We start from the raw sequence: 45,646 nt of genomic DNA on the forward strand, positions 1-45,646 counted from the left end.
TCATCATCTCAATCAATATCAACTAAAACATCGCAAAATACAACTCAAGCATAATAATCATCTTCTAACTCAAGATCACGATCGTAGACAAAAAAAAAAAAAGCAACCTGTCGGGCACGGTGAGCAAGATCCGCATCCGCGCCACGACCATCACCGACTTCGACCGCAAGGACATCATTGTCCCGAACAAGACGTTCATTACCGGGCAGTTGATCAACTGGTCGCTGACCGACACCATCACCCGCGTCACGCTGAAACTCGGCGTCGATTACGGCTCCGATCTGGATCTGGTCAAGGAATTGCTGCTCAAGGCTGCCCGCGAGAATCCGCGCGTGCTCAAGGAACCCGAGCCGCACGTGTACTTCCTCAACTTCGGCGAAAGCACCCTCGACCATGAGTTGCGCATGCACGTGCGTGACCTCGGTGACCGCAACCCGGTGCTCGATGAGGTCAACCGCTTCATCAACCGCGAGTTCAAGAAGCAGCACATCAACATCTCGTTCCGGCAGATGGAGGTGTACCTGAAGAATCTGCACGGTCAGGAATACAAGATGGTGCCGATCGAGCCGGAGACGAAAACCATCGTGCCGGTCGCCGACGATCAGAAACCGCTGCAAGAGCCGCCGCCGGCCAAACTCGACTAACCGGTCTATTCCCAGCAGAATGCTCGGACATTCTGCTGGAGCAGGCCCTTGAAAGCCCTCGACGAACTGACCTTCGACAATCGCTTCGCCCGCCTCGGTGACGCGTTTTCCGCCCACGTGCTGCCCGAGCCGATCGACAATCCGCGTCTGGTCGTTGCCAGCCCGGCGGCGCTGGCGTTGCTGGATCTCGATCCAGCCACCGCCGAAACCGAGGAATTTGCCGAACTGTTTGGCGGCCACAAGCTGTGGGCCGACGCCGAGCCGCGCGCGATGGTCTATTCCGGGCATCAATTCGGCGGCTACACGCCGCAACTGGGCGATGGTCGCGGCTTGCTGCTGGGCGAGGTCTACAACGCAGCCGGCGAGCATTGGGACTTGCACCTCAAGGGCGCCGGGCAGACACCGTTTTCGCGCATGGGCGATGGTCGCGCAGTGCTGCGCTCGTCGATCCGCGAGTTCCTCGCCTCAGAAGCGCTGTTCGGGTTGAATATTCCATCCTCGCGCGCAGCCTGCGTGATCGGCTCCGACACCCCGGTCTGGCGCGAAAAACAGGAACGCGCGGCGATGGTGCTGCGTCTGGCGCCGAGCCATATCCGCTTCGGCCACTTCGAATATTTCTATTACACCAAACGCCCCGAACAGCAGAAAGCACTCGGCGAGCACGTGCTGGCCATGCATTTCCCGGAATGCCTTGAGCAGCCGGAACCGTATCTGGCGATGTTCCGCGAGATCGTCGAGCGCAACGCCGAACTGATCGCCAAATGGCAAGCCTACGGCTTCTGCCACGGGGTAATGAACACCGACAACATGTCGATCCTCGGCATCACCTTCGACTTCGGCCCGTTCGCCTTCCTCGACGACTTCGACGCCAACTTCATCTGCAACCACTCTGATGATCAGGGCCGCTACTCGTTCAGCAATCAAGTGCCGGTCGGCCAGTGGAACCTCAGCGCACTGGCCCAGGCGTTGACGCCATTCATCAGCGTCGAAGCCCTGCGCGAAACTCTAGGCTTGTACCTGCCACTGTTCCAAGCGCACTACCTCGACCTGATGCGCCGCCGCTTCGGCTTCACCAGCGCCGAAGACGACGACCAGAAACTGCTCGAAGATCTGCTGCAACTGATGCAAAACAGCGGCGTCGACTACACGCTGTTCTTCCGTCGACTTGGCGAGGACTCACCTCAGCAGGCAGTCGCTCAGTTGCGCGACGACTTCGTCGACATCAAAGGCTTCGACGCCTGGGGCGAACGCTACGTCGCCCGGGTTGCCCGCGATGGCGTTCCTGATCAAGAACAGCGCCGCGCGCAGATGCACGCGGTTAACCCGCTGTACATCCTGCGTAATTATTTGGCGCAAAAAGCTATCGACGCGGCGGAGCAAGGGGATTACTCAGAGGTACGCCGGCTGCACGCGGTGCTGAGCAAACCGTTTGAAGAACAGCCGGGGATGGAAGGTTATGCCGAGCGGCCTCCGGAGTGGGGGAAGCATTTGGAGATTAGTTGTTCTTCGTGAGGCAAGCTAGATAAAGACGTCTACAGGCACCTTGAAGTGGTCCGCCAACCAGCGGACCTGCCGCAGGTTCAACTTGCGCTTGCCGTTCAGAATTTCGGAAACGACAGATTGGGTACCGACACCCGGCAGGTCGCTCTGGGTCAGTCCATGTTCGCGCATCATGTAGCCGAGGACCTCTTCGCCACTTGCCTCGGCCATGGGGTGATGCGTGCGATCCCATTCCGCAATCCAGTCAGTGATGATATCCACCAGACTCGTGAGTGGATGCGACTCGTCATCGCCGGTTATTTCGAGGATCTCGTCGACTGCCAGCACCAACGCATCGTAATCCTCTTCGTTCTTCGGTTTGCGAAGCAATGGAGAGACAAACTCCCAGTGCTCAGCAACCGTCTTGATCAAACTACTCATGGTTTTCCCTCTTTCCATCTGCCCCGATCGTATTCTCGATGGTCCAACACATGCTTGATGTAGAGCCTCTGAGATCGATAACTGACAAAGGCGATGAGCCTCAGTTTGTTGCCTCCAATGTCGAACACATGGAGATCACCGACCTTGTCGGTCGCAGGAAATATCGAGTTCATTGCCGCGAAGTCCTTTGGATAACTTCTGCTTGCCAAACGAAACCACTGCGCTAGCGCGCTTGCCGCCTGAGGCCATTTTTCCCTGGCCACTCGAATGGGTTTTTCACTAAACACATGCATGCAACATCCTTATCGCATTCTGCTATGGGGAGTTAATCACAAACCAAAAATATCGCAAGTTGCGATACAGCTGAGCAGACCAGCGGGCTCGCCTGGTCGCTTTCAGCCTAGGCACAACGCGAGAGTCTGCACGATTGAAAATATGAGCAAACGTCTCCAACTAGGTGTTATCAGCTCACTTGCGGAATTCACTCATGACCAGCCCACTCCTCATCCCCTGCCCCGCCTGCAACGGCCTCAACCGCATCCCGTCCGAGCGCCTCACCGATCAACCGAAATGCGGTCGCTGCAAATCCCCGGTGCTATTGAGCAAACCCTTCGAACTCAAGCAAGGCGATTACGCCAGTCAGATCAAGGGTGATCTGCCGCTACTGGTGGATGTTTGGGCGGAGTGGTGTGGGCCGTGCAAGTCGTTTGCGCCGGTGTTCGAGCAGGCGGCGGTGCAGTTGGCGGGCAAGTGTCGGTTGGCCAAGCTGGATAGCGAGGCGAATCAGCAGTTGTCGGCGCAGTTGGGGATTCGCTCGATTCCGAGTTTGATTCTGTTCAAGAACGGCAAAGAGCTGGCGCGACAGAGTGGCGCGTTGCCGTTGCCGCAGTTGCTGGCGTGGCTGCGTAGCCAGGGCATCTGACCCACCACAAATCCAACTGTAGGAGTGAGCCTGCTCGCGATAGCGTTCGTCCAGCCAACATCTATGTGACTGACACACCGCTATCGCGAGCAGGCTCACTCCTACAGGGGATTTGTGTGGTTCTGGGGATCAGTGCCCTTCGATCAGGTTGTGCAGTTCGACAAATTGCTGGGTCAGTTTGTGTCGCGGATCGAGGTGGATCAGCGGCGTGCTGGCCTGATGGGATTCGCGCATGCGCACCGAGCTGGTCAAGTACACCGGCAGCACCGGCAATCCCTCGGCAATCAATTCATCGAGAATCTGCTGCGGCAGGCTGGCCCGGGCCTGGAACTGGTTGACCACGATGCCTTCAACTTCCAGACCTTCGTTGTGATCCTCTTTCAACTCTTCGATTTCCGCGATCAGCCCATACAAAGCCTGACGCGAGAAGCTGTCGCAATCGAAGGGAATCAGCACACGATCAGCGGCAATCAGCGCTGATACCGCGTAAAAATTCAGCGCCGGCGGCGTATCGAGGTAGATCCGGTCGTAATCCTCGGACAGCTCATCAAGCAACTTACGCAGCTTGTTGATCTTGTGCTTGGCCTCAAGTTTGGGCTGCAAGTCGGCCAGTTCGGCGGTGGCGGTGATGATGTGCAGGTTGTCGAACGGGGTTTCGTAGATATCCGCCTGGTTTTTCTTCGAAAACGGCCCGGAAGACAGCGTCTGCTTGAAGAAATCGGCAATGCCCATCGGGATGTCGTCGCCGGTGAGCCCGGTCAGATACTGAGTGGAGTTGGCCTGGGCATCGAGATCCACCAACAACGTGCGATAACCCTCGCTGGCACTGACCGCCGCCAGATTGCAGGCAATGCTGGATTTGCCTACACCACCTTTCTGATTGAACACCACGCGCCGCATGACAAAACCTCCGTGTATCAAAGAATGACCGAGTGTAGATGCGCGCGGCCTCGCTTCGCTACCTCATCGGACATGGACTACACAGTCAGGTGCAAACTTCCGTCTGCAGTCTCAGTAAAAACTGCCGACGATTGACGAGATCCCCGACAGACAGGCCCGCGCCAATCTGGATAATGGCCAAATGACAGTTTTACCGCGAACCAGCCAGTACATTTCATTGCGCAAAATGTAACCAGCATTTGCTACACGCCCGTCGCACCGGGATAATGCGCGCCACCCGGCGCCAAGCGCCACGCCAAGTCCGCTGCGGCTTTGGTGGCTAAATGCGTCAACAAAAGCCCGCAGGGGCGGGATGAATGTCCGTGATCAACTTCAACATCGCCCAATGGCGCGCGTGGGCTCCCGGGCTCGACAGCGTGGACGCCTGGCAGGCCTGGAGCCGACAACCGGTCGTGCTTCAGAGCAGTGATGCCGCGCCCGATGTGTCGTTTTTACCGGCCATGCAGCGGCGCCGTCTCAGTCGACTGGCGCGGATGGCATTCAGCGTTGGCTGGCCACTGGCCGACGGGCGGGAAAACCTGCCTTTGGTATTTGTCTCGCGCCACGGCGAAACCCCGCGTACTTACGAGATCCTCAGCGATCTGGCCACCGACCAGCCGTTATCCCCCACCCAGTTCAGCCTGTCAGTGCATAACGCGATCATCGGTCTGTGGTCGATCATGCGCGGCGAAACCAGCGAAATGACCGCCCTCGCCGCAGCGGGCGACGGCCTCGAACACGGCATGCTCGAAGCGGCGGCGCTACTGAATGAAGGCGCCCCGGCCGTGTTGCTGGTGATCACCGAGGAACAACCGCCGCAAGCCTATTCGCAGTGGATTGATGACGTGCCGTTCCCTTACGCGCTGGGTCTGTTGCTAACCCCCGGTACCGACTGGCGGCTGACCCTGAACAGCACCCCGCAAGCACTGTCCAAATCGGACTGGCCCCACGCGCTCAATCTGTTGCGTACCCTGCTCGGCCAGCAAACCCTTTGCCAACATGCCTGGAAAAATCGTGTATGGACCTGGCAACGCAACCCGTGACCGAGAAAAACCGCGACGCCTATTACTGGCGGTTGCTGGCCACCGCCGCAAGCTTCGCCCTGTTCGGGCTCGGCGGGCTGTGCCTGCGCCTGGTGGTATTCCCGATTCTCGGCTGCCTGCCCGGCGACGCGCTGGTTCATCGCCAACGCGCGCGGCAGATGGTCAGTCGGCTGTTCTGGTTTTTTGTGCAGTTCATGGCCCGCACCGGCGTGCTGACCTACGACATTCAAGGCGCCGAACGCCTCGGCCGACCGGGGCAAATGATCATCGCCAACCATCCGTCGCTGATCGACGTGGTGTTTCTGATCGGTCTGGTACGCCAGGCCAATTGCGTGGTGAAGAAAAGCCTGTGGGAAAACCCCTTCACCCGTGGCCCGCTGCGCCGCACCGCATACATCAGCAATGACGGCAGCATGGACATGCTCGACGCCGCCGCAGAATCATTGCAAAACGGCCAGAGCCTGATCATTTTCCCCGAAGGCACCCGCACTCAGCCGGGACAGCCGCCAGCCTTTCATCGGGGCGCCGCAGCCATTGCCCTGCGCGGTGCGAAAATCCTCACGACCGTGATCATCAAGGTCAACCCGACCACCCTGACCAAAGCCGAGCCGTGGTATCGCATCCCGCGCCGTCGTGTGCACTTCAGTTTTCGGGTCGGGGCCGATATAGATCCACAGACCTTCGCCGCGCAGGGGCCCGCCCCGCAAGCCTCGCGCAAGCTCAACGATTATTTGCATTCTTACTTTATCAAGGAGCTCGCCGAAGATGAGCGAACTGAACACCCCTAGCCTGGTGCGTGACATCAAACTGCTGATCATCGACGCCCTCGGCCTCGAAGACATCAGCGCCGACGACATCGGTGACGAACAAACGCTGTTCGGTGAAGGCCTGGGCCTGGATTCCGTCGACGCGCTGGAATTGGGTCTGGCGATCCAGAAAAAGTACGGCATCAAAATCGACGCCGACGCCAAAGACACCCGCAACCATTTCACCAACGTGGCGAGCCTTGCGGCCTTCGTCACGGCAAAACAGGCAGCTTGAGACCGGACCATGCAAACTCGTGACGACATTTTCAACACCCTGCGCGATGCCTTGGTCGAGCTGTTCGAACTGGATCCGGCCCGCGTGAGCCTGGATTCCAATCTGTATCAGGATCTGGAAATCGACAGCATCGACGCGGTCGATCTGATCGATCACATCAAGCGCCAGACCGGCAAGAAAATCGCCGCGGAAGAATTCAAGACCGTGCGCACCGTCGGTGACGTGGTCGAGGCGGTTTACCGTCTGGTTCAACCGGCCGCATGAGCCGATTGATCGGCCTGGGGCTGCTGCTGGCCGGTCTGCTGTACCCCTTTGCGGTGTATTTCGGCATGGAGGACTTCGCCCCGTGGCAGTTCGGTCTGCTGCTGGGCGGCTTGTGGCTCGCGCGCGCCCTGACCGGCGAGCGCAAACCCGGCAGCCTATGGATGGCTTGCGTGGCGATCGTGTTCTGCCTGTTGCTGGCGCTGTTCGACAGCCCGCTGTTGCTGCGCTGGTACCCGGTGCTGATCAGCTGTTTCATGCTGGTGCTGTTCAGCCTGAGCCTGAAATACGGGCCGCCGATGGTCGAGCGACTGGCGCGGTTGCGTGAGCCAGAGCTGCCGGACATCGCGATTCGCTACACACGCAAGGTCACGGTGGCCTGGAGCGTGTTTTTCTTTTGCAACGGTTTGTGCGCCGCCCTCCTGACCCTGTGGGCGCCGCTGAATTGGTGGATGTTGTACACCGGCCTGATCTCCTACGGATTGATCGGCCTGATGTTTGCCATTGAATGGCTGATACGACAACGGGTAAGAGGCCGTACATGAACTGGATAAAACTTGAGCAGTTGTTGCTCAAGGCCCTGCCGGCGCGGGCGATTTGCGCTGCGCCGGCACTCGATCACGCGCAACTGTGCGAACAGGCGCTGAGCGTTGCCGCCGGCCTGCAAGCGCAGAGCGTGAAGCGCCTCGCCGTGCACCTGGAAGACGCCGCCGATCTCGCCATCGCCCTGCTCGGAGCGTGGCGCGCCGGCGTCAGCGTGTTGTTGCCGTCGGATCTGCAACCGCAAACTCGCCAGCGCTGGTCGAGCGAAGTCGATCTGTGGCTGACCGATCACGCCGAAGACGCGCACCTGACTGACTTTCAGCAGCGGGCATTGCCCGCTGGGGCGCTGGATCTCGATCAATGTCAGCTGAGTCTGTGCACCTCCGGCTCCAGCGGCGAACCCAAGCGTATCGACAAAACCCTGCGCCAACTGGCCAATGAAGTTGAAGCGCTGGAGCAACTGTGGGGCGCGGATCTTGGTGAAGCCTGCATCATCGGCAGCGTCGCCACTCAACACATCTATGGTTTGCTGTTTCGCGTGTTGTGGCCGCTGTGCGCCGGGCGCCCGTTTGTGCGCAAGCAACTGGCCTTCCCGGAAGACATGCAGCGCGCCAGCCGCGAACATCCGACCTTCGCCTGGGTCGCGAGCCCGGCGCTGCTCAAGCGCATGGGCGACAACCTTGATTGGCCAGCGCTCAGTGCCGTGCGCCGAGTGTTTTCCTCCGGTGGAGCGTTGCCGTTTGAGGCTGCGCAAAGTCTGCAACAACGCTTGCAGCAATGGCCGACGGAAATCCTCGGCAGCTCGGAAACCGGCGGCATTGCCTGGCGTCAGGGTGAACAACTGTGGCAACCGTTCGCCGGTGTCCAATTGAGTCAAGACAGTGATGGGGCGCTGTTGATCGCATCGCCTTATCTGCCTGCCGGCCATGTCGAGCACACCGCTGATGCCGCGCGCATTGCTGCCGATGGTCGTTTCGAGTTGTTGGGACGACTGGATCGCATCGTCAAACTCGAAGAAAAACGTATTTCTTTGCCGATGCTGGAACAGGCCTTGGTCGCTCACGACTGGGTTGCCGAAGCGCGGCTTGGCGTGGTGCAGGAAAACCGCGCGTCCCTTGGGGCCCTGCTGGTGCTCAGCGATTCGGGGTTGTTTGCGTTGCGTGAACATGGCCGCCGCAGCCTCACCGAAACTTTGCGCCAGCATTTGCGCCAACACTGTGAAGCTCTGGCCCTGCCGCGACGCTGGCGGCTGGTACGGCAATTGCCGTTGAACAGCCAGGGCAAACTGCCCCAGGCCGAGGTTGAAGCACTGTTGATGGCGCCGCGTCCGAAAGCGCCGGAAGTGCTGTCGCAGGTCGAGACTGAGGGTGAATGGAGTTTGCAACTGAGCGTGCCGCCGGATCTGGCTTATTTCAGCGGCCACTTCCCCAAAGCGCCGGTATTGCCGGGCGTGGTGCAGGTGGAATGGGCGCTGAACCTTGGGCGGCAGTTGTTGAATCTGAGCGGGCCGTTTGCCGGGATGGAAGTGCTGAAGTTCCAGCAACTGGTGCGGCCGGGGGATGAAATTCAGCTGCACTTGCGCTTTGATCCGGAGCGCAGCAAGTTGTATTTCGCTTATCGCAATGACACGGCGACGTGCTCCAGTGGGCGGATTCTTTTGGGTGTAGAGCATGATTGACCTTGGTGAGTGCTGCGCACTCAATCGCGAGCAGGCTCACTCCTACAGGGATCGCGGTTTTCCAATGGAGAACTGTTATGCATAACCCTTGCGCCGTGATCCCGGTTTATAACCACGAAACTGCCATCGGTACCGTGGTCGATGCTCTGCTCGCGCAAGATCTGCCATGCATTCTGGTCGACGACGCCAGCAAGCCCTCCTGCGCACAAGTCCTCGATGCTCTGGCCGAACGCGACAACGTGCATCTGGTGCGCCTGACCGCTAACCAAGGCAAGGGCGGTGCGGTGATGACCGGTCTGCGTGAAGCCGCGCTGCTGGGTTTCACCCATGCCTTGCAGGTCGACGCCGACGGCCAGCACGACTTGCACGACGTCGCCCGCTTCGTTGAAGAATCCCGCGCACATCCCAACGCCATGATCTGCGGCTATCCGCTGTTCGACGAAAGCGTGCCCAAGGGCCGGTTGTACGCGCGCTACCTGACCCACGTCATGGTGTGGATCAATACGCTGTCGCTGCAAATCCGCGACTCGATGTGCGGCTTTCGCGTCTATCCGCTGACCCCGACGCTGGCGGTGATCGACTCAAGAAAAGTCGGCAAACGCATGGATTTCGACTCGGACATCCTCGTCCGCCTGTCGTGGCGGAATCAGCCGATGCGCTGGCTGCAAACCAGCGTGCATTACCCGCTGGACGGCGTGTCGCACTTCCGCCTGTTCCACGACAACGCGCTGATTTCGAGCATGCACACACGGCTGTTCTTCGGCATGTTGCTGCGTTTCCCGGTGATCCTATGGCGACGGTGGCGCGCATGACCGGCGAAACCGACAAGAAGCACTGGGCCGACCGCGAAGAACGCGGCAGCTTCCTGCTGATGAAACTCACCGCGTTCGCCGCCAAAGTCCTCGGTCGACGCCTGCTCAGCCCGTTGCTCTACGGCATCGTTTTGTACTTTTTCCTGTTCGGTCGCACCGCGAGACGCAGTGCCTGGCAATTCCAACAACGTCTGGCCGACTGGAGCCAACGCGATGACTTGCGCCCAAGCCTCTGGCGCGTGTTCAGTCAGTTCATGGCGTTCGCCGACTCCATGCTCGACAAACTCGACGTGTGGAACGGCAAGCTCAGCATTGAACAGATCGAAATCATCGACCCGGCGCTGCTGCGTAATCAGTTGCGCGGCACACGCGGGCAACTGCTGGTCGGCGCGCATCTGGGCAATCTCGAAGTCTGCCGCGCGCTGGCGGAGATCGGCGAAAAGGTCACCATGAACGTGCTGGTGCACACCAAGCACGCCGAGCAATTCAACCGCCTGCTCGGTGAGGCCGGAGCGACCAATCTGCGCCTGATTCAGGTCAGCGAACTCGACCCGGTGATCATGCTGCAACTGCACGAACGCCTGGAGCGCGGCGAGTGGCTGGCGATTGCCGGCGACCGCGTGCCGCTGCACGGCGGACGCAGTGTGACCGTGGATTTTCTCGGTCACCCGGCGCCGTTTCCGCAAGGCCCGTGGCTGCTGGCCGGCCTGCTGAAATGCCCGGTCAATCTGCTGATGTGCCTGAAACAAGCGGACGGTCACTATCGCCTGACCCTCGAACCGTTCGCCGACGCGGTAACGTGGAAGCGCAGCGAGCGCGAGCAGGTCATTCATCAGTGGGCCACCCGCTATGCCCAGCGCCTGAGTCACTATTGCCTCGAAGCACCGCGCCAATGGTTCAACTTTTACCCTTTCTGGAAGACCGATGACGACGCCAACCCATGAGCCGGTAACCTTCGGCGAACGCCCTTTGCGCATCGAAGACGTGCTGGCCCTGGCCAATCGTCAGGCGCCCGTGCAGTTGCAGAGCGACGCCGAGTATCGCGAGCGCATCGCCAAAGGCGCGCGATTCCTCGATTCGCTGCTGGACAAGGAAGGCGTGATCTACGGCGTGACCACCGGTTACGGCGATTCCTGCGTGGTCGCGGTGCCGCTGCATCACGTCGAAGCGTTGCCGCGTCATCTCTACACGTTCCACGGTTGCGGCCTCGGCAAACTGCTCGACGCGCAAGCAACCCGCGCGGTGTTGGCGGCGCGTTTGCAGTCGTTGTGTCACGGCGTTTCCGGGGTGCGCGTGGAACTGCTCGAGCGTCTGCACGCGTTTCTCGAATACGACATTCTGCCGCTGATTCCTGAAGAAGGTTCGGTCGGCGCCAGCGGCGATCTGACGCCGCTGTCCTACGTTGCCGCGACACTTTCCGGCGAGCGTGAAGTGATGTTCCGTGGCGAACGCCGTCAGGCTGCCGATGTGCATCGCGAACTCGGCTGGACACCTTTGGTGCTGCGCCCGAAAGAAGCCTTGGCGCTGATGAACGGCACCGCCGTGATGACCGGCCTCGCCTGCCTCGCCTTCGCCCGCGCCGATTATCTGCTGCAACTGGCCACACGCATCACCGCGCTCAACGTCGTCGCGCTGCAAGGCAATCCTGAGCATTTCGACGAACGTCTGTTCGCCGCCAAACCGCATCCGGGACAAATGCAGGTTGCCGCGTGGCTGCGCAAGGATCTGGCGATCGACGCACCGACCGCGCCACTGCATCGCTTGCAGGATCGCTACTCGCTGCGCTGCGCCCCGCACGTGCTCGGCGTGTTGGCCGACAGCCTGAACTGGCTGCGTTCGTTCATCGAAATCGAACTGAACAGCGCCAACGACAACCCGATCATCGACGCCGAAGCCGAGCGCGTGTTGCACGGCGGGCACTTCTACGGCGGTCACATTGCGTTCGCCATGGACAGCCTGAAAAACCTGGTGGCCAACGTCGCCGACCTGCTCGACCGGCAACTCGCGCTGCTGGTCGACGAGCGCTACAACCACGGTTTGCCGAGCAACCTGTCCGGCGCGCCGGCAGATCGCGCGATGATCAACCACGGCTTCAAAGCCGTGCAGATCGGCACCAGCGCCTGGACTGCCGAAGCGCTGAAAAACACCATGCCGGCCAGCGTGTTCTCGCGTTCCACTGAGTGCCACAACCAAGACAAAGTGAGCATGGGCACCATCGCCGCCCGCGATGCGATTCGCGTGCTGGAGCTGACCGAACAAGTCGCCGCCGCCACTCTGCTCGCCGCCAATCAAGGCGTGTGGCTGCGCGGTCAGGCCGAAGACGCACGACCGCTGCCACCGTCGCTGGCGGCGATGCACGAAGAGTTGGCCAAAGACTTCCCGCCGGTCATCGAGGATCGTGCACTGGAAGGCGAACTGCGCCTGTGCCTGCAACGCATCGCCGCTCAACACTGGAGGCTGCATGCGTAGCGCCGGAGTGCTTCACGCCGACACCGAAATCCTCGTGCCGTTTTTTGACGTCGACACCATGCACGTGGTTTGGCACGGGCATTACGTCAAGTATCTGGAAGTGGCGCGCTGCGCGCTGCTGGACAAAATCGGCCACAACTACACGCACATGGTCGAGTCCGGTTTCGCCTGGCCGATTATCGACCTGCAACTGCGCTACGTGCGCGGCGCGGTGTTTGGTCAGCGCCTGAATGTGCGCGCCAGTCTGGTCGAGTGGGAAAACCGTCTGAAGATCAATTACCTGATCACAGACCTGCACAGCGGCGAACGCCTGACCCGCGCCAGCTCGGTGCAGGTCGCCGTCGAAGTCAGCAGCCGCGAGATGCAGCTGGCTTCACCGAAAGTCTTCACCGACGCCGTGGAAAGGATGCTGCGATGAATGTTTTTGTGAAAACCCTGAGCGTTCTGGCGCTGCTGACCATGTCGGCACTGGCCAACGCCTTCGACCTGCAACAACTCAGCGAACAACTGGCGAAACCGGACGTGATCCACGGCCAGTTCATTCAGGAAAAACACCTGCGCGCCCTGCCCCAACCGCTGATCAGCAAGGGCAGTTTTGTGCTGGCGAAAAATCACGGCCTGCTCTGGCTACTAAAAACCCCGCTGCAGCAGGACTACCGCATCACCGCCAACGGCATCGCCCGCCGCGACGACAATGGCTGGCAAATGCTGCCAAACAAGAGCGCCGGCGCCGATCAGAACCGGCTGTTTCTCGCGGTGCTGCAAGGTGACAGCAGCGGCCTGCAACGGGATTTCGAACTGGCCCTGAGCGGCGATGCGCAACAGTGGAAACTGTCGCTGACCCCGCGTTCGCTGCTGCTCAAGCAAGTGTTCAAACAGATCAACATCGACGGTGGCGCCTTGGTGCAAACCATCGAACTGCTGGAAACCCAGGGCGACAGCACCGTGCTGCGCATGCAGGACAGCAGCGCCGCCCAACCGCTGAGCGACACGGAGCAACATGACTTTGCCGAGTGAACGCAGGCTGCCCTGGCTGTTTCTGATGCTGCTGCTCGCGGTTGTTGCGCTGGCCGGTTGGCAGTGGCGCGACGGTGCGCCGCTGTCGGCAAACCTGATGGAACTGGTGCCCGGCACTAACCCGGACGCCCTCGAACTGCGCGCCGAACAGCGCATGCAGGAACCGTTGAATCGCGAAATGCTGGTGCTGGTCGGCCACGCCGATCGCCAGCAAGCGGTCAACATGGCGCAGAAGCTCGGCGAGCAATGGCAGGCCAGCGGTCTGTTCGAGAAAGTGCAGTGGAACCTGCAAGCGGATCTGCCGGCGCTGCGCACGCAATTGCTGCAAGGACGCCTGGCGATGCTCTCGGCGGACGATCAGCAACTGCTCACCGAACATCCCGATGTATTTATTCATCAGCGGGTGCAGGCGCTGTTCGATCCGTTCAGCGGTTTCAGCCTGGTGCCGAGTCCGGACGATTGGCTGGGCCTGACCGGGCGTATCCAGAACAGCCAGCCGCAACACGGTTCGGTGCAACTCGACATCGGCAGCGGCGCGTTGATTGCCGATGCCGACGGCAAGAGCTGGGTGCTACTGCGCGCGCGCACCACTGGCGATGCGTTTGACATGAACCTGCCGCTGAAAGTCGCGGATCTGCTGCAGCACAGCCGTGAACAAGCGGCGAAAAATGACGTGCAATTGCTGGCGGCCAGCGGTCTGCTTTACGCGGCCAACGGTCAGCAGCAAGCGACGCGCGAAATGACCTGGGTTGGCGGCGGTGCAACGGTCGGCATTCTGCTGTTGCTGCTGCTGGCGTTTCGGCGCTGGCGTGTGCTGCTGGCATTTGTGCCGGTGTTGGTCGGCATGCTTTTCGGTGCTGTCGCGTGCGTGGCGCTGTTCGGTCATATGCATGTGATGACACTGGTGCTCGGCTCCAGTCTGATCGGCGTGGCCGTGGATTATCCGTTGCACTACCTGTCGAAGAGCTGGAGCCTGAAGCCGTGGCGCAGTTGGCCGGCCTTGCGCCTGACCCTGTCCGGGCTGACCTTGAGCCTGATCACCAGCGCCATCGGTTATCTGGCGCTGGCGTGGACGCCATTCCCGGCGCTGACGCAAATCGCCGTGTTCTCTGCCGCCGGGTTGCTCGGTGCTTATCTGTCAGCGGTGTGCCTGCTGCCGGCGCTGCTCAACAACCTCGAATTGCGTCCGGCGCAATGGCCGCTGACGCTCGCCGAGCGCTTGATCACGCTGCGGGAAAAACTCCTCGAACGCGTGCGCACGCCAGTGCTGTTGGCGCTGTTGATCGCCTTCTGTGTTGGCGGTCTGGTGCAGCTGCAAAGCAAGAACGACATTCGCCAATGGGTTGGCGCACCGCAGCGTCTGACCGATGAGGCGCAGACCATCGCGCGCATCACCGGTTATCAGCCGACCAGCCAGTTTTTCCTCGTACGCGCCGCCAATCAGCAGCAATTGCTCGAGCGTCAGGCAGCGCTGAGCGAGCGTCTCGAGCAACTGGTTAACCTCGACAAGCTGCAAGGCTATCTGGCCCTCGATCAACTGGTCAGCCCGCCGAGCGAGCAGGAAAAAGTCCGCCAGGCGCTGAACCAACTGCCGCAATACTGGCAGCCGCTGCTCGACCTCGGCGTGCCGCTCGCCGCACTGCAAAGCGAGCTGCAACAGCTGCAAACCGTGCCAGCGGAAGATATCGACACCGCCCTTGCCGGCCCGCTCGGCGAACCTTATCGCACGCTCTGGCTCGGCCCGACCGAAGACGGCGTGGCGGCGATGACCAGCCTGCAAGGCCTGAACAATCCGGCACTGTTGCGCGTGCAGGCGCTGGATCTGCCGGGGGTGCAACTGGTCGATCGCCTCGGTGAATTGAACGACGTTTTCGCCGCCACGCAGATCAGCGCTGCGGAGCTGAAACTCGCCTCCTGCGCATTGATCGTGCTGGTGCTGATGCTGCCGTTCGGACTCGGCGGTGCGCTGCGCATCGTCGCCCTGCCCTTGCTCGCGGCGCTGTGCAGTCTGGCCAGTCTTGGCTGGCTTGGTCAGCCGCTGACCCTGTTCAGCCTGTTCGGCCTGCTGCTGGTGACGGCGATCAGCGTCGACTACGCGATCCTTATGCGTGAACAGGTTGGCGGCGCCGCAGTGAGCCTGCTCGGCACCTTGCTGGCAGCGCTGACGACGTGGCTGTCGTTCGGTTTGCTCGCGGTCTCCAGCACCCCGGCGGTGAGCAATTTCGGTTTGTCGGTGAGCCTTGGGCTGGCCTTCAGTTTCATGCTCGCACCGTGGGCCGGGCGTCACGCCCACACGGCAACCGTCGCGGAGTCGGCAGCGTGATGGTCGTCGGCTTTTGGTTGCTGGCCTTGGCGCTGTTCGCCGTGGCCACCCGTGTCGGTCGGTATTTCGGCTTGATCCCGATTGTCAGCCAGTTGCTGCTGGCGAGCTTCGGCCTGCCGCTGCTGATGTACTTCTGGATCGAACCGGGCTGGCAATTGAGCGGTGCGGAACTGATCGCGCCAGAGTGGCTGAAAAACCTCTACAGCCTGAGTTTTGCCTTGCTGCTCGGGCACATCCTCAGTGATGTGATCGATCTGAAACTGGATCGGCAGAGCGTGAAAATCGCCCTGCCGAGTTTTCTCGTGCCATTCGTCTGCGGGCTGGCAGCGGCTTACTGGCTGCTGCCGGCGCAACCGTGGCTCAACTCGCTGGCGATCGGCCTGGTGTTCGCAATTACCGCGATTCCGGTGCTGTACCTGTACTTGCGCCACATCGATTACCCGCCCGCCGCCACCCGGCGCCTGGTGCAAACCGCGATCCTCATCGATCTGACTTGCTGGACGCTGTTCGGCCTCGCCCAAGGCAGTCTGCATCTGAGCAGTCTGTTACTACCGCTGGCGCTCGCTGGTGTGCCGTTGGTGCTGCGCCTGTTCGGCGTGTGCCGACCGTTGACCTACAGCCTCGGTTTCTTCGCGCTGCTGGTGATGGCCGAGCATTACAAACTCAACGCGCTGATTTTCGGCATCGGTTATTTGCTGTGCATGGCCGCACTGAAAATCCCGTTGGTGCTGCCGTTGCCGGCGCGCTGGATGAACCGTTTGCAGACGTGGATCGCCATTCCGCTGATCCTCACCTTCGGCATCGTGCAGATTGACGTGCACAGCGCCCTCGCCAGCCTCGGCCCGCTGCAATGGGCGGCGCTGCTGCTGTTGCCGATTGCCAGTAAACTGCTCGGCAACTGGCTCGGCCTCGGCTGGGCCGGCGCCTCGTTTGAAGGCGCCAGCCGCTGGCGTGAAAGCGTACTGCTGAACATTCGCGGCCTGAGCGAGATCGTCTTTCTCAATTTGCTCTTGCAACAACAGCTCATCACCCCGGCGCTGTACTTCGCGCTGATGCTGATGGGCCTGATGGCGACGCTGCTGCCGGCGCTGATCGGCCTGCACCGTGCACCGCTGGACATCAAAAACCACCTGCCCCGGAGTTCACGTGCCAATCGTTGAAATGGAATCCCGCCAGGTCGTGATCATCGGCGCCGGCCCGTCCGGCGCCATCGCTGCTGCCCTGCTCAAACGCCAGGGCCACGATGTGCTGGTGATCGAACGCCAGCACTTTCCGCGCTTCTCCATCGGCGAAAGCCTGCTGTGCCACTGCCTCGATTTTGTCGAAGAAGCGGGCATGCTCGACGCGGTGAATGCCGCCGGATTCCAGCGCAAAAACGGCGCTGCTTTCGCCTGGGGTGAGCGCTACAGCGCCTTCGATTTCGGCGACACCTTTACCGACGGCAAGCCCACAACGTTCCAGGTGCAGCGCGCCGACTTTGACAAGTTGCTGGCCGACCAAGCCGCGCTGCAAGGTGCGGAAATCCGTTACGGCGATGCCATCGTCAGTGTCGATTTCGACCGGCCGAAACCGCAACTCGACGTGCGTCGCGAGGACGGCCGTGAATACCGCGTCGAAGCGGATTTCGTCCTTGATGCCAGCGGTTATGGCCGTGTCCTGTCGCGACTGCTGGATCTGGAAGCACCGTCGAATTTTCCGGTGCGCCAAGCGGTGTTCACCCACGTCGAAGATCACATCGACAACCCGGCCTTCGACCGCGAAAAAATCCTCGTCACCACCCATCCCGAGCATCGCGATGTCTGGTTCTGGACGATCCCGTTCAGCAACGGTCGCTGCTCGGTGGGCGTGGTCGCGGCCGAAGCACACTTTAAGGGCCGTGACAGCGATCTCGACGCCTGCCTGCGCAGCTTCATCGCTGAAACCCCGAGCCTTGCCGGCGTGCTGAACAACGCGGTGTGGGACACCCCGGCGCGCACCCTCGGCGGCTACGCGGCGAATGTGAAAACCCTGCACGGGCCGGGTTTTGCCTTGCTCGGCAATGCCGCCGAATTTCTCGACCCGGTGTTCTCTTCTGGCGTGACCATCGCCATGCGTTCGGCGAGCATGGCCGCCGCCGTGCTGCACCGTCAGTTGCAAGGCGAGACGGTCGACTGGCAACGCGAGTTCGCCGAACCGCTGAAACGCGGCGTCGATACGTTCCGTTGCTACGTCGAGGGCTGGTACGCCGGCACCTTTCAGGACGTGATTTTTTATGAAGACAGCCAGGCCGACATCCGCCGCATGATCAGCTCGATCCTCGCCGGTTACGCCTGGGACGAACGCAACCCGTTCGTCAGCGAAGCCCGCCGCCGCTTGAAGATGATTTCCGAACTCTGTGCAAAGGACGCCACATGAATTACTTGAGCGACAGCTACGTCGAGGAAACCCGCTTCGGTTTCTGGTTCCTGCGCAGCCACACCTGGCAGCACCATGTGTTGCGCGTGGCGATCAATGATTTGCGCGGACTGTTCAGCGAAGCGCTGCCGGAGCATCCGGTGCTGCTCGACGCCGGTTGCGGTCAGGGCAAGTCGTTCGGCCACCTGCGCCAGACCTTCGCCCCACAGCGTTTGATCGGTGTTGACGCCGATCCGCACAGCCTGGAGTTGAGCGGCGAAGAGGCGGCGCGTCTGGGCCTCGATGTTGAGCTGATCGGCAGCGATTGCGCGACGCTGAATGTGCCGGACGCGAGTGTTGATCTGCTGTTCTGCCATCAGACGTTCCATCATCTGGTTGAACAGGAAAAAGCGCTGACCGAGTTTTATCGCGTGTTGAAACCGGGCGGTTATCTGCTGTTTGCCGAATCCACCGAGGCTTACATTGATACCTGGGTGATTCGCTGGTTGTTCCGCCATCCGATGCACGTGCAGAAGAGTGCGGCGCAGTATTTAGAGATGATTCGCGGGCAAGGGTTTGAGTTTGCCGAGCGCAATGTGTCGTACCCGTATTTGTGGTGGAGCCGGTCGAAGGATTTTGGCTTGCTGGAGCGGTTTGGGGTGCTCAAACCGAAACCGTTTGGGCAGCGTGAAGAGACGTTGGTGAACGTTGTCGCGCGTAAGCCATTGGCAGAGGCTTCCTGATGTACCCCATTACCTGTAGGAGTGAGCCTGCTCGCGATAGCGGTGGGTCAGCTAACCTTTATTTTGAATGTATGACCGCTATCGCGAGCAGGCTCACTCCTACAGTTTCCGCAGTGCTGCGGATGGTGATGGTCGGCGCAATATTTCTGTTGAGCGGTTGCGCCAGCCAGGCGCCGCTGCCGGCGGGCAACCCGACGTTGCCGCTGCCGTTGCAACTGCACATCGAGCGCCAGCAAGCCGAGCAACGCCAGGACTGGCTGCTGGTGATCCAGCGCGAAGGCCCGGGTATTCGCTGGTCGATGATGGATCCGCTGGGTATTCCCCAGGCGCGTCAGCAATTGATCGACGGTCGCTGGCAGGCCGATGGTCTGCTACCGCCGAACCCGGAGGCCCGCGAGCTGTTCGCCGCGCTATTGTTCGCCCTGACCCCGTCCGCCGAGCTGCTGCGCAATTACCCTTCTGCCCAACAGCAGACCGGGCAACGTTCCCTGCCAGAGCGCTGGGACATCCGTTATTCACAACCGTTGAGCTTCGAATTGAACCTGCCCCAAGGCCCGCACTATCGCGTTTCTCCGCTCGGTGAATCGACGCCATGACCGCTTACCTGAATGCCCTCGGCGTGATTTGCGCGCTGGGTCGCAACAAGTCCGAAGTCGCGCGCAACCTGTTCGCCGGCGACTGCTCGGGCATGCGCCGCGAATCCGGCTGGGTGGCGGCGCGTGAATTGCCGGTGGCCGCCGTACACGGTGAACTGGCGCCGATACCGCTAGCACTCGCCGATCAAAGCAGCCGCAACAATCAGTTGTTGCTGGAAGCGGCACTGCAGATTCGCGATGACATCGATCAAGCGATCCAGACTTACGGCCGTGACCGCATCGGTGTGGTGCTCGGCACCAGCACCTCGGGCATCGACGAGGCCAGCCGTGGCCTGGCGCACTATATTCGCGAGCAGCAGTTCCCGGCCGAATACGATTACCGTCAGCAGGAACTCGGCGCGCCTGCGAATTTCCTCGCCGACTGGCTGCAATTGAGCGGCCCGGCCTACGTGATTTCCACCGCTTGCACCTCCAGCGCCCGCGCCTTGATGAGTGCCCAGCGCCTGCTCGATCTGGGCTTGTGCGACGCGGTGTTGTGCGGTGGCGTCGACAGTTTGTGCAAGCTGACGTTGAACGGTTTTTCGTCGCTGGAAGCGGTGTCGGACGAACGCTGCAATCCGTTCTCGGCCAACCGCAACGGCATCAATATCGGCGAAGCAGCGGTGTTGTTCGTCATGAGCAAACAGGCTCACGACGGCCCGTCGATCGCCCTGCTCGGCGCCGGCGCCAGCTCGGACGCGCACCATATTTCCGCGCCGGAGCCGAGCGGTCGCGGCGCCCTGCAAGCGATGCGCAAAGCCCTGAGCCGCGCGCATTTGCAAACCTCGCAAATCAGCTATCTGAACCTGCACGGCACCGCCACCCAACACAACGACGCCATGGAAAGTCTGGCCGTCGCCACGCTTTTTCCCGAAGGCGTCGCCTGTTCGTCGACCAAACCGATGACCGGCCACACCCTCGGCGCGGCCGGTGCGCTGGAAGCGGCGTTTTGCTGGCTGAGCCTGAGCGCCGACAACCCTGATCACGCGTTGCCGCCGCACGTCTGGGACGGCCAGGCCGATCCCGCGCTGCCAGCGCTGAAGTGGGTGACCGCCAGCGAACGTCTGACGTCCATTGCTCCCCGCTACCTGATGAGCAACTCGTTTGCCTTCGGCGGCAACAACGTCAGCCTGATTCTCGGAGACGCCCCATGACCGACTGGCCGCTCGCCGAACTGCTGCCCCATGCCGGCGACATGATTCTGATCGACAGCATCGAGCGCTTCGACGATGAGCAGATTTACACCCGCCTGACGGTAAAGTCCGAAGGCCTGTTCAACCTGCCCGACGGCAGCCTGCCGGCGTGGGTCGGCGTCGAACTGATGGCGCAAAGCGTCGCCGCGTTTGCCGGTTGCCACGCGCGACAAAAAGGTAATCCGGTGGAGCTGGGTTTTCTGCTCGGCACACGCAAATTCGAGTGCAATGTCGAGGCGTTTTCTGCCGGCACCGAGCTGACCATTCATGGCCTGCGCTCGCTGGAAGACGACAACGGCATGGGCGTCTTCGAATGCCATATCCACGGTGACGGCATCCATGCCAGCGCCCGGCTCAACGTGTTTCGCCCGCCCGAAGCCACTCAATATCTGCAACAGACAAAGGAGTCGAACGATGACTGAATCCGTACTGGTCACCGGCTCCAGCCGTGGCATCGGCCGCGCCATCGCCTTGCGCCTCGCGCAGGCCGGGCACGACATCGTCTTGCATTGCCGTAGCGGCGTGACTGAGGCGCAAGGCGTTCAGGCTGAAATCGAAGCGCTGGGTCGCACCGCGCGCATCCTGCAATTCGATGTCGCCGACCGCGAAACCTGCAAAACCATTCTCGAAGCCGACGTCGAAACCCACGGTGCCTATTACGGCGTGGTGCTGAATGCCGGCCTGACCCGCGACGGCGCGTTCCCGGCGCTGAGCGATGATGATTGGGACGTGGTGCTGCGCACCAACCTCGACGGTTTCTACAACGTTCTGCACCCGGTGATGATGCCGATGATCCGCCGCCGCGCCGCCGGTCGCATTGTCTGCATCACCTCGGTGTCGGGGCTGATCGGCAACCGTGGCCAGGTCAACTACAGCGCTTCCAAGGCTGGCGTGATCGGCGCTGCAAAGGCGTTGGCGATCGAGCTGGGCAAGCGCAAAATCACCGTTAACTGTGTCGCGCCGGGCCTGATCGATACGGCGATGCTCGACGAAAACGTGCCGGTGGAAGAACTGATGAAAATGATCCCCGCGCAACGCATGGGCACCCCGGAAGAGGTGGCCAGTGCGGTGAATTTCCTGATGTCGGCGGAAGCCTCGTACATCACCCGCCAGGTGCTGGCGGTCAACGGAGGCTTGTGCTGATGAAGCGCGTCGTCGTCACCGGCATGGCCGGCATCACTTCGCTGGGCAGCGACTGGCAGACCATCGCCGGTAATTTCGCGGCCAACCGCAGCGGCATTCGCCGGATGGACGAGTGGGATCGCTTCAGCGAACTCAACACGCGTCTGGCCGGGCCAATCGATGATTTCGTCGTGCCGGCGCACTGGACGCGCAAGCAGCTGCGCAGCATGGGCCGGGTTTCGCGACTGGCGGTCGGCGCGGCGGAAAAAGCCTTGGCCGATGCTGGCTTGCTCGGCGACGCAATCATCAAGGACGGCCGGATGGGCGTCGCTTGCGGCTCGTCGACCGGCAGCACCGACGAGATCAAAGCGTTCGGCAACATGCTGCTCAACTCGGTGGCCGAGGGGCTCAATGCCAACTCTTACGTGCGGATGATGCCGCACACCACCGCCGCGAATATCAGCATCTTCTTCGGCCTCACCGGGCGCCTGATCCCGACGTCCAGCGCCTGCACCAGCGGTAGCCAGGGCATCGGTTATGCCTACGAGGCGATCAAGTTTGGCCGTTTGCCGCTGATGCTCGCCGGCGGTGCCGAAGAACTTTGCCCGACCGAAGCGATGGTCTTCGACGCGCTCTACGCCACCAGCCTGAAAAACGATGCACCGCAGACCAGTCCGCGCCCGTATGACAAGGGCCGCGACGGTCTGGTGATCGGTGAGGGCGGCGGCATGCTGGTGCTTGAGGAACTGGAACACGCCCTCGCACGCGGTGCGCACATCCACGCCGAGATCGTCGGTTTCGGCAGCAACGCCGACGGCCAGCACACCACCCGCCCCGAGCAAGTGACCATGCGCCGCGCCATGGAGCTGGCGCTGGAAGACGCCGGGCTGACACCGGACGCCATCGGTTATGTAAATGGTCACGGTACCGCTACAGAACAGGGCGACATTGCCGAAACAATAGCGACCAGCAGTTTGTTCGGCGAACGCATGCCGATCAGCTCGCAGAAAAGTTTCCTCGGCCACACGCTGGGGGCCTGCGGGGCGCTGGAGTCGTGGTTCAGCATCGAAATGCTCAACCGCGACCAGTACGTGCACACGCTCAACCTCGACGAGGTCGATCCGCACTGCGGCAAGCTCGATTACCTGCGCGGCGAATTCCGCCAGATGCACCACGAGTTCGTGATGAACAACAATTTCGCTTTTGGTGGCGTCAACACCTCGTTGATTTTCCGCCGCTGGCACTGACCGCAACACGTTTGGAGTAAAGGGAATGACTCAGTTTCACCGCATCGCCGCACTGCTGGCCCTGGCCTTTGTGCTCGGCGGTTGCACCAGCAAACCGGTGTACAACGCTAAAGAAGAGTTTTCGCCGAACCTCGGTTTCACCCAGCAACAGATGAGCCGCGCCATTGTCACCGCGCTGAACGATCGTCAGTGGGTCGTGCAATCGGTGCGCCCGGGCATGATCAAAGCGGCGATCACCGTACGCGGTCGCCATCACGCCGAAGTCGATATCCCGTTCACCCCGACCTCGTTCGAAATCGACTACCGCAGCAGCTACGGCCTCGATGCCAAGGACGGCAAGATCCACGGCAACTACAACCGCTGGGTCAACCGGCTGCGCGACAACGTGCTCAAAGAGCTGTCGATCAACCCGGACATCGAAGCGGTCAACAATCTCGGCATCATCAAACAAGGCGCTGACGAACCGACCTACCTGAGCTTCCGTGAAGGCGTCAAACGCGCCACCGACGCCGGCCTGCTCGACGGCAGCGTGAAGTTCTACCTGGCCGGCGAAACCCTGCCCAAGCAAGTGCGAAAACTCGACACCGTGAGCAGCAGCCGCAAAACCAACGGCTCAAACAAATCCGACGAAGACGCCTGCTTCTGGGCCCTGCAATCGGCACTGGCCACCCTGCAGAACGCCGCGAAAAAAGCCGACGCCAACGCGGTGATCAACATCGCCAGCGTGGATCAGCGGGATCTGTACAAAGACACCGAGAAGTTTCAGTGCCGTGCGGGGATGGTGGTGTCGAGCGTGGCGTTGAGGGGTGACCTTGCTCACGTCGACTGACTGAGTGGCACAGTGGCTGAACGGCTGGGTGGCTGAATGAATGCAATCCTGTGGCGAGGGGATTTAGCGAAACGTCGCACCGCCCCGATGGGTCGCGTAGCGGCCCCAAAACCTGATGACTCAGAGCATCAGACGTACCGAGTTCTCTGGTTTTACGACGGCTGCGCCGCCGGACGGGGATAAATCCCCTCGCCACAGGGGTGCACTTTCACAAACAGGTGGACTACCTCGATGGCTGGTTGCCCAGAGAAAGTCCTTGAGTCTCACTCGACTGTGGCGAGGGAGCTTGCTCCCGCTCGGCTGCGCAGCAGTCGCAAAACCTGCTGACGCGGACTAACTGAAAAACCGCGAGCGCAGGATTCAGCGCCACTTCGTGCCCCAGCGGGAGCAAGCTCCCTCGCCACAGGGGGCACAGCGCTCCTTCTGCATCTACACTCGTTCTCGCAGGCCTTCGCATCGCGCCTGCCAGAACGGCGGGCCCGGTTGATCGAGCACTCGCGGTTCTCTTTCATCGTCAAGGAGATGACCATGCAAGTGAAAGCCATGATCGCCGCCGCGCTTTTTGGCCTGCTGCCCAGCGCCAGCCATGCCACCAACCTCATGTACATGCCATTCGAAACCGTGCTTTCGGACGCGATTCGCGCCGGGCGGCTGGATGGCAGTGTGAAGTTTTATCTGGTCGGCAACGGGCCGCAGGGCACTCAGCAGTTGCTGCGCCGGGGTGTGGTCAGTGATTTGAGCACCAACGGTTTCAACAAGAGTGATCACGATTCCTGCGAGTGGGTGTTGCAGTCGAATCTGATCAAGCTGCAGGCCGATGCCAAGCGGGTCGGGGCGAATGCGGTGACCAATATCGTCAGTTATTACGACCAGCATGTGCGCAAGGATTTGAATACGTACGAGTGCCGGGCCGGGATTTTTGTGACGCGGGTGGCATTGAAGGGGGATTTGGTGCGGTTGCCTTAACGGCAAGATCAAAAGATCGCAGCCTTCGGCAGCTCCTACATAGATCGAGGTAGGAGCTGCCGAAGGCTGCGATCTTTTAAGCGGACTCAACCTTACGCGTCAGCAGTTCAACAAACGCCTTGGCCATCGGCGACTTCTGATCCTTGCGCTGCACCAGCCACACCGCCGTCACCGCTTCCGGATCGAGCAACGGCCGATAGACCACGCCGTCAATGCGCATGCGCTGGTACGACGCCGGCATCACCGACACGCCCAACCCCGCCGCCACCAGGCCGATGATGGTCATCGCCTCCCCCGCCTCTTGCGCAAAGTGCGGGCTGAACCCCGCGTCACGCGCCAGGCTCAATAACTGCGCATATAGACCACTGCCGTAACTGCGCGGAAAGAATACGAATGGCTCATGCGCCAACGCCGCGAGAAACAAACCCTCCTCCGAGCCCTGCGCCAGCGGATGTTTCGAGCTGAGCACCGCGACCAACGGTTCGCGCATCAACTCGACCACGCTCAGCGAGTCCGGCAATCCGAGCGGGCGCATGATGCCGACTTCAATCGACTCATCGACCAACGCATCGGCAACCATCGTGCTGCTCATCTCGCGCAGGTTCAGGTGCACTGCCGGAAAACGCTGCCGAAAGGAAAAGATCGCCTGCGGAATCGTCGAGTTGAACGGTGCCGACGAGGTGAAGCCAATCTTCAATTCGCCCAGTTCACCGAGTTGTGCACGTCGGGCAACATCCGCAGCCTTATCGACCTGCGCCAGCACCAACCGCGCCTCTTCGAGAAACAATCTCCCAGCCTCACTCAGCTCGACCCGACGATTGGTACGTTCGAACAGCCGCGCGCCGACTTCCTGTTCCAGCGCCTGAATCTGCTGACTCAGCGGCGGCTGCGAGATGCCCAACACCTGTGCGGCGCGGCCAAAGTGCAGTTCTTCGGCGACGGCGATGAAGTAGCGCAGATGACGCAATTCCATGAAAACCCCATTAGGTCGTAAAAGCTATCAAACAGGTCGAACAATATATTGGATAGAAACATTAGCCAGCTATATGATTTTTTCATTGCCTGCCTGGCTGTGCCCTCCGAGGTCTGAAGTGAAAACTGCTGTCGCGCCCCTTGCCCATGAAGTTCCGCCTGCTGCAGCCGACGATGTCGTCGCCGAGCTGCAAGAGATCTACATCGAAAAAGGCACGCCGATGTTCATGCGCACGGTGCTGGCGTTGTTCAGTGGCGGTTTCGCGACCTTTGCGCTGTTGTATTGCGTGCAGCCGATGATGCCGCTGCTGTCCCACGAATATTCGATCAACGCCGCGCAGAGCAGCCTGATCCTCTCGGTCGCCACCGGCATGCTCGCCATCGGTCTGCTGATCACCGGGCCGATTTCTGATCGGGTCGGACGCAAACCGGTGATGGTGACTGCGCTTTTCGCCGCAGCGATTTGCACCATGGCCAGTGCAATGATGCCGAGTTGGGAAGGCGTGCTGATCATGCGCGCACTGATCGGCCTGTCGCTGAGCGGTTTGGCCGCCGTTGCGATGACTTATCTGAGCGAAGAGATTCACCCGCAGCACATCGGCCTGGCGATGGGTTTGTACATCGGCGGCAACGCGATAGGCGGGATGAGCGGGCGCTTGATCACCGGCGTGTTGATCGACTTCGTCAGCTGGCACACGGCGATGCTGGTGATCGGCGGTCTGGCGATGATTGCCGCAGCGGTGTTCTGGAAGATTCTTCCGGAGTCGCGCAATTTCCGTTCACGTTCGCTGCACCCGCGCAGTCTGCTCGACGGCTTCACCATGCATTTTCGCGATGCCGGTTTGCCGCTGCTGTTTCTCGAAGCGTTCGTGTTGATGGGCGCGTTTGTCACGCTGTTCAACTACATCGGTTATCGCTTGCTGGCGGCGCCGTACAACCTTGATCAAGTCTTTGTGGGTTTGCTCTCGGTGGTGTACCTGTCGGGCATTTACAGCTCGGCGAAAATCGGTTCGCTGGCCGACAAACTTGGCCGCCGCAAAGTGCTCTGGGCGACCATTGCGCTGATGTTCGTCGGCCTCGCACTGACCCTGTTCACGCCGTTGCCTCTGGTGATTGTCGGCATGCTGATTTTCACTTTCGGTTTCTTCGGTGCGCACTCGGTGGCCAGCAGCTGGATCGGCCGCCGCGCGCTCAAAGCCAAAGGCCAGGCGTCGTCGCTGTACCTGTTCAGCTACTACGCCGGCTCGAGTATCGCCGGCACCGCAGGCGGGGTGTTCTGGCACCTTGGTGGCTGGAACGGCATCGGTTTATTCATCGGCGCGTTGTTGCTGGTCGCACTGTTGGTGGCATTGAAACTGGCGAAACTGCCGCCCCTGAATGGCGCGACTATCTGAGCTGTAGCCGCGCTTCCAGCAGATTGTCGCGCGGCTCCAGGCTCAGCGATTGCAGTACCACGCCGTCACGTTCAAGCCTGTCCAGCCAGAGCAACAATGGCTCGGGCGGGCCGCTAAGGGTCAGACGGATCTGCTCGTTATCGCTGTCCATTTGCTGCACCTCAAGCCCGGTCGAGTTGAGGCTTTCGCTGATCCTTAACGACAACGGCTGAGTCGCGTCGAACGCCGAACTGCTTGGTGGCTGAGTGCGATCCAGTTGAATTGCAAAAGCCTGTTGCTGACGATGTTGGCGCTCGAGCGCTTCCAGCCGTTCCACGCTCGGTTGCCACAACCATGAGAACACCGCACCACCGAGCAACCCCGCCATCAGCAGCAGGATCAACCCACGCTCACGGCGCGACAAATGCCGCCAACGCTGAACGTAATCATCAGACTTCATACGCCCGCCTCCCACGTCAGTGTCGCCGTCACCCGATCACCTATCTTGCTCGCGCCTTCGACTTTTATCGCCAGACCTTGCTGACGCCCGCGTTCACGCAACTGCTCAAGCTCGGCAAAACTGTTGGCTGTCAGTTGCACTTTCCAGCCATCGACCTCGGCAAAATCGATGCGCTTGACCTCGACCTGACTCGCGCCAATCACCTGCTCGATCAACCTGACCAGCGCCGCAACCTGAGTGTCGCGAGACTGCGCTGGCAAACCCTGAATCGCCCGCATCTGCACGGTCAGATCGACGATTTGCCCGTGCTGTGGATACAGCGTTTTGAAGCGCTGTTCATTGTGCTCGGCGAGACGCCGGTTTTCGCCGTCAAGGAAACGGAACCGCGTTTCGCTGGCGCCTACGCCCAGCAACAAAAAGGTCAGCAGCACCGCCGCCAGCGAACGCCATGGCAACGGCGAATGCCGTGGCGCAAACTCACCATGACGCAGATTGATCGCTTGTCGAAAACCTTCCGCCAGCAATGCCTGTTCATCCGGCTCATCGACCCAAATCATGTCCTCGGGCAACACGCCTTTCAGCGCGGCCAAACCCTCGTCCGTGACTGCAAGCCGCGCCGGCAACGACCCGCCCAGCAACCAGCGTCCGAACCAGCGGATGCCGATCGGCTGATCCGGGGGCAACAAGTCGGCATCGACAAACACCGAGCGCACTTGCAGACCACTTTCACCGAGCAGCGACAACACGGCGGCCAGGCGCTCACGAGCGATGACCATCAGCGGGTAACGTCGCTCGGCGTCCGCTTTACCAACGCTCAAATGCACAGTGTCGAGCGCTTCGCCAAGCTGTTCCTCCACAGCAAATGCCAGCGCCTGCGCGGCGGGCGCACGGCGCCCGGGCCAGGGTTCGCTGCGCAGCCAGCTGCAGGATTCGATGGGCAGCAGCAGGTCGATTTTTTGTCCGCGCAGTACTTGTGCGGCTTGATGCAGCGGCATCGATTGACGTTCGCCGGTGTGCGACCACAGGCAACATGGCCAGTCAGACGACAGGTCTGCAAGCCCTTCGGCGGTCAGGTAAAGCCAGTTTTTCATTGCGTTATCTCGAGGCCGCGGGAGGAAAGTAAACGACGTTGCAGGACTTTCAGCTGGGCGGTTTTTACGACGAACTCGACGTCAGTGCTCAGCGTCAACACATGCTGCTCTTGCACCACGCGCACGCTGATGCGATGCCAGCGACTGTCGACGCCCAGTCCATGAGTATTGATTCCAGCCTCAGCGATTAACGGGTCGGCGCTGAAGGCCTGAACGCTGTGCCATGAGGTTGTCGAACGCTGGTGAACGAGGGCGTCAGTTATGTCCGGTTCGATCTCAAGCACGTGCAGCAACAGCGCCGGTACCGTGTTGATATTCAGCGCTGCATCCGTGGGCAGCAGCGAAACCCATGGTTCTAGGCGTCGTAGCGTTGCCGCATCGAAACCCGGCAGCAGTCGCAATTGGCTCACCTCGGATAACAATCCGACCTGACTGGGTCGCAGCGCGGGCAACTCCAGTAATTCGAGCAACCGCGCCCAGCGCTCAAGCGTCACCACATCAATCTGCCCCTGATGCAGCAATGCATTGAGATTGAAACGCGCCGACAGGTCTTCTATCTGCACCTCGACTTGCGCGTCTTCGCTGCCCAGTTCAGGAGTGATTTGCGGCCAGTCGCGGAGCATCTCGGCGTGGTTCTGTTGTTCAACAAACGCCTTGTGCAAACGCCGTAGCGCCCAGATTTCCCCCTCCATCGCCCACTGACGCAAATGCAAGGTTTGCAGCTGTTGCGCGCTGCTCTGCAAGGCCAGTCGATGACTGCGCAATAGGCCGCTGGTGATCAGCAAAGCGAGGCTCAACACCAGCATCACACTGATCAGCGCCAACCCCTGTTGCCGGTGCTTCATGGCAAGGCTTCCGGCAACAGCAGCACCCGGCGAATGCCTTCATAGCGCCGGGTCGAGAGCTGAAACTCCAACGCAGAAGCATCAATCACGTGCCAGCGCAGATCGACGACTTCCTCCAGCAACTTCTGCCGCTGCACGGTCAGCGAGCCCTCGGCACGGCTCTCGCGCCACAACACGTCGCCGAGCAAGCGATACGTCAGCTCCTGACGTTCGCTGCGCGGTTGATCCAGCGGATTGCGCCAGTTACTGCGCTGCACGCTCAGTTGCCCGGCATTCAACACCACCCGCTGTTCGGTGATGTGCAGCAGATCGCGCTCGATCACCGCCACCGCCCGTTGCAGACTTCTGAAAGCGCGCTCATGACTCGCCGTCGCCTGTTGCACGCGCACCACGCTGTCGAACAGGCGCCAACTGGCAAGACCGAGTACGGCAAAAATCGCCATCGCGATCACCAGTTCCAGCAGGGTGAAACCACGCTGGCTATTCATGGCGGCCCTGCAACCGTGCAGTTGTGCGATACAACGGTTGATTGCTGTCGGCGAGACTGACTTCCAGCTCCACCGTGAACAGCCCCGATACATCGCCCTCGCGCAGATGCTGACGTAACCGCCATTCGCGGCGATCCATGTGCACGATCTGCTGCTGTTGTCCGGCGACCCACGTGCGTTGCAGGCGCAGTTCGTTCAAATGGTTATCCGCCAGCCACGCGGCAAACAACCGTTGCTCAGCCGCGCCGCTCTCTTGCACCACGTAGCGGCTTGCCGACAATATCGCCGCTGCGAGTACGGCAAAAACCGCCAGCGCAACCATGACTTCCAGCAACGTGAAACCTCGTATGCGCTTGATCAGCAGTCGTTCACTCATCAAGCGAGACCTCGCTCAAACCGTCCGAAGACAAACCCGCCCAAACTCGCTCGCGGCTTGCCAACTGCAAAGTAAACGCGCTGATTTCATCGCTGCTCAGAATCAACAATTGCGGCCTTTCTGCGCTGCTCGCCAAGCGCACCGGCAGGCCCTCCACGGCAAGTCGCGGATACAATTCCGGCGGCCATATTTGCAAAGCCATTAAAGGCGACCAACCCCGCTCGCCAAGCTGCAGAACGCGATAACCCTCCTGGCTAAACCCCACACCAAACTCGCGCCCTTCCAGCACCGCCCGTTCGCGAAACTGCTCGATCACCCGCGCAATCCGGCTCGCCTCCTGCCGGGCCACTTGCGCCGGATTGCTGCCGCCCACCAGGCTGACCAAACCCAGCAGCACGCCGATCAGCACCATGACCACCATCAATTCCAGCAAGGTGAAACCCCGGCAGCGCTGGCGCATCAATCGATGGCCCAGTTGCCGATATCGGCAGCGTGGCCGTCACCGCCGCTGACGCCATCGGAACCCAGCGAATACAAGTCATAACCGCCGCCCACCGCACGGGTGCCGGGGTTGAGGTATTGATACGGCGTGCCCCACGGATCGCGCGCCAGACTTTTCAGATAACCGGCCGGATTCCAGTTGCGCGCCGCCGGGGTGCCGCTCGGGCGTTTCACCAACGCTTCCAGCCCCTGCTGCGTGGTCGGATACCGCGCGTTGTCGAGGCGATACATCTCCAGCGCCGTGGCGATCGCCTGAATGTCGATCTTCGCCGCGGTGGTTTTCGCCTGATCCGGCCGGCTCATGAATTGCGGCACAACAATCGCGCCGAGGATGCCGATGATCACCACCACAACCATGATTTCGATCAGGGTGAAACCGCGCTGCGCGGTCGCTGTTTTTCTGTGCAAAAGAGCCATGGATCAATTCACCAATTGGTTGAGACTGAGGATCGGAAGGAGGATGGCGAGGACAATCAGCAACACCACCGCGCCCATCACCAGCAGCATCGCCGGCTCGAACAAACTCACCATCAAGGCGACGCGCGCAGCTAGGCTGGCTTCCTGTTGTTCGGCGGCGCGGGCGAGCATGGCGTCGAGCTCGCCGGCGCGTTCACCGCTGGCGATCATGTGCAGCATCATCGGCGGGATATCGCCACTGCGTTCCAGGCTGCGGGTCAGCGTCGAGCCTTCGCGCACCGAGCGGGCGACCTCACTCATGCGTGCGCGGATGGTTTGGTTGCCGATGACAGCGGCGGCGATTTCCAGCGCATCGACCAAGGGCACGGCGCTCTTGCCGAGGATCGCCAGAGTGCTGGCGAATCGCGCCGCTTCCATGGCGCGCAGAAGCGTGCCGATCAGCGGAATATTCAACGCCAGCGCATGCCAGCGCAGTCGCCAGAGCGGTTGCCGCAAACTCCAGCGCCAGCCACTAAACAGCGCCAATGTGCCGCCAAGAAACACCAGACCGAACTGACGTACACCGTCGCTGAGGCTGATCAATGCGCGGGTCAGCCAAGGCAACGGCTGGCCGCTGTCGACGAAAATGTTCACCACGTCCGGCACCACGTAGCCGAGCAGAAAACCAACGATGGCCACGCTGGCGAACATCAGAATCGACGGATAGATCAGCGCCATCTGAATCTTTTGTCGCGATGCCTGCCGCGCCTGGGTGTAAGCGGCCAGTTGCTCCAGCACATGACCGAGATGGCCCGAACGCTCACCCGCCGCTACCGTGGCGCGGAACAATTCGGGAAATGCCGCAGGAAACTGGCTTAACGCGACGGCCAGTGCATGGCCTTCCATGACTCGACCACGCACCGCCCACAACAACCCGGCAACACGCCGCTTGCTGGTTTGTCGGGCGACCACTTCCAGCGCTTCTTCCAGCGGCAAACCGGCCTGCACCAGCGTCGACAGATGCAACGTCAGCAGCGCCAGATCACTAGCGCTCAAACGGCCGGCACGCCTCGCACCCTGTTCACCGCGCAGTTCTTTGAGTTGAAACGGCCACAGTCCTCGCTCTCGCAACAGCTGCCGCGCGTGCCTTGGGTTTTCGGCTTCGAGCCGGCCTCGGCAGCGGTGGCCCTGAGCGTTTTCGGCGCGGTAATCGAAGGTCGGCATCGGTCAGTCCTCCTGCGTCACGCGCAGCCACTCATCGACGCTGGTCACGCCATCGAGCACGCGTTGCCGACCGGCCTCAAACAGACTGCGCGAATCCTTGCGCGTGGCGTCGATCAGTTCGCGCTCGCTGGCACCTCGATGAATCAGCGCTGCCACCGGTTCGCTGATGCTGATCAATTCATAGATGCCGATGCGTCCGCGATAACCGTGTTGGCAATGCTCACAGCCCTGCGGCCGAAACAACGCCACGGTCTGCGTGGGTTGCAAATCCAGACGCAGGCGAGTCTCGTCATCAGCGAAATACGGCGCCTTGCAATGCACACACAACGTGCGCAACAAGCGTTGCGCAAGCACACCAACCAACGACGAGGCCAGCAAGTACGCATCCACGCCCATGTCGACCAGCCGCGTCACCGCGCCGACCGCGCTGTTGGTGTGCAACGTCGACAGCACCAGATGTCCGGTCAACGAAGCCTGCACAGCGATTTGCGCGGTCTCGCGATCACGGATTTCACCGACCATCACCACGTCCGGATCCTGCCGCAGAATCGCCCGCAAACCGCGGGCGAAAGTCATCTCGACTTTCGCATTGACCGGCATCTGGCCGATCCCCGGCAGGTGATATTCGATCGGATCCTCGACCGTGAGAATGTTGCGTGACGGATCGTTCAGGCTGCTCAACGCCGCATACAAACTGGTGGTTTTGCCCGAGCCGGTCGGCCCGGTTACCAGCAAAATCCCGTGAGGTCTGCCGAGCAATTTTTGCAGGACGGCAAGGGTGTCGTCCGGCAGGCCCAGACGATGCAGTTCGAGGCGTCCGGCCTGCTTGTCGAGCAAGCGCAGCACCACCCGTTCGCCGTGCGCCGAGGGCAGTGTCGAGACGCGCACATCGACTTCGTGCCCGGCCAGACGCAGTGCAATCCGGCCGTCCTGCGGCACGCGTTTTTCGGCGATGTCGAGCCGCGCCATGACTTTGATCCGCGACACCAGCAACGTCGCCAGTTCGCGTCTGGGCCTGAGCATCTCGCGCAACTGACCGTCGACGCGCATGCGCACCGACAGGTATTGCTCGAAGGTTTCCAGATGGACGTCCGAAGCCTGCGCGCGCACCGCCTCGCTGAGCAGCGCGTTGATCAGGCGGATCACCGGCGCATCACCTTGTTGTTCGAGCAGGTCGGCGGTTTGCGGCACCTGCTCGGCGAGGCTGAGCAGATCCAGTTCATCGTCCAGCCCCTGCGCGACCTGTTGCGCGGCGCTCTGACCTTCGCGATAAGTCGCGGCCAGACGCGCGGCAAAAGGCTCTGGCTCAAGCACCTCGATTGACAGTTCGCGAGCACATAAGCGACGCACTTCGGCCAGCGCGGTCAGCGACGTGTCGGCACGAATGAGCAGACGCGAGCCCGCAGCGTCCAGCAGCACGCCAAACCGCCGGGCGAAACCGAACGGCAGGATTTCCAGCGGAGCACTCATGGCGCCACCGTCGCGGGCTCAAACAAATGCCGCGCCTCAGCCGGCAGCAACAGCGAGTTGCTCTCCCCGGCCTTGGGCTGACTTAGGTCGCGCAAGGTGTCGTAACGCTGCTGGCTGATCCCCGAGAGATCTTCGCGGCTGCGCACGATGGTCGGGCGCAGGAATACCATCAGATTGCTTTTGGTCTGGGTGTCGCGGCTCCAGCGAAACAGCGCGCCGAGATAGGGAATGTCGCGCAGCAGCGGCACACCGCTTTTCTGCGTGCGCACGCTGTCGCGGATCAGCCCGCCAATCACAATGATTTCGCCATCGTCGGCGAGAATCGTGCTTTTCAGCGCGCGCTTGTTGGTGATCAGATCCGAGGAATCGATGCCCGACACTGAAGGCGCGATGTCCGAGACTTCCTGCTCGACTTCCAGACGCAGGGTCGAGCCTTCGTTGATGTAAGGTTTGATCTTCAGGCTGATGCCGACGTCCTTGCGCTCGACCGTGGTGAACGGGTTATCCGCCCCGCTGCTGTTGGTCGAGTAGGAGCCGGTCTTGAACGGCACGTTCTGCCCGACGATGATTTCCGCTTGCTGATTGTCGAGGGTCAGCAGGCTCGGCGTGGACAGCAGATTGCTCCGCGTATTGCTCGCCAGCGCCGAAATCAACGCGCCGAAACGGTCGCCGCCCAACTGCAGAATCGCGCCGTCGGGCGCCGATTTTTTCTCGTCGAACTTCAAGCCACCGACGATGGGAATGTCGGTGCCGGGAAAGTTGATAAAGCCCTTCGCGTCGCCCGTACTCAAGCCCCACTGCACGCCCACGGCATCGGCGATGTCGCCGGAGATTTCGACAATGGCGGCGTGGATCAGCACTTGCGCGCGCGGCTGATCGAGCTCGCGGACGATGTTCTCGATGGTTCTGACCTGAGCCGGATCGGCGATCAGCACCAGCGCATTCTGACTTTCGTCGGCCTTGAGCATGAACGGCGTTGCGGCGGACGCTTCTTTGCCGCTGCCAGATGTGGGTTGTTTGCGATTCTGGCCCATGCTTTCCAGCACCTGCGCGAGTTGCTTGGCATCGCTGTGGCGCAAACGGATGACCCGCGCGGTGTCGAGACTGGCGGTGGCCGGCACGTCGAGTTGGCGAATCAGCTCGGTCAAACGCTGGCGCACGGCGAGCGGGCCGATGACGATCAAGCGATTGGATCTGACGTCGGCCAGCACTTGAATCAGCGAGTCGACATTGCGCTTGCCCAGCGAGGATTCGATCACCGTGGCGACGTCGCTGGCCTGGGCAAAACGCAGCGCTACCACAGCGTGCTGATCTTGCTGCCCGCCGTCGAGTTGGCGCACCACTTGGGCGATGCGTTTGACGTTGGCGCCGGTGTCGGTGATCACCAAGGCATTGGCCGAAACGGACGGGCCTAGGTAGCCGTTGGCCGACACCAACGGGCGAATCAGCGCAGACAGATCGGCGGCGCTGCTGGTGTTCAGTTCGATGACTTGGGTGATGAATTGCGCGGGGGTGGCGCGCTCGCTGGCCGATTGACCGGCACGGGTTTTCACGTCTGCCACGGGAGTGATGAGGATGCGGTCGCCCTCATCGATCACCGTGAAGTTGTGCGCGTCCAGCACCGAGTAGAACAAGCGCCGCACGCCCTCACGATCCAGCGCCTGACGGGACATGACGGTGACGCGTCCCGACACACGCGGGTCGAGCACCACGGTGGTGCCGAGGATCGCCGAGATCTCTTCGACGATGTCGCGCAGTTCGGCCTGATTCATCGCCAACTGCCAGCGCTGTTCCTCGGCGTACGCAGGGCGATTGAGGAGCGGCGTCGCCAGCACGGCGCAAACCAACAAGGTGCGCAGAGCGTGCGCGCCGTTCAAGTTGTTCATCAATGAGATCACTCTGACTGCCCGTTCAGCGGGCGAAGAAAACGTGCGGAAATGTCTGCGGCGGGTGCATCGACGGACGCAGGCGAGTGCTTGAGGAATACGCTGGCAGAGGGCGCGAGAAGCAATGATTCCTCCCGCCCCTTGTTCCACAGCACCACGTGTTGTGCCTCGACTCGACGCAATACGCTGCCGCCCGGCAAGTCGTCGCCAACCCGATATAACCGCGCACCTTGCGCAGCGCTTATCAGGGCTTTCGACAGGCCACTGTCGACGGCGAACGTCGCTTGCAGGGTCAGCGATTCGGCGCTTGGTCGAAGTGCGCTGGGCGCGGCGAGCCCGAACACCGTTGCCACTGCGGCGGTGTTCAAAGGTGCAGGTGCCGTCGGCATAGGCACAGCGACCGGCGCGGGAAGACGTTGCGCACTGCGAAACGCCCACTCCTGCCAAGCGAGAAACGCTGCACAGGCGAACGGCAGCGCCCACAGTCCCAACAGCAAAAAAAATCTCACCGGCGGTTCATCCGATACGCCCACAGGCCTGGCGAACGCGCGAGCGCCACGACATGCGTCGCAGCACGCGGTAACCGCGCAGCTCGTGCAGAATCACCGCGCCAATGTGCATCGCTACCAGCACTGCCAACGCGGTGCAGGCCCAGATGTGCAGCACGAAAAAGCCGTCTGTCAGCGCCACATCGCTCAGCGGCTGCGGGAATTCGAACAGGCCGAACACAGGGATCGGTCGATCCATCATCAGCACCCCGCTCACCAGCACCACTGCCACCAGCAAATAGATCAGCCGATGGACAAACATCGCGAGCATTTTTGCCGAGGAAAACTGCGCCATGCGCTCATGTCGCAGGTGGCTGACAAACACCACCAGCCGCCAGCAGAACACCGGGATGAACAGCGTGGTCAGCGACACATTGACGCCGGCCACCCACTGTTTGGTGTCATTGGCCACATTGACGTTGGCCACATAAAACCCGGTGACCAGCGTCCACAGAATCACCGCCGCCGACACCCAGTGCAGCAGCATTTGTTGCTTGGAATAAATTGAAAGCGTCATTCGAATCGCCCCTGAAAATCATCAGCGGTCAGACGACCTCGGTGGTCGTCTGACGCAATTACACGGGACGAGCCTTAGAGCTTGTTCCACGCCGCATGCGAGTGCTCGCCGACGCCCGGTTCGAAACCGTTCGCCTCAGGCTTGTACTGCTTGCAATAGCCGGATGCCGGGAACGGCTTGCACTCGAAGACCTCGTTGGTTTTCGGTTGCAGCACCTTGGTGCCGGCGGTGTAGTCGCTGAGACCTTCCGGGAACAGGAAGTCGTAATCGGCACCGGCGCCTTCACCGGTGACGTTGACAGGCTGGGTGTCCTGACGGGTGGTGCGGCCATCCAGCGTGGTGCCAACCAGGGTCAGCGTGTGCGGGCCGGGGTTGCTGCGGATGTCCATGGCCAGCCAGGTTGCACCGCTGTCCGCTTGCGCGGTGGTGGTGCCGACCAGCCTGTTCTGCTCGTTGAACAGGTTGGCTTCGACGTTCATTTTGCGGTTCGACATCAGGCTGAAATCGACTTTGGTTTTACCTTTGTCGAGCACGTATTCGGCTTGTTGCGAGGCCACCGACAGACGCGCGGCGGCGTCTTCTTTCATCAGCAGTTGCACTTCGTAGCGGACAACGCCGCTGTCTTTTTGTGCGTACAGCGTGTTGCTGCCGCGAATCGCTTCGATGTTGCCGTTTTCATCACGAACGCCGGCGCGGATCAGGGTCTGCGACTGGTTGATCTGCTCGGCGAGTTTGAACGACCAGTTTTGCGGCTCGGCGTCTTCAGCGTTGTCGATCGAGATTTCGACGCTGTAAGGCGCGCTCTCACCCTCTGCGGTAAAGGCGCGGGCCTTGACCTTGTCGCCGGTCAGCAGTGGCGTCGATGGTGCGATGGCGCCGACGGACGACCAGCCACCTGGCAGGGACGGCTCGGCAATGATGTTTACGTCGAGGACATTGTGGAAGGCCATTTTGGTATCACTGACGCCCCAGATCGCGAGGATCACGTGCTGACCGTTTTTGTCTTCCGGGATACTGCAGCGATGCCTGGTGCCTGGCACAGGCATCTGAAAATCACCCGCGACCTCGCAAAAAGGCGTGCTCTCGAACGAAGTGCGTTTCAACGCTTCATTCGGGTTCCAGCCGTTACGGGTAATGAAATATTGGTGGTATTCAACCGGGTGTGGCGCTTCGTAATGCCACTGGAAATCCAGCGTGCGCTCTTTGATGTCGGTCAGCTGCCAGCGTGTCGCGGACTGCACGTCCAGAGCAGTGAACAGTTCATTGCCACCGCTAGCGATCCTGCCATCTACCGGCCCTTGGCCCTTGTCACCACCCACACCGGCCGGGAAACCCTGAAAGGTTTCGCCAACACTTTGTGGCTCGTATTGCGCACCACCACAACCGGTGTTTACTCCCTTCTGGCACAGCAACGCGCGCGATGGCGGCACCTCTACATAACCATGAGCTACTGCGCCCGAAGAACCCAGCATGGCCGACAGTAAAATCAACGAAGAAGTGCATGTCGCCAATGCACTCCTTTTAAAATTTGGTTTTTTCATTGTTATTCCAGGCTCATATCAAATAAGCGAGCCTGGCATCGCGCCAGGCTCTAATACGGTGCTCGACCCCATGCCGAACACACGCCTGAAACCTTACGTGGATAGGGAAAACTTCTATGTAGGAGTAATCACCGGGTGTAGCAGGAATAGTCGCCACGGAAACTAATCCGACAACTAAAGAAAGAATTCTTACAACAGGAAACTATTCATCCTCACCCTCAAGAGCCCCTCACCCAAGCTCCCTCCGAAGGGATAAGAGAATGATTGAGTGACATTACACGCATAAAAAAACCTGCCCCGCATGACACGGGGCAGGTTTTTTTGTACAGACGTTGCAGCGTTATTCGTGGTACTGCGCCGACAACTCATGCACCGCACGCAGGAAAGCGCCGGCGTGTTCCGGATCGACTTCCGGGGTGATGCCATGGCCGAGGTTGAACACGTGACCGCTGCCCTTGCCGTAGCTGGCCAGAATACGTCCGACTTCGGTGCGGATCGCTTCCGGTTTTGCGTAAAGCACGGTCGGATCCATGTTGCCTTGCAGGGCAACCTTGTCGCCAACGCGGGCGCGGGCGTTGCCGATGTCGCACGTCCAGTCCAGGCCCAGTGCGTCAGCACCTGCGTCGGCGATGCTTTCCAGCCACAGGCCGCCGTTTTTGGTGAAGAGGATCACTGGCACTTTGCGACCGTCGTTTTCGCGGATCAGACCGCTGACGATTTTCTTCATGTAGGCCAGCGAGAATTCCTGATACGCCGCCGCCGACAGGTTACCGCCCCAGGTATCGAAGATCTGCACCGCTTGCGCGCCGGCCATGATCTGGCCGTTGAGGTACGAGGTCACCGATTGCGCCAGTTTATCCAGCAGCAGGTGCATGGCTTGCGGGTTGTCGTAGAGCATCGCTTTGGTCTTGCGGAAGTCTTTCGACGAGCCGCCTTCAACCATGTAGGTCGCCAAAGTCCACGGACTGCCGGAGAAGCCGATCAGCGGCACACGGCCGTTCAATTCGCGACGGATGGTGCTGACCGCGTCCATGACGTAGCCGAGGTCTTTGTGCGGATCAGGGATCGGCAGGGCTTCGATGTCGGCGAGAGTGCTGACGACTTTTTTGAAGCGCGGACCTTCACCGGTCTCGAAGTACAGGCCTTGACCCATGGCATCGGGGATGGTGAGGATGTCGGAAAACAGGATCGCCGCGTCCAGTTGTGGATAGCGGTCGAGCGGTTGCATGGTGACTTCGCAGGCGAACTCCGGATTCATGCACAGGCTCATGAAATCACCGGCCTGGGCGCGGCTGGCGCGGTATTCCGGCAAGTAGCGACCGGCCTGACGCATCATCCACACAGGGGTGACGTCTACGGGTTGCTTGAGCAGGGCGCGGAGGAAACGGTCGTTCTTCAGGGCAGTCATGTCGGCATCCGGAAAAAAAGTGCGGGCATTTTCTCAGAGCGCGACGCAAAAGGCACGGATGCAGGTCAGCCTTTTGTCTATCGGGTCAATTTATTGCGCAATGATCGTTCCCACGCTCTGCGTGGTAATGCCTCCTGTGACGCTCTGCGTCACGCTTTTGGGGACGCAGAGCGCCCCCGGCTGCATTCCCACGCAGAGCGTGGGAACGATCAAATTTGCAGCACCCAAAAACAACTGTAGGAGTGAGCCTGCTCGCGATGGCGGAGTATCAGCCAATGCATCAGGTGACTGATCTACCGCCATCGCGAGCAGGCTCACTCCTACAAGAGATTGCGTTGTTTTTTAGACACCCAGGTAATCAAGGATCCCTTCGGCGGCGTTGCGGCCTTCGAAGATCGCCGTTACCACCAGGTCGGAACCGCGCACCATGTCGCCACCGGCAAAGATTTTCGGGTTGCTGGTCTGGTGCTTGTACTGACCTTGCTCAGGCGCAACGACGCGGCCCTGGCTATCGGTCTGGATCTCGAACTGTTCGAACCACGGCGCCGGGCTCGGGCGGAAGCCGAACGCGATGACCACGGCGTCGGCCGGGATGATCTCTTCGGAACCCGGGATCGGCTCTGGGCTGCGACGGCCGCGGGCGTCCGGTTCGCCGAGACGGGTCTCGACCACTTTGACGCCTTCGACCTTGTCTTCACCGACGATAGCGATCGGCTGGCGGTTGTAGAGGAATTTCACGCCTTCTTCCTTGGCGTTCTTCACCTCTTTGCGCGAGCCGGGCATGTTCGCTTCGTCACGACGATAAGCGCAGGTCACCGATTTGGCGCCCTGACGGATCGACGTGCGGTTGCAGTCCATCGCCGTGTCGCCGCCGCCGAGAACCACGACCTTTTTGCCTTTCATGTCGACGAAATCTTCCGGCGACTTTTCAAAGCCAAGGTTGCGATTGACGTTGGCGATCAGGAAGTCCAGCGCGTCATAAACGCCCGGCAGATCCTCACCGGCAAAACCGCCCTTCATGTAGGTGTAGGTGCCCATGCCCATGAACACCGCATCGTATTCGGCGAGCAGTTGTTCCATGGTCACGTCTTTGCCGACTTCGGTATTCAGACGGAACTCGATGCCCATGCCGGTGAAGACTTCGCGACGATTGCTCAGCACGGTCTTTTCCAGCTTGAACTCGGGGATGCCGAAGGTCAGCAGACCGCCGATTTCCGGGTTCTTGTCGAACACCACCGGGGTCACGCCACCGCGTACCAGCACGTCGGCACACCCCAGACCCGCCGGGCCCGCGCCGATGATCGCGACACGTTTGCCGGTCGGTTTGACCTTGGACATGTCCGGGCGCCAGCCCATGGCGAACGCGGTGTCGGTAATGTACTTCTCGACCGAACCGATGGTCACCGCACCGAAGCCGTCGTTAAGGGTGCAGGCACCCTCGCACAGACGATCCTGCGGACACACCCGGCCACAGACTTCCGGCAGGGTGTTGGTCTGGTGCGACAGCTCGGCGGCCTGAAGGATGTTGCCCTCGGCCACCAGCTTCAGCCAGTTCGGAATGAAGTTGTGCACCGGGCACTTCCATTCGCAATACGGGTTGCCGCAGCCCAGGCAGCGGTGGGCCTGATCGGCCGACTGCTGGGGTTTGAACGGTTCGTAGATTTCGACGAACTCTTTCTTGCGTTGACGCAACAGTTTCTTCTTCGGATCTTTGCGCCCGACATCGATGAATTGAAAGTCGTTACTGAGACGTTCGGCCATCTTCAAAACCTCATAACAGCAGCTTCAAGCTACTAGCTTCAAGCTGCAAGAAAATCACTCTGCAGGCACATCGCGCACTGCTGTTAACTTGCGGCTTGTAACTTGCCGCTTGCAGCTGCGTCTTTTATTGCGGACTCGCACGAGTACTGGAGAGCAGAGATTTCAAACTCGCCGCCTTCGGTTTGACCAGCCAGAAACGGCGCAGATAGTCATCGAGGTTTTCGGCGAGTTCACGACCCCACTCGCTGTCGGTTTCCGCGACGTACTCGTTCAGCACGTTTTGCAGGTGGCTGCGATAGGCTTCCATCGCCTCGCCGCTGATCCGCTGGATTTCCACCAGTTCGTGGTTGACCCGGTCAACGAAGGCGTTGTCCTGATCGAGCACATAGGCGAAACCGCCGGTCATGCCAGAGCCGAAGTTGTAACCGGTCTTGCCCAGAACGCAGACAAAACCACCGGTCATGCCTTTGCCGACGTAGTCGTTGGCATCGCCTTCGAGGTACATGTTCAGACCGCCGGCGTTCCACACACCGAAGCTCTGACCGGCAGTGCCTTTGAAGCGGAAGGTGATCGGCGCTTTCGCCATGCCCTGGTTGCCGTGCTTGCGCGCGATTTCGCCGGAGATCCGCGCGCCGATCGAACGGTCGCAGTTGCAGATATCCAGATCAAATTCGGCGCCGCTCATGTCGTTGATCGCCGACGAGGCCATCTCGACCATTTTCTCGGCCAGCAGGCCTTTGTCGAACGGCGGGTTGCGCTCAACGCCGGTGGCGCAGTTGTTCAGGTGGCAGATACGCAGGTATTTGCAGCCCAGCGCGATCATTGGCGCAGTACCGAAGCCGAAGCTTTCAGCGCCGAGGATGGCTGCCTTGATCACGTCGAGGCCGGTTTTCAGGCCGCCGTCGGTCTGCACCCGGACTTTGCCGCGCAGGTCGTTGCCGCGCAGAGTCTGGTGGGTTTCGGCGAGGCCGAGTTCCCACGGTGCGCCGGCGTATTTGATCGAAGTCAGCGGCGAAGCACCGGTGCCGCCGTCGTAGCCGGAGATGGTGATCAAGTCCGCATAGGCCTTGGCCACACCGGCGGCGATGGTGCCGACGCCTGCTTCAGCTACCAGTTTCACCGAAACCAGTGCCTTCGGGTTGACTTGCTTGAGGTCGAAAATCAGCTGCGACAAGTCTTCGATCGAGTAGATGTCGTGGTGCGGCGGCGGCGAAATCAGGGTCACGCCCGGCACTGCGTAACGCAGCTTGGCGATCAGTCCGTTCACTTTACCGCCCGGCAGTTGCCCGCCCTCGCCCGGCTTGGCGCCTTGCGCGACTTTGATCTGCAACACTTCGGCGTTGACCAGGTATTCCGGGGTTACGCCGAAACGACCCGTCGCGACCTGCTTGATTTTCGAGCTCTTGATGGTGCCGTAACGCGCCGGATCTTCACCACCTTCACCGGAGTTGGAACGCGCACCGAGGCGGTTCATGGCTTCGGCCAAGGCTTCGTGAGCTTCCGGCGACAAGGCGCCCAGCGAGATACCGGCGGAGTCGAAGCGCTTGAGCACCGATTCCAGCGGCTCGATTTCACTGATATCCAGCGGCGTGTCGAGCGTCTTGACCTTGAACAGGTCGCGGATCATCGACACCGGACGGTTGTCCACCAGCGAGGTGTATTCCTTGAACTTGGCGTAGTCGCCCTGCTGCACGGCGGCTTGCAGGGTGTTGACCACGTCCGGGTTGTACGCGTGATATTCGCCACCGTGGACGAACTTCAGCAGACCGCCCTGCTGGATCGGCTTGCGCGGACTCCAGGCTTCGCTGGCGAGTGCTTTCTGCTCGGCTTCGATGTCGACAAAACGCGCACCCTTGATGCGGCTCGGCACGCCACGGAAGCTCAGGTCGCAAACTTCTTCGGACAGGCCGATCGCTTCGAACAATTGTGCTCCGCGGTAGGAGGCGATGGTCGAGATACCCATCTTCGAGAGGATCTTCAGCAGACCTTTGGTGATGCCTTTGCGGTAGTTCTTGAACACCTCATAGAGGTCGCCCAGCACTTCACCGGTACGGATCAGGTCGCCCAGCACTTCGTACGCGAGGAACGGATAGACCGCCGAGGCGCCGAAACCGATCAGCACCGCAAAGTGATGCGGGTCACGGGCGGTCGCGGTTTCAACAAGGATGTTGGAATCGCAACGCAGGCCTTTTTCGGTCAGGCGGTGGTGCACCGCACCGGTCGCCAGCGAAGCATGGATCGGCAGCTTGCCCGGGGCGATATGGCGGTCGCTCAGGACGATCTGGGTACGACCGTCGCGCACAGCTTCTTCAGCCTGATCGGCAACGTTGCGGATCGCCGCTTCGAGGCCAACGCTTTCGTCGTAGTTGAGGTCGATGATCGCCCGTTCGAAACCCGGACGGTCGAGGTTCATCAGTGAGCGCCACTTGGCCGGCGAGATCACCGGCGAGCTGAGGATCACGCGCGAGGCGTGTTCCGGCGACTCCTGGAAAATGTTGCGCTCGGCACCGAGGCAGATTTCCAGCGACATCACGATCGCTTCACGCAGCGGGTCGATCGGCGGGTTGGTAACCTGCGCGAACTGCTGACGGAAATAGTCGTACGGCGTGCGCACGCGCTGCGAGAGCACGGCCATCGGCGTGTCGTCGCCCATCGAGCCCACGGCTTCGTAGCCTTGCTCGCCGAGCGGACGCAGAACCTGATCGCGCTCTTCGAACGTGACCTGATACATCTTCATGTATTGCTTGAGCTGATCGACGTCGTAAAACGCCGAACCGTGATCGTTGTCTTCCATGGTCGCCTGGATGCGCAGAGCGTTCTTGCGCAGCCATTGCTTGTACGGATGACGGGACTTCAGACGGTTGTCGATCGCGTCGGTGTCGAGGATCTGCCCGGTTTCGGTGTCCACGGCGAAGATCTGGCCAGGGCCGACACGGCCCTTGGCAATCACATCTTCAGGCTTGTAGTCCCACACGCCGATTTCCGACGCGAGGGTGATGAAACCGTTGGTGGTGGTGACCCAACGCGCCGGGCGCAGACCGTTACGGTCGAGCAGGCACACCGCGTAACGACCGTCGGTCATTACCACGCCGGCCGGGCCGTCCCACGGCTCCATGTGCATCGAGTTGTACTCGTAGAACGCACGCAGATCCGGATCCATGGTTTCAACGTTCTGCCACGCCGGCGGAATAATCATTCGCACGCCACGGAACAGGTCGATGCCACCGGTGACCATCAGTTCGAGCATGTTGTCCATGCTGGAAGAGTCGGAACCGACACGGTTAACCAGCGGGCCGAGTTCTTCCAGATCCATCAGATCGTTGGTGAACTTGGTGCGCCGGGCCTGCGCCCAGTTGCGGTTACCGGTGATGGTGTTGATCTCGCCGTTGTGGGCGAGGAAGCGGAATGGCTGAGCCAGCGGCCATTTCGGCAGGGTGTTGGTGGAGAAGCGCTGGTGGAACACGCAGATCGCGGTTTGCAGGCGCTCGTCACTCAGGTCTGGATAAAACGCGGCCAGATCGGCCGGCATCATCAGGCCTTTATAGATGATGGTTTTGTGCGAAAAGCTGCAGATGTAGTGGTCGGAGTCGACGGCGTTGGACACCGACGAACGACGACGCGCACTGAACAGCTTCACGGCCATGTCCTGATCGCTCAGGCCTTCGCCGCCGATGTACATCTGCTCGATCTGCGGCAGGCGTTCAAGGGCCAGGCGGCCGAGGACGCTGGTGTCGATGGGCACTTTGCGCCAGCCGATCAACTGCAGGCCTTCAGCGAGGATCTCGCGGTTCATGTTTTCGCGAGCGGCTTCGGCCTTGGCCGGATCCTGGTTGAAGAAGACCATGCCCACCGCATATTGCTTGGGCAGCTCGACGCTGAAGGTTTCCTGGGCAATGGCTCGCAGGAACGCGTCAGGCTTCTGAATCAGCAGACCGCAACCGTCACCGGTCTTGCCGTCGGCATTAATCCCACCGCGGTGGGTCATGCAGGTCAGGGCCTCGATGGGCGTGTGCAAACGGGTATGACTGGGCTCGCCCTGCATATGGGCTCTCAGGCCGACACCGCAGGT

Annotated in this window: 46 protein-coding genes and 1 pseudogene; 27 read left to right on the forward strand and 20 right to left on the reverse strand. The window is 60.9% G+C overall.

The genetic code is table 11. The annotated features are described in order from the left end of the window. Positions 1-101 precede the first annotated feature (101 nt). A pseudogene (locus ACIP66_RS20190) lies at positions 102-644 on the forward strand (mechanosensitive ion channel domain-containing protein); the annotation flags it as partial. 48 nt (positions 645-692) lie between these two features. Continuing rightward, a complete protein-coding gene (gene selO / locus ACIP66_RS20195) occupies positions 693-2,156 on the forward strand; it encodes a protein adenylyltransferase SelO (protein ID WP_400650309.1) in 1,464 nt (487 codons plus the stop codon). Positions 2,157-2,162: 6 nt separating this feature from the next. On the opposite strand, the gene ACIP66_RS20200 is transcribed toward selO, so the two are convergent. Further along, positions 2,163-2,564 (reverse strand): type II toxin-antitoxin system HigA family antitoxin, encoded by a 402-nt coding sequence (locus ACIP66_RS20200; RefSeq protein ID WP_053116693.1) that lies wholly within the window; start codon positions 2,562-2,564, stop codon positions 2,163-2,165. After that, positions 2,561-2,857: a type II toxin-antitoxin system HigB family toxin gene (locus ACIP66_RS20205; protein WP_400650314.1), complete on the reverse strand. Its 297-nt coding sequence runs from the start codon at positions 2,855-2,857 to the stop codon at positions 2,561-2,563. Before ACIP66_RS20205 ends, ACIP66_RS20200 begins: the two co-directional genes overlap by 4 nt. Before the next feature lie 194 nt (positions 2,858-3,051). Here ACIP66_RS20205 and trxC point away from each other — a divergent pair, with 194 nt between their 5' ends. Continuing rightward, positions 3,052-3,486 (forward strand): thioredoxin TrxC, encoded by a 435-nt coding sequence (trxC, locus tag ACIP66_RS20210; RefSeq protein WP_400650316.1) that lies wholly within the window; start codon positions 3,052-3,054, stop codon positions 3,484-3,486. 129 nt (positions 3,487-3,615) lie between these two features. Here the strand turns inward: trxC and ACIP66_RS20215 are convergent, their stop codons facing one another. After that, entirely contained in the window at positions 3,616-4,386 is a 771-nt protein-coding gene (locus tag ACIP66_RS20215) for a ParA family protein (RefSeq protein WP_053116690.1), read from the reverse strand. A gap of 356 nt (positions 4,387-4,742) precedes the next feature. On the opposite strand from ACIP66_RS20215, the gene ACIP66_RS20220 reads away from it, so the two are divergent. From ACIP66_RS20220 to ACIP66_RS20325, 22 genes are all read left to right on the forward strand, one after another. Next, entirely contained in the window at positions 4,743-5,468 is a 726-nt protein-coding gene (locus ACIP66_RS20220) for a beta-ketoacyl synthase chain length factor (RefSeq protein WP_053116689.1), read from the forward strand. Then, entirely contained in the window at positions 5,444-6,256 is an 813-nt protein-coding gene (locus ACIP66_RS20225; protein WP_400650320.1) for a lysophospholipid acyltransferase family protein, read from the forward strand. Before ACIP66_RS20220 ends, ACIP66_RS20225 begins: the two co-directional genes overlap by 25 nt. Continuing rightward, entirely contained in the window at positions 6,234-6,509 is a 276-nt protein-coding gene (locus ACIP66_RS20230; protein WP_053116687.1) for a phosphopantetheine-binding protein, read from the forward strand. Before ACIP66_RS20225 ends, ACIP66_RS20230 begins: the two co-directional genes overlap by 23 nt. A 9-nt stretch (positions 6,510-6,518) precedes the next feature. Further along, on the forward strand, positions 6,519-6,773 hold the full coding sequence (locus tag ACIP66_RS20235) for an acyl carrier protein (RefSeq protein ID WP_053116686.1): 255 nt from the start codon (positions 6,519-6,521) through the stop codon (positions 6,771-6,773). After that, a complete protein-coding gene (locus ACIP66_RS20240) occupies positions 6,770-7,315 on the forward strand; it encodes a hypothetical protein (RefSeq protein ID WP_400650323.1) in 546 nt (181 codons plus the stop codon). The genes ACIP66_RS20235 and ACIP66_RS20240 overlap by 4 nt, the downstream gene beginning before the upstream one ends. Continuing rightward, positions 7,312-8,991: an AMP-binding protein gene (locus ACIP66_RS20245; RefSeq protein ID WP_400650326.1), complete on the forward strand. Its 1,680-nt coding sequence runs from the start codon at positions 7,312-7,314 to the stop codon at positions 8,989-8,991. The genes ACIP66_RS20240 and ACIP66_RS20245 overlap by 4 nt, the downstream gene beginning before the upstream one ends. A 77-nt stretch (positions 8,992-9,068) precedes the next feature. Continuing rightward, positions 9,069-9,803, forward strand: coding sequence for a glycosyltransferase family 2 protein (locus ACIP66_RS20250; protein WP_400650328.1), 735 nt, complete (start codon positions 9,069-9,071; stop codon positions 9,801-9,803). After that, positions 9,800-10,747, forward strand: a complete 948-nt coding sequence (locus ACIP66_RS20255; protein WP_400650330.1) for a glycosyl transferase — start codon at positions 9,800-9,802, stop codon at positions 10,745-10,747. The genes ACIP66_RS20250 and ACIP66_RS20255 overlap by 4 nt, the downstream gene beginning before the upstream one ends. Beyond that, positions 10,728-12,272, forward strand: a complete 1,545-nt coding sequence (hutH, locus tag ACIP66_RS20260) for a histidine ammonia-lyase (protein WP_400650333.1) — start codon at positions 10,728-10,730, stop codon at positions 12,270-12,272. Before ACIP66_RS20255 ends, hutH begins: the two co-directional genes overlap by 20 nt. Then, the gene (locus ACIP66_RS20265) at positions 12,265-12,690 is read left to right on the forward strand and encodes a thioesterase family protein (protein ID WP_016983876.1); all 426 of its coding nucleotides are present in this window, start codon (positions 12,265-12,267) and stop codon (positions 12,688-12,690) included. The genes hutH and ACIP66_RS20265 overlap by 8 nt, the downstream gene beginning before the upstream one ends. Continuing rightward, complete coding sequence (locus ACIP66_RS20270; RefSeq protein ID WP_400650335.1) at positions 12,687-13,289, forward strand: outer membrane lipoprotein carrier protein LolA; 603 nt, start codon at positions 12,687-12,689, stop codon at positions 13,287-13,289. The genes ACIP66_RS20265 and ACIP66_RS20270 overlap by 4 nt, the downstream gene beginning before the upstream one ends. Beyond that, on the forward strand, positions 13,273-15,612 hold the full coding sequence (locus ACIP66_RS20275) for an MMPL family transporter (protein WP_400650337.1): 2,340 nt from the start codon (positions 13,273-13,275) through the stop codon (positions 15,610-15,612). The genes ACIP66_RS20270 and ACIP66_RS20275 overlap by 17 nt, the downstream gene beginning before the upstream one ends. Further along, positions 15,609-16,772 (forward strand): sodium:proton antiporter, encoded by a 1,164-nt coding sequence (locus tag ACIP66_RS20280; RefSeq protein ID WP_400650340.1) that lies wholly within the window; start codon positions 15,609-15,611, stop codon positions 16,770-16,772. The genes ACIP66_RS20275 and ACIP66_RS20280 overlap by 4 nt, the downstream gene beginning before the upstream one ends. Then, the gene (locus ACIP66_RS20285; RefSeq protein WP_400650343.1) at positions 16,759-18,006 is read left to right on the forward strand and encodes an NAD(P)/FAD-dependent oxidoreductase; all 1,248 of its coding nucleotides are present in this window, start codon (positions 16,759-16,761) and stop codon (positions 18,004-18,006) included. The genes ACIP66_RS20280 and ACIP66_RS20285 overlap by 14 nt, the downstream gene beginning before the upstream one ends. Continuing rightward, positions 18,003-18,728, forward strand: coding sequence for a class I SAM-dependent methyltransferase (locus ACIP66_RS20290; protein ID WP_400650346.1), 726 nt, complete (start codon positions 18,003-18,005; stop codon positions 18,726-18,728). Before ACIP66_RS20285 ends, ACIP66_RS20290 begins: the two co-directional genes overlap by 4 nt. Further along, positions 18,728-19,324, forward strand: a complete 597-nt coding sequence (locus ACIP66_RS20295; protein WP_400650348.1) for a hypothetical protein — start codon at positions 18,728-18,730, stop codon at positions 19,322-19,324. Before ACIP66_RS20290 ends, ACIP66_RS20295 begins: the two co-directional genes overlap by 1 nt. Beyond that, positions 19,321-20,517: a beta-ketoacyl-[acyl-carrier-protein] synthase family protein gene (locus tag ACIP66_RS20300; RefSeq protein WP_400650350.1), complete on the forward strand. Its 1,197-nt coding sequence runs from the start codon at positions 19,321-19,323 to the stop codon at positions 20,515-20,517. The genes ACIP66_RS20295 and ACIP66_RS20300 overlap by 4 nt, the downstream gene beginning before the upstream one ends. Further along, a complete protein-coding gene (locus ACIP66_RS20305) occupies positions 20,514-20,978 on the forward strand; it encodes a hotdog family protein (RefSeq protein ID WP_400650351.1) in 465 nt (154 codons plus the stop codon). The genes ACIP66_RS20300 and ACIP66_RS20305 overlap by 4 nt, the downstream gene beginning before the upstream one ends. Beyond that, on the forward strand, positions 20,971-21,699 hold the full coding sequence (gene fabG / locus ACIP66_RS20310; RefSeq protein ID WP_400650352.1) for a 3-oxoacyl-ACP reductase FabG: 729 nt from the start codon (positions 20,971-20,973) through the stop codon (positions 21,697-21,699). Before ACIP66_RS20305 ends, fabG begins: the two co-directional genes overlap by 8 nt. After that, on the forward strand, positions 21,699-22,925 hold the full coding sequence (locus ACIP66_RS20315; protein WP_400650354.1) for a beta-ketoacyl-ACP synthase: 1,227 nt from the start codon (positions 21,699-21,701) through the stop codon (positions 22,923-22,925). The genes fabG and ACIP66_RS20315 overlap by 1 nt, the downstream gene beginning before the upstream one ends. A gap of 25 nt (positions 22,926-22,950) precedes the next feature. Then, entirely contained in the window at positions 22,951-23,754 is an 804-nt protein-coding gene (locus ACIP66_RS20320) for a hypothetical protein (RefSeq protein ID WP_159811642.1), read from the forward strand. 528 nt (positions 23,755-24,282) lie between these two features. After that, the gene (locus tag ACIP66_RS20325; RefSeq protein WP_053116670.1) at positions 24,283-24,720 is read left to right on the forward strand and encodes a hypothetical protein; all 438 of its coding nucleotides are present in this window, start codon (positions 24,283-24,285) and stop codon (positions 24,718-24,720) included. Positions 24,721-24,796: 76 nt separating this feature from the next. Here the strand turns inward: ACIP66_RS20325 and ACIP66_RS20330 are convergent, their stop codons facing one another. Further along, positions 24,797-25,693, reverse strand: a complete 897-nt coding sequence (locus ACIP66_RS20330) for a LysR family transcriptional regulator (protein WP_053116669.1) — start codon at positions 25,691-25,693, stop codon at positions 24,797-24,799. A 118-nt stretch (positions 25,694-25,811) separates the two neighbouring features. Here ACIP66_RS20330 and ACIP66_RS20335 point away from each other — a divergent pair, with 118 nt between their 5' ends. Beyond that, positions 25,812-27,086, forward strand: a complete 1,275-nt coding sequence (locus ACIP66_RS20335; protein ID WP_053116668.1) for an MFS transporter — start codon at positions 25,812-25,814, stop codon at positions 27,084-27,086. Here ACIP66_RS20335 and gspM read toward each other — a convergent pair. The 13 genes from gspM to gbpA all read right to left on the reverse strand — a co-directional run bounded on the left by gspM (position 27,079) and on the right by gbpA (position 38,408). Then, complete coding sequence (gene gspM, locus ACIP66_RS20340; protein WP_400650356.1) at positions 27,079-27,525, reverse strand: type II secretion system protein GspM; 447 nt, start codon at positions 27,523-27,525, stop codon at positions 27,079-27,081. The genes ACIP66_RS20335 and gspM overlap by 8 nt on opposite strands. Beyond that, positions 27,522-28,616 (reverse strand): type II secretion system protein GspL, encoded by a 1,095-nt coding sequence (gspL, locus tag ACIP66_RS20345; RefSeq protein ID WP_400650357.1) that lies wholly within the window; start codon positions 28,614-28,616, stop codon positions 27,522-27,524. The genes gspM and gspL overlap by 4 nt, the downstream gene beginning before the upstream one ends. Then, positions 28,613-29,461 carry a type II secretion system protein GspK gene (locus ACIP66_RS20350; protein ID WP_400650360.1) on the reverse strand — a complete coding sequence of 283 codons (849 nt, stop codon included), beginning with the start codon at positions 29,459-29,461 and terminating at the stop codon, positions 28,613-28,615. The genes gspL and ACIP66_RS20350 overlap by 4 nt, the downstream gene beginning before the upstream one ends. Next, the gene (locus ACIP66_RS20355) at positions 29,458-29,949 is read right to left on the reverse strand and encodes a prepilin-type N-terminal cleavage/methylation domain-containing protein (RefSeq protein WP_400650363.1); all 492 of its coding nucleotides are present in this window, start codon (positions 29,947-29,949) and stop codon (positions 29,458-29,460) included. Before ACIP66_RS20355 ends, ACIP66_RS20350 begins: the two co-directional genes overlap by 4 nt. Beyond that, a complete protein-coding gene (gene gspI, locus ACIP66_RS20360; protein WP_400650366.1) occupies positions 29,942-30,325 on the reverse strand; it encodes a type II secretion system minor pseudopilin GspI in 384 nt (127 codons plus the stop codon). The genes ACIP66_RS20355 and gspI overlap by 8 nt, the downstream gene beginning before the upstream one ends. Continuing rightward, positions 30,318-30,785: a type II secretion system minor pseudopilin GspH gene (gspH, locus tag ACIP66_RS20365; protein ID WP_400650368.1), complete on the reverse strand. Its 468-nt coding sequence runs from the start codon at positions 30,783-30,785 to the stop codon at positions 30,318-30,320. The genes gspI and gspH overlap by 8 nt, the downstream gene beginning before the upstream one ends. Then, positions 30,785-31,243 carry a type II secretion system major pseudopilin GspG gene (gene gspG / locus ACIP66_RS20370; protein ID WP_159811634.1) on the reverse strand — a complete coding sequence of 153 codons (459 nt, stop codon included), beginning with the start codon at positions 31,241-31,243 and terminating at the stop codon, positions 30,785-30,787. The genes gspH and gspG overlap by 1 nt, the downstream gene beginning before the upstream one ends. 3 nt (positions 31,244-31,246) lie before the next feature. Next, positions 31,247-32,446 (reverse strand): type II secretion system inner membrane protein GspF, encoded by a 1,200-nt coding sequence (gene gspF, locus ACIP66_RS20375; protein WP_400650370.1) that lies wholly within the window; start codon positions 32,444-32,446, stop codon positions 31,247-31,249. 3 nt (positions 32,447-32,449) lie between these two features. Further along, a complete protein-coding gene (gene gspE, locus ACIP66_RS20380) occupies positions 32,450-33,916 on the reverse strand; it encodes a type II secretion system ATPase GspE (RefSeq protein WP_400650373.1) in 1,467 nt (488 codons plus the stop codon). Next, complete coding sequence (gene gspD / locus ACIP66_RS20385; protein WP_400650375.1) at positions 33,913-35,802, reverse strand: type II secretion system secretin GspD; 1,890 nt, start codon at positions 35,800-35,802, stop codon at positions 33,913-33,915. Before gspD ends, gspE begins: the two co-directional genes overlap by 4 nt. Positions 35,803-35,810: 8 nt before the next feature. Further along, on the reverse strand, positions 35,811-36,311 hold the full coding sequence (locus ACIP66_RS20390) for a type II secretion system protein N (protein ID WP_400650377.1): 501 nt from the start codon (positions 36,309-36,311) through the stop codon (positions 35,811-35,813). A 7-nt stretch (positions 36,312-36,318) separates the two neighbouring features. Then, positions 36,319-36,867, reverse strand: a complete 549-nt coding sequence (locus tag ACIP66_RS20395) for a cytochrome b/b6 domain-containing protein (RefSeq protein WP_400650380.1) — start codon at positions 36,865-36,867, stop codon at positions 36,319-36,321. 74 nt (positions 36,868-36,941) lie between these two features. After that, entirely contained in the window at positions 36,942-38,408 is a 1,467-nt protein-coding gene (gene gbpA / locus ACIP66_RS20400; RefSeq protein ID WP_400650383.1) for an N-acetylglucosamine-binding protein GbpA, read from the reverse strand. Between gbpA and ACIP66_RS20405 the strand changes: the two genes are divergently transcribed. Next, a complete protein-coding gene (locus tag ACIP66_RS20405; protein ID WP_400650389.1) occupies positions 38,338-38,574 on the forward strand; it encodes a hypothetical protein in 237 nt (78 codons plus the stop codon). The two genes, gbpA and ACIP66_RS20405, sit on opposite strands and share 71 nt — an antisense overlap. Positions 38,575-38,748: 174 nt before the next feature. On the opposite strand, the gene hemE is transcribed toward ACIP66_RS20405, so the two are convergent. The 3 genes from hemE to gltB form a co-directional block, all read right to left on the reverse strand. After that, complete coding sequence (gene hemE / locus ACIP66_RS20410; protein ID WP_053116656.1) at positions 38,749-39,816, reverse strand: uroporphyrinogen decarboxylase; 1,068 nt, start codon at positions 39,814-39,816, stop codon at positions 38,749-38,751. A gap of 342 nt (positions 39,817-40,158) precedes the next feature. After that, positions 40,159-41,577 carry an FAD-dependent oxidoreductase gene (locus ACIP66_RS20415; protein WP_039757038.1) on the reverse strand — a complete coding sequence of 473 codons (1,419 nt, stop codon included), beginning with the start codon at positions 41,575-41,577 and terminating at the stop codon, positions 40,159-40,161. Positions 41,578-41,701: 124 nt separating this feature from the next. Further along, a partial coding sequence (gene gltB, locus ACIP66_RS20420) for a glutamate synthase large subunit (RefSeq protein ID WP_400650386.1) occupies positions 41,702-45,646 on the reverse strand: 3,945 nt, incomplete at its 5' end.

It is taken from the genome of Pseudomonas sp. NPDC088429 (assembly GCF_044753305.1).
Taxonomy (GTDB): Bacteria; Pseudomonadota; Gammaproteobacteria; order Pseudomonadales; family Pseudomonadaceae; genus Aquipseudomonas; species Aquipseudomonas rustica.

Bases quoted from the DNA above. Each gene is read 5' to 3' on its own strand.
- ACIP66_RS20200 (WP_053116693.1), bottom strand. From the start codon at position 2,564: ATGAGTAGTTTGATCAAGACGGTTGCTGAGCACTGGGAGTTTGTCTCT.
- ACIP66_RS20205 (WP_400650314.1), bottom strand. From the start codon at position 2,857: ATGCATGTGTTTAGTGAAAAACCCATTCGAGTGGCCAGGGAAAAATGG.
- trxC (WP_400650316.1), top strand. From the start codon at position 3,052: ATGACCAGCCCACTCCTCATCCCCTGCCCCGCCTGCAACGGCCTCAAC.
- ACIP66_RS20215 (WP_053116690.1), bottom strand. From the start codon at position 4,386: ATGCGGCGCGTGGTGTTCAATCAGAAAGGTGGTGTAGGCAAATCCAGC.
- ACIP66_RS20220 (WP_053116689.1), top strand. From the start codon at position 4,743: ATGTCCGTGATCAACTTCAACATCGCCCAATGGCGCGCGTGGGCTCCC.
- ACIP66_RS20225 (WP_400650320.1), top strand. From the start codon at position 5,444: ATGGACCTGGCAACGCAACCCGTGACCGAGAAAAACCGCGACGCCTAT.
- ACIP66_RS20230 (WP_053116687.1), top strand. From the start codon at position 6,234: ATGAGCGAACTGAACACCCCTAGCCTGGTGCGTGACATCAAACTGCTG.
- ACIP66_RS20235 (WP_053116686.1), top strand. From the start codon at position 6,519: ATGCAAACTCGTGACGACATTTTCAACACCCTGCGCGATGCCTTGGTC.
- ACIP66_RS20240 (WP_400650323.1), top strand. From the start codon at position 6,770: ATGAGCCGATTGATCGGCCTGGGGCTGCTGCTGGCCGGTCTGCTGTAC.
- ACIP66_RS20245 (WP_400650326.1), top strand. From the start codon at position 7,312: ATGAACTGGATAAAACTTGAGCAGTTGTTGCTCAAGGCCCTGCCGGCG.
- ACIP66_RS20250 (WP_400650328.1), top strand. From the start codon at position 9,069: ATGCATAACCCTTGCGCCGTGATCCCGGTTTATAACCACGAAACTGCC.
- ACIP66_RS20255 (WP_400650330.1), top strand. From the start codon at position 9,800: ATGACCGGCGAAACCGACAAGAAGCACTGGGCCGACCGCGAAGAACGC.
- hutH (WP_400650333.1), top strand. From the start codon at position 10,728: ATGACGACGCCAACCCATGAGCCGGTAACCTTCGGCGAACGCCCTTTG.
- ACIP66_RS20265 (WP_016983876.1), top strand. From the start codon at position 12,265: ATGCGTAGCGCCGGAGTGCTTCACGCCGACACCGAAATCCTCGTGCCG.
- ACIP66_RS20270 (WP_400650335.1), top strand. From the start codon at position 12,687: ATGAATGTTTTTGTGAAAACCCTGAGCGTTCTGGCGCTGCTGACCATG.
- ACIP66_RS20275 (WP_400650337.1), top strand. From the start codon at position 13,273: ATGACTTTGCCGAGTGAACGCAGGCTGCCCTGGCTGTTTCTGATGCTG.
- ACIP66_RS20290 (WP_400650346.1), top strand. From the start codon at position 18,003: ATGAATTACTTGAGCGACAGCTACGTCGAGGAAACCCGCTTCGGTTTC.
- ACIP66_RS20295 (WP_400650348.1), top strand. From the start codon at position 18,728: ATGTACCCCATTACCTGTAGGAGTGAGCCTGCTCGCGATAGCGGTGGG.
- ACIP66_RS20300 (WP_400650350.1), top strand. From the start codon at position 19,321: ATGACCGCTTACCTGAATGCCCTCGGCGTGATTTGCGCGCTGGGTCGC.
- ACIP66_RS20305 (WP_400650351.1), top strand. From the start codon at position 20,514: ATGACCGACTGGCCGCTCGCCGAACTGCTGCCCCATGCCGGCGACATG.
- fabG (WP_400650352.1), top strand. From the start codon at position 20,971: ATGACTGAATCCGTACTGGTCACCGGCTCCAGCCGTGGCATCGGCCGC.
- ACIP66_RS20315 (WP_400650354.1), top strand. From the start codon at position 21,699: ATGAAGCGCGTCGTCGTCACCGGCATGGCCGGCATCACTTCGCTGGGC.
- ACIP66_RS20320 (WP_159811642.1), top strand. From the start codon at position 22,951: ATGACTCAGTTTCACCGCATCGCCGCACTGCTGGCCCTGGCCTTTGTG.
- ACIP66_RS20325 (WP_053116670.1), top strand. From the start codon at position 24,283: ATGCAAGTGAAAGCCATGATCGCCGCCGCGCTTTTTGGCCTGCTGCCC.
- ACIP66_RS20330 (WP_053116669.1), bottom strand. From the start codon at position 25,693: ATGGAATTGCGTCATCTGCGCTACTTCATCGCCGTCGCCGAAGAACTG.
- gspM (WP_400650356.1), bottom strand. From the start codon at position 27,525: ATGAAGTCTGATGATTACGTTCAGCGTTGGCGGCATTTGTCGCGCCGT.
- gspL (WP_400650357.1), bottom strand. From the start codon at position 28,616: ATGAAAAACTGGCTTTACCTGACCGCCGAAGGGCTTGCAGACCTGTCG.
- ACIP66_RS20350 (WP_400650360.1), bottom strand. From the start codon at position 29,461: ATGAAGCACCGGCAACAGGGGTTGGCGCTGATCAGTGTGATGCTGGTG.
- ACIP66_RS20355 (WP_400650363.1), bottom strand. From the start codon at position 29,949: ATGAATAGCCAGCGTGGTTTCACCCTGCTGGAACTGGTGATCGCGATG.
- gspI (WP_400650366.1), bottom strand. From the start codon at position 30,325: ATGAGTGAACGACTGCTGATCAAGCGCATACGAGGTTTCACGTTGCTG.
- gspH (WP_400650368.1), bottom strand. From the start codon at position 30,785: ATGCGCCAGCGCTGCCGGGGTTTCACCTTGCTGGAATTGATGGTGGTC.
- gspG (WP_159811634.1), bottom strand. From the start codon at position 31,243: ATGGCTCTTTTGCACAGAAAAACAGCGACCGCGCAGCGCGGTTTCACC.
- gspF (WP_400650370.1), bottom strand. From the start codon at position 32,446: ATGCCGACCTTCGATTACCGCGCCGAAAACGCTCAGGGCCACCGCTGC.
- gspE (WP_400650373.1), bottom strand. From the start codon at position 33,916: ATGAGTGCTCCGCTGGAAATCCTGCCGTTCGGTTTCGCCCGGCGGTTT.
- gspD (WP_400650375.1), bottom strand. From the start codon at position 35,802: ATGAACAACTTGAACGGCGCGCACGCTCTGCGCACCTTGTTGGTTTGC.
- ACIP66_RS20395 (WP_400650380.1), bottom strand. From the start codon at position 36,867: ATGACGCTTTCAATTTATTCCAAGCAACAAATGCTGCTGCACTGGGTG.
- ACIP66_RS20405 (WP_400650389.1), top strand. From the start codon at position 38,338: ATGGCCGACAGTAAAATCAACGAAGAAGTGCATGTCGCCAATGCACTC.
- gbpA (WP_400650383.1), bottom strand. From the start codon at position 38,408: ATGAAAAAACCAAATTTTAAAAGGAGTGCATTGGCGACATGCACTTCT.
- hemE (WP_053116656.1), bottom strand. From the start codon at position 39,816: ATGACTGCCCTGAAGAACGACCGTTTCCTCCGCGCCCTGCTCAAGCAA.
- ACIP66_RS20415 (WP_039757038.1), bottom strand. From the start codon at position 41,577: ATGGCCGAACGTCTCAGTAACGACTTTCAATTCATCGATGTCGGGCGC.